General features: G+C 59.3%; 56 protein-coding genes and 2 tRNA genes (1 of these 58 only partly in view). 23 read left to right on the top strand and 35 right to left on the bottom strand.

The window, feature by feature from the left end:
* The first annotated feature begins 31 nt into the window (after positions 1–31).
* The 9 genes from ACZZ0B_RS19960 to recX all read left to right on the top strand — a co-directional run bounded on the left by ACZZ0B_RS19960 (position 32) and on the right by recX (position 6,094).
* Complete coding sequence (locus ACZZ0B_RS19960) at positions 32–928, top strand: gp53-like domain-containing protein (RefSeq protein WP_008077156.1); 897 nt, start codon at positions 32–34, stop codon at positions 926–928.
* Positions 929–1,375, top strand: coding sequence for a tail fiber assembly protein (locus ACZZ0B_RS19955; protein WP_463546068.1), 447 nt, complete (start codon positions 929–931; stop codon positions 1,373–1,375). It begins immediately after the preceding gene.
* Between the two features lie 18 nt (positions 1,376–1,393).
* A complete protein-coding gene (locus tag ACZZ0B_RS19950) occupies positions 1,394–2,554 on the top strand; it encodes a hypothetical protein (protein ID WP_463546067.1) in 1,161 nt (386 codons plus the stop codon).
* Positions 2,554–2,808, top strand: coding sequence for a hypothetical protein (locus ACZZ0B_RS19945; protein ID WP_463546066.1), 255 nt, complete (start codon positions 2,554–2,556; stop codon positions 2,806–2,808). The genes ACZZ0B_RS19950 and ACZZ0B_RS19945 overlap by 1 nt, the downstream gene beginning before the upstream one ends.
* 36 nt (positions 2,809–2,844) lie before the next feature.
* Positions 2,845–3,411, top strand: coding sequence for a glycoside hydrolase family 19 protein (locus ACZZ0B_RS19940; protein WP_463546065.1), 567 nt, complete (start codon positions 2,845–2,847; stop codon positions 3,409–3,411).
* On the top strand, positions 3,390–3,908 hold the full coding sequence (locus tag ACZZ0B_RS19935) for a lysis system i-spanin subunit Rz (protein ID WP_463546064.1): 519 nt from the start codon (positions 3,390–3,392) through the stop codon (positions 3,906–3,908). Before ACZZ0B_RS19940 ends, ACZZ0B_RS19935 begins: the two co-directional genes overlap by 22 nt.
* 67 nt (positions 3,909–3,975) lie before the next feature.
* Positions 3,976–4,476, top strand: coding sequence for a CinA family protein (locus ACZZ0B_RS19930; RefSeq protein WP_440093549.1), 501 nt, complete (start codon positions 3,976–3,978; stop codon positions 4,474–4,476).
* Positions 4,477–4,559: 83 nt separating this feature from the next.
* Positions 4,560–5,615 carry a recombinase RecA gene (recA, locus tag ACZZ0B_RS19925; protein ID WP_008077164.1) on the top strand — a complete coding sequence of 352 codons (1,056 nt, stop codon included), beginning with the start codon at positions 4,560–4,562 and terminating at the stop codon, positions 5,613–5,615.
* 8 nt (positions 5,616–5,623) lie between these two features.
* Complete coding sequence (gene recX, locus ACZZ0B_RS19920; protein WP_008077166.1) at positions 5,624–6,094, top strand: recombination regulator RecX; 471 nt, start codon at positions 5,624–5,626, stop codon at positions 6,092–6,094.
* A 55-nt stretch (positions 6,095–6,149) separates the two neighbouring features.
* Here recX and ACZZ0B_RS19915 read toward each other — a convergent pair whose 3' ends face one another.
* The gene (locus ACZZ0B_RS19915; protein ID WP_463546063.1) at positions 6,150–7,268 is read right to left on the bottom strand and encodes an LOG family protein; all 1,119 of its coding nucleotides are present in this window, start codon (positions 7,266–7,268) and stop codon (positions 6,150–6,152) included.
* Positions 7,269–7,618: 350 nt separating this feature from the next.
* On the opposite strand from ACZZ0B_RS19915, the gene ACZZ0B_RS19910 reads away from it, so the two are divergent.
* Positions 7,619–7,813: a hypothetical protein gene (locus tag ACZZ0B_RS19910; RefSeq protein ID WP_008077170.1), complete on the top strand. Its 195-nt coding sequence runs from the start codon at positions 7,619–7,621 to the stop codon at positions 7,811–7,813.
* On the opposite strand, the gene ACZZ0B_RS19905 is transcribed toward ACZZ0B_RS19910, so the two are convergent.
* On the bottom strand, positions 7,814–8,239 hold the full coding sequence (locus ACZZ0B_RS19905) for a PA3611 family quorum-sensing-regulated virulence factor (RefSeq protein WP_008077172.1): 426 nt from the start codon (positions 8,237–8,239) through the stop codon (positions 7,814–7,816).
* A gap of 186 nt (positions 8,240–8,425) precedes the next feature.
* On the opposite strand from ACZZ0B_RS19905, the gene ACZZ0B_RS19900 reads away from it, so the two are divergent.
* Entirely contained in the window at positions 8,426–9,175 is a 750-nt protein-coding gene (locus ACZZ0B_RS19900; protein WP_463546062.1) for a tRNA-uridine aminocarboxypropyltransferase, read from the top strand.
* A gap of 72 nt (positions 9,176–9,247) precedes the next feature.
* Here the strand turns inward: ACZZ0B_RS19900 and ACZZ0B_RS19895 are convergent, their stop codons facing one another.
* Complete coding sequence (locus ACZZ0B_RS19895; RefSeq protein WP_157173056.1) at positions 9,248–9,406, bottom strand: hypothetical protein; 159 nt, start codon at positions 9,404–9,406, stop codon at positions 9,248–9,250.
* Here ACZZ0B_RS19895 and erdR point away from each other — a divergent pair.
* Positions 9,399–10,049 (top strand): response regulator transcription factor ErdR, encoded by a 651-nt coding sequence (erdR, locus tag ACZZ0B_RS19890; protein ID WP_008077176.1) that lies wholly within the window; start codon positions 9,399–9,401, stop codon positions 10,047–10,049. The two genes, ACZZ0B_RS19895 and erdR, sit on opposite strands and share 8 nt — an antisense overlap.
* Before the next feature lie 74 nt (positions 10,050–10,123).
* Positions 10,124–10,486 carry a diacylglycerol kinase gene (locus ACZZ0B_RS19885; RefSeq protein WP_008077178.1) on the top strand — a complete coding sequence of 121 codons (363 nt, stop codon included), beginning with the start codon at positions 10,124–10,126 and terminating at the stop codon, positions 10,484–10,486.
* Here ACZZ0B_RS19885 and ACZZ0B_RS19880 read toward each other — a convergent pair.
* Entirely contained in the window at positions 10,483–11,409 is a 927-nt protein-coding gene (locus ACZZ0B_RS19880; RefSeq protein ID WP_008077179.1) for a LysR family transcriptional regulator, read from the bottom strand. The genes ACZZ0B_RS19885 and ACZZ0B_RS19880 overlap by 4 nt on opposite strands.
* A gap of 133 nt (positions 11,410–11,542) precedes the next feature.
* Here ACZZ0B_RS19880 and fpr point away from each other — a divergent pair, with 133 nt between their 5' ends.
* Positions 11,543–12,322 carry a ferredoxin-NADP reductase gene (gene fpr / locus ACZZ0B_RS19875; RefSeq protein ID WP_007908723.1) on the top strand — a complete coding sequence of 260 codons (780 nt, stop codon included), beginning with the start codon at positions 11,543–11,545 and terminating at the stop codon, positions 12,320–12,322.
* A gap of 183 nt (positions 12,323–12,505) precedes the next feature.
* Here fpr and tsaA read toward each other — a convergent pair whose 3' ends face one another.
* The 6 genes from tsaA to rimO all read right to left on the bottom strand — a co-directional run bounded on the left by tsaA (position 12,506) and on the right by rimO (position 17,756).
* The gene (tsaA, locus tag ACZZ0B_RS19870; RefSeq protein WP_440093561.1) at positions 12,506–13,204 is read right to left on the bottom strand and encodes a tRNA (N6-threonylcarbamoyladenosine(37)-N6)-methyltransferase TrmO; all 699 of its coding nucleotides are present in this window, start codon (positions 13,202–13,204) and stop codon (positions 12,506–12,508) included.
* Positions 13,205–13,387: 183 nt separating this feature from the next.
* On the bottom strand, positions 13,388–14,158 hold the full coding sequence (locus ACZZ0B_RS19865; protein ID WP_463546061.1) for an SDR family oxidoreductase: 771 nt from the start codon (positions 14,156–14,158) through the stop codon (positions 13,388–13,390).
* A gap of 128 nt (positions 14,159–14,286) precedes the next feature.
* Complete coding sequence (locus ACZZ0B_RS19860; RefSeq protein ID WP_008085752.1) at positions 14,287–14,757, bottom strand: YehS family protein; 471 nt, start codon at positions 14,755–14,757, stop codon at positions 14,287–14,289.
* Positions 14,758–14,829: 72 nt separating this feature from the next.
* Positions 14,830–15,540, bottom strand: coding sequence for an rRNA pseudouridine synthase (locus ACZZ0B_RS19855; protein ID WP_212545310.1), 711 nt, complete (start codon positions 15,538–15,540; stop codon positions 14,830–14,832).
* Between the two features lie 189 nt (positions 15,541–15,729).
* Complete coding sequence (locus ACZZ0B_RS19850; protein WP_463546060.1) at positions 15,730–16,209, bottom strand: GNAT family N-acetyltransferase; 480 nt, start codon at positions 16,207–16,209, stop codon at positions 15,730–15,732.
* A gap of 209 nt (positions 16,210–16,418) precedes the next feature.
* A complete protein-coding gene (gene rimO / locus ACZZ0B_RS19845; RefSeq protein WP_008088939.1) occupies positions 16,419–17,756 on the bottom strand; it encodes a 30S ribosomal protein S12 methylthiotransferase RimO in 1,338 nt (445 codons plus the stop codon).
* Between the two features lie 350 nt (positions 17,757–18,106).
* On the opposite strand from rimO, the gene ACZZ0B_RS19840 reads away from it, so the two are divergent.
* Positions 18,107–19,948 (top strand): potassium transporter Kup, encoded by a 1,842-nt coding sequence (locus ACZZ0B_RS19840; protein WP_463546950.1) that lies wholly within the window; start codon positions 18,107–18,109, stop codon positions 19,946–19,948.
* A gap of 161 nt (positions 19,949–20,109) precedes the next feature.
* Here ACZZ0B_RS19840 and ACZZ0B_RS19835 read toward each other — a convergent pair whose 3' ends face one another.
* On the bottom strand, positions 20,110–20,436 hold the full coding sequence (locus ACZZ0B_RS19835) for a DUF3077 domain-containing protein (RefSeq protein ID WP_463546059.1): 327 nt from the start codon (positions 20,434–20,436) through the stop codon (positions 20,110–20,112).
* A 640-nt stretch (positions 20,437–21,076) separates the two neighbouring features.
* Between ACZZ0B_RS19835 and ACZZ0B_RS19830 the strand changes: the two genes are divergently transcribed.
* Together ACZZ0B_RS19830 and ACZZ0B_RS19825 are read left to right on the top strand one after the other, a co-directional pair.
* Positions 21,077–21,844 carry a MarR family transcriptional regulator gene (locus ACZZ0B_RS19830; protein ID WP_463546058.1) on the top strand — a complete coding sequence of 256 codons (768 nt, stop codon included), beginning with the start codon at positions 21,077–21,079 and terminating at the stop codon, positions 21,842–21,844.
* A gap of 1 nt (position 21,845) precedes the next feature.
* A complete protein-coding gene (locus ACZZ0B_RS19825) occupies positions 21,846–22,544 on the top strand; it encodes a hypothetical protein (RefSeq protein WP_463546057.1) in 699 nt (232 codons plus the stop codon).
* 878 nt (positions 22,545–23,422) lie between these two features.
* On the opposite strand, the gene ACZZ0B_RS19820 is transcribed toward ACZZ0B_RS19825, so the two are convergent.
* From ACZZ0B_RS19820 to ACZZ0B_RS19805, 4 genes are all read right to left on the bottom strand, one after another.
* Positions 23,423–24,718, bottom strand: coding sequence for a virulence factor family protein (locus ACZZ0B_RS19820; protein WP_440093568.1), 1,296 nt, complete (start codon positions 24,716–24,718; stop codon positions 23,423–23,425).
* On the bottom strand, positions 24,718–27,357 hold the full coding sequence (gene mprF / locus ACZZ0B_RS19815) for a bifunctional lysylphosphatidylglycerol flippase/synthetase MprF (RefSeq protein ID WP_064120803.1): 2,640 nt from the start codon (positions 27,355–27,357) through the stop codon (positions 24,718–24,720). The genes ACZZ0B_RS19820 and mprF overlap by 1 nt, the downstream gene beginning before the upstream one ends.
* A 279-nt stretch (positions 27,358–27,636) precedes the next feature.
* A tRNA-Met gene (locus tag ACZZ0B_RS19810) sits at positions 27,637–27,713 on the bottom strand.
* A 222-nt stretch (positions 27,714–27,935) separates the two neighbouring features.
* Positions 27,936–28,012, bottom strand: a tRNA-Met gene (locus ACZZ0B_RS19805).
* A 280-nt stretch (positions 28,013–28,292) separates the two neighbouring features.
* Here ACZZ0B_RS19805 and dinB point away from each other — a divergent pair.
* A complete protein-coding gene (dinB, locus tag ACZZ0B_RS19800) occupies positions 28,293–29,354 on the top strand; it encodes a DNA polymerase IV (RefSeq protein ID WP_008083880.1) in 1,062 nt (353 codons plus the stop codon).
* A 127-nt stretch (positions 29,355–29,481) separates the two neighbouring features.
* Here the strand turns inward: dinB and ACZZ0B_RS19795 are convergent, their stop codons facing one another.
* From ACZZ0B_RS19795 to ACZZ0B_RS19780, 4 genes are all read right to left on the bottom strand, one after another.
* Positions 29,482–30,435 (bottom strand): hypothetical protein, encoded by a 954-nt coding sequence (locus ACZZ0B_RS19795; RefSeq protein ID WP_440093570.1) that lies wholly within the window; start codon positions 30,433–30,435, stop codon positions 29,482–29,484.
* A gap of 17 nt (positions 30,436–30,452) precedes the next feature.
* Positions 30,453–32,168 carry a proline--tRNA ligase gene (locus ACZZ0B_RS19790; RefSeq protein ID WP_463546056.1) on the bottom strand — a complete coding sequence of 572 codons (1,716 nt, stop codon included), beginning with the start codon at positions 32,166–32,168 and terminating at the stop codon, positions 30,453–30,455.
* 129 nt (positions 32,169–32,297) lie between these two features.
* Positions 32,298–33,857 (bottom strand): AmpG family muropeptide MFS transporter, encoded by a 1,560-nt coding sequence (locus ACZZ0B_RS19785; protein WP_440093573.1) that lies wholly within the window; start codon positions 33,855–33,857, stop codon positions 32,298–32,300.
* Between the two features lie 43 nt (positions 33,858–33,900).
* Positions 33,901–34,254, bottom strand: coding sequence for an MGMT family protein (locus ACZZ0B_RS19780; RefSeq protein ID WP_008083886.1), 354 nt, complete (start codon positions 34,252–34,254; stop codon positions 33,901–33,903).
* A 165-nt stretch (positions 34,255–34,419) separates the two neighbouring features.
* Here ACZZ0B_RS19780 and ACZZ0B_RS19775 point away from each other — a divergent pair, with 165 nt between their 5' ends.
* Entirely contained in the window at positions 34,420–35,427 is a 1,008-nt protein-coding gene (locus tag ACZZ0B_RS19775) for a DUF481 domain-containing protein (protein ID WP_463546055.1), read from the top strand.
* Between the two features lie 153 nt (positions 35,428–35,580).
* Here the strand turns inward: ACZZ0B_RS19775 and ACZZ0B_RS19770 are convergent, their stop codons facing one another.
* Entirely contained in the window at positions 35,581–35,790 is a 210-nt protein-coding gene (locus ACZZ0B_RS19770) for a cold-shock protein (protein ID WP_002554837.1), read from the bottom strand.
* 354 nt (positions 35,791–36,144) lie between these two features.
* Between ACZZ0B_RS19770 and dcd the strand changes: the two genes are divergently transcribed.
* Positions 36,145–36,711: a dCTP deaminase gene (dcd, locus tag ACZZ0B_RS19765; RefSeq protein ID WP_008083888.1), complete on the top strand. Its 567-nt coding sequence runs from the start codon at positions 36,145–36,147 to the stop codon at positions 36,709–36,711.
* A gap of 108 nt (positions 36,712–36,819) precedes the next feature.
* Positions 36,820–37,029 carry a hypothetical protein gene (locus ACZZ0B_RS19760; protein WP_008083889.1) on the top strand — a complete coding sequence of 70 codons (210 nt, stop codon included), beginning with the start codon at positions 36,820–36,822 and terminating at the stop codon, positions 37,027–37,029.
* A 106-nt stretch (positions 37,030–37,135) separates the two neighbouring features.
* On the opposite strand, the gene pdeM is transcribed toward ACZZ0B_RS19760, so the two are convergent.
* The 11 genes from pdeM to ACZZ0B_RS19705 all read right to left on the bottom strand — a co-directional run bounded on the left by pdeM (position 37,136) and on the right by ACZZ0B_RS19705 (position 51,287).
* On the bottom strand, positions 37,136–37,789 hold the full coding sequence (pdeM, locus tag ACZZ0B_RS19755; RefSeq protein ID WP_463546054.1) for a ligase-associated DNA damage response endonuclease PdeM: 654 nt from the start codon (positions 37,787–37,789) through the stop codon (positions 37,136–37,138).
* Entirely contained in the window at positions 37,786–40,275 is a 2,490-nt protein-coding gene (locus ACZZ0B_RS19750; protein WP_463546053.1) for a ligase-associated DNA damage response DEXH box helicase, read from the bottom strand. Before ACZZ0B_RS19750 ends, pdeM begins: the two co-directional genes overlap by 4 nt.
* Before the next feature lie 171 nt (positions 40,276–40,446).
* On the bottom strand, positions 40,447–41,211 hold the full coding sequence (locus ACZZ0B_RS19745; protein WP_463546052.1) for an ABC transporter ATP-binding protein: 765 nt from the start codon (positions 41,209–41,211) through the stop codon (positions 40,447–40,449).
* 13 nt (positions 41,212–41,224) lie between these two features.
* Entirely contained in the window at positions 41,225–42,343 is a 1,119-nt protein-coding gene (locus tag ACZZ0B_RS19740; RefSeq protein ID WP_463546051.1) for a succinylglutamate desuccinylase/aspartoacylase family protein, read from the bottom strand.
* 27 nt (positions 42,344–42,370) lie between these two features.
* Entirely contained in the window at positions 42,371–43,081 is a 711-nt protein-coding gene (locus ACZZ0B_RS19735) for an ABC transporter permease (RefSeq protein WP_008083897.1), read from the bottom strand.
* Complete coding sequence (locus ACZZ0B_RS19730) at positions 43,078–43,806, bottom strand: ABC transporter permease (protein ID WP_008083898.1); 729 nt, start codon at positions 43,804–43,806, stop codon at positions 43,078–43,080. The genes ACZZ0B_RS19735 and ACZZ0B_RS19730 overlap by 4 nt, the downstream gene beginning before the upstream one ends.
* Positions 43,807–43,862: 56 nt before the next feature.
* Positions 43,863–44,645 (bottom strand): transporter substrate-binding domain-containing protein, encoded by a 783-nt coding sequence (locus ACZZ0B_RS19725; RefSeq protein WP_463546050.1) that lies wholly within the window; start codon positions 44,643–44,645, stop codon positions 43,863–43,865.
* A 365-nt stretch (positions 44,646–45,010) separates the two neighbouring features.
* The gene (locus ACZZ0B_RS19720; RefSeq protein WP_463546049.1) at positions 45,011–46,699 is read right to left on the bottom strand and encodes an ATP-dependent DNA ligase; all 1,689 of its coding nucleotides are present in this window, start codon (positions 46,697–46,699) and stop codon (positions 45,011–45,013) included.
* Entirely contained in the window at positions 46,696–47,730 is a 1,035-nt protein-coding gene (locus ACZZ0B_RS19715) for a ligase-associated DNA damage response exonuclease (protein ID WP_008083904.1), read from the bottom strand. The genes ACZZ0B_RS19720 and ACZZ0B_RS19715 overlap by 4 nt, the downstream gene beginning before the upstream one ends.
* Before the next feature lie 163 nt (positions 47,731–47,893).
* Positions 47,894–50,344 (bottom strand): penicillin acylase family protein, encoded by a 2,451-nt coding sequence (locus ACZZ0B_RS19710; RefSeq protein WP_463546048.1) that lies wholly within the window; start codon positions 50,342–50,344, stop codon positions 47,894–47,896.
* A gap of 298 nt (positions 50,345–50,642) precedes the next feature.
* A complete protein-coding gene (locus tag ACZZ0B_RS19705) occupies positions 50,643–51,287 on the bottom strand; it encodes a glutathione binding-like protein (RefSeq protein WP_463546047.1) in 645 nt (214 codons plus the stop codon).
* Between the two features lie 147 nt (positions 51,288–51,434).
* On the opposite strand from ACZZ0B_RS19705, the gene ACZZ0B_RS19700 reads away from it, so the two are divergent.
* Positions 51,435–51,992 carry a cysteine hydrolase family protein gene (locus ACZZ0B_RS19700; protein ID WP_463546046.1) on the top strand — a complete coding sequence of 186 codons (558 nt, stop codon included), beginning with the start codon at positions 51,435–51,437 and terminating at the stop codon, positions 51,990–51,992.
* 148 nt (positions 51,993–52,140) lie between these two features.
* On the opposite strand, the gene ACZZ0B_RS19695 is transcribed toward ACZZ0B_RS19700, so the two are convergent.
* The 4 genes from ACZZ0B_RS19695 to ACZZ0B_RS19680 all read right to left on the bottom strand — a co-directional run bounded on the left by ACZZ0B_RS19695 (position 52,141) and on the right by ACZZ0B_RS19680 (position 53,932).
* A complete protein-coding gene (locus tag ACZZ0B_RS19695; protein ID WP_008083915.1) occupies positions 52,141–52,350 on the bottom strand; it encodes an SEC-C metal-binding domain-containing protein in 210 nt (69 codons plus the stop codon).
* A complete protein-coding gene (locus ACZZ0B_RS19690) occupies positions 52,347–52,841 on the bottom strand; it encodes an LEA/WHy family protein (RefSeq protein ID WP_440093590.1) in 495 nt (164 codons plus the stop codon). The genes ACZZ0B_RS19695 and ACZZ0B_RS19690 overlap by 4 nt, the downstream gene beginning before the upstream one ends.
* Positions 52,842–52,953: 112 nt before the next feature.
* Complete coding sequence (locus ACZZ0B_RS19685) at positions 52,954–53,430, bottom strand: YchJ family protein (RefSeq protein WP_045123197.1); 477 nt, start codon at positions 53,428–53,430, stop codon at positions 52,954–52,956.
* Between the two features lie 4 nt (positions 53,431–53,434).
* A complete protein-coding gene (locus tag ACZZ0B_RS19680) occupies positions 53,435–53,932 on the bottom strand; it encodes a DUF6231 family protein (RefSeq protein WP_440093591.1) in 498 nt (165 codons plus the stop codon).
* A 199-nt stretch (positions 53,933–54,131) separates the two neighbouring features.
* Between ACZZ0B_RS19680 and ACZZ0B_RS19675 the strand changes: the two genes are divergently transcribed.
* A protein-coding gene (locus ACZZ0B_RS19675) for a PA1041 family peptidoglycan-binding anchor lipoprotein (protein ID WP_008083923.1) crosses the window boundary here: on the top strand, positions 54,132–54,379 show its 5' portion. The gene runs 448 nt beyond the window's last position; only the first 248 of its 696 coding nucleotides appear in the window; the start codon lies at positions 54,132–54,134; its stop codon lies off the right edge, out of view.

Genomic DNA, 54,379 nt, shown 5'->3' with positions numbered 1-54,379 from the left:
TTTCAGGCATTTTCAGACAAGGAGTTGAATCATGGATTATCCAAAGAGTGTTCCTAGCGCCGGATTGGTAGATGGCAAGTTTGTCGATGAAGATTTACTGACGGGCAAGCCGGGCTCGTTGATTCCGGCCAGTTGGGGTAATGGTGTTACGCAGGAGTTGTTGACGGTCATCCAGAGCGCGGGGCTGACACCGTCGGAGGCCGCCAATAATCAACTGCTCAGTGCGCTGCGTAGCAACAATCTGTTCGTCACGGCACCGCAGTTCAATCAAGGCAAAGCGGTCGCCACCACCGAGTTCGTCGCCCGCGCGGGCCTGCAGTTTTCCGGGTTCGTGTCCTACCCTGCGAGCACTGTCCTGACCGTGGCCAACGTGGGCGGGGTGGCGAGTTTCGCCAGCGCAACGCCGATCACCGCAACGTTGCCTTCCATCAATGGCATCGCCCATGCCAGCACGCTACACGTGATCAATGCGGGCAACGGTGTTCTGACCATCAACCCTGCCGCTAACGAACAAATTGAAACCTGCAACGGTACGTTCGGGGCACTGAAGCTCGGGCTCGGCGACTCCGCATGCCTGATCAAACTGGCGAGCCAATGGCGGCTATACGCAGGGTCGATCAGCGATCGTTATGCAACGGCGCATTCGGGTGTCTATGGCAACGTCGGCTATCAACGGTTTGCCAGCGGCAACATTGAGCAATGGGGCGTGGGCACAACGGATGCGAAGGGCGAAGTCGACGTGATTTTTCCAATCTCCTTTCCGACAGCCTTTTCTTCGCTGGTGGCTACTCATGCTGGCGGTGACGGCGCAATGGTCATCCTGATTGCGGGTTCTGGAAAGCAACAAGGCTGCAAGCTCAAGGTTCGTGATTTCGGCGGCAGCATTGCTGCGGGTTGGGGCATCAATTATTTCGCAAAGGGCTATTGAATGAATCCGTTCAACGTTTTGTTCAGCGCCAGCACCCGGGGCGTTTATGTAGCGGGTATCAACTCCACTGACATTCCCGATGACGTCATCGAGATTCCTCAGACTTACTGGATCTCGCTGCTGCAGCAATTGGCCGTTACGGCAAAGGTGATCGGCGTGCGTGCGGATAACGGCTATCCGATTCTGGTCGATCCTGCGCCTCCTTCGGCCGATGAAGCAGCCGACGCCGAGCGCCGTTGGCGCACCGCGCAACTGGCCGCCACCGACGGATTGGTCGCGCGCGATCGCGATGAACTGGAAGACGGCGGCGGCACGACGCTGACCACCGAGCAATATGCCCAATTGCAGACGTATCGCCGCCAATTGCGCGACTGGCCGCAGGGTTCTCTTTTTCCGTTCAGCGAGCATCGGCCACTGGCGCCGAACTGGTTGGCGGCTGCGCTGTGAATCTTTTGAGAGATTGAAATGGATTATCCAAAAAGCGTTCCCGGCATAGGGCTGGTGAATGGAAAGTTCGTCAATGAAGACGTCATTGCGGGATTGCCCGGGTCGTTGATTCCGGCGACCTGGGGCAATAGCGTTACCGATGAGTTGTTGAATGTCGTCAAGTCGGCCGGCCTTGAACCGAACGAAGCCGACGCGAACCAGTTGTTGCAAGCGCTGAAAAAACTCAGCCAGGCCGGTGAAGACAAACATGCCGCCGACATCGGCGCGGCCAATCTCTACATGGCCAATTATGTGCCTGCCGTCACCGCATTGAAGGACGGCTTGGCGCTGCGTTTTACCGCCGGCAATGCCAATACCGGGGCGAGTACGTTTGCACCGAACGGGTTGATGCCCAAGCCGCTCGTCAGTCTTGCAGCAAGTACATTGCGCCCTGCCGAGATTGTCGGCGGTAGCGTGTGTTCGGTGGTGTACAGCGCGGCTCTGGACAGTTGGGTATTGGTGTATGCGAGTGGTGGCAATGCTGCCAGTGGTCGGCTATTGGGTGTCAGGACGTTTACCGCGTCCGGCAACTATGTACCGGCAGTGGGAATGAAGAACGTATTGGTCACCGTCGTCGGCGGAGGTGGTGGCAGCTCGGGAATCGGTGCGACGAATTCTTCTCAGGTTTCCCTCGCAGGAGGTGGTGCCTCCGGTAGCTACGCACAAGCCTGGTTATCATCTGGCGCGATCGGGCTGAGCCAAATCGTCACAGTTGGGGCGGGGGGCGCTGCGGGCGTTGTCGGCACTGGCGGCGGAAGTGGCGGAACAAGTTCGCTGGGTTCATTGGTTTCGGCCACTGGCGGTGGCGGTTCTCCCTGGAGTACTCCACTCACGCTTCCTGGGTTCGGCTTGTATGTGGGTGGTTTTCCCAGCCAAATCTCAATGGGCGGCAATATTGTCAATTCGGCAGGAGCAGCCGGCAGTCCAGGGATGTGCCTTACCGGATCAACCCTTGCCGGGCACGGCGCAAACTCACCTCTTGGCAGTGGTGGGTATGCGAGCAGCGTCGCATTGAGTGTGGCCGCCCCTGGTTCCGGTTATGGCTCAGGCGCGGGCGGGATTGCTAACGCAACCAATCAGCCAGGCAGGCCCGGCGCTTCAGGAGCGCCGGGCGCTGTAATCATCTACGAGTACGCCTGATGAAAACCTACGCACGCATCGCCAACAACACCGTGGTCGAGCTGTTCTCCACCGACGGCAACATGGCCAAGATGTTTCACCCGGATCTGCTGTGGGTCGATATCACTGAAGTCACCCCGGCACCGCAAATCGACTGGAACGCCAACTTCGGCAACCTCGGTTGGGTGTTCGCAGCACCCGAAGAACCCGCGCCGGACAGCCCCCTGAAAACTCTGGCAAAAAAGTGGCTGACAGGCATTGGCCGTCAATCGTGATTCAATCGACGGACTATCCAGGGAGGATCATGCATTATGCAAATAACTGAAAACAACCTTATCGACATCATGCCCAGCGCCCGCTCCCAAGCGGGCGTTTTTGTTTCTGCGCTCAACAGTGCCATGGCTCGCCGCCATATCGACTCGCCAAAACGCATCGCTGCGTTCCTTGCGCAAGTCGGCCATGAGTCGGGGCAATTGCGCTATGTGCGGGAGTTGGGCAACAACCAATACCTGAGCAAGTACGACACCGGCACCTTGGCCTTGCGTTTGGGCAATACGCCAGAGGCTGATGGCGACGGGCAAAAATACCGTGGGCGTGGGCTGATTCAGATCACCGGCCGTTCGAATTATCGGCAGTGCAGTCTTGGGCTGTTCGGCGATGAGCGTCTGCTGTCGTTGCCTGAACTGCTCGAGCAACCACAATGGGCAGCCGAATCGGCAGCATGGTTCTGGGAACAGAACGGCCTCAACGAGCTGGCCGACCGCGATCAGTTCAACACCATCACGCGGCGTATAAACGGCGGGTTGAACGGCTTGCAGGATCGTCTGGAGATCTGGGCGCGGGCGAGGGCGGTGCTATGCCTTTCTCCGGGCGCGTGATCGGCCTTCTTTTGCTGGCGGCGGGCGCTTTTGCGGCGGCCTGGCAGTTGCAGGACTGGCGCTACGGCCGGCAACTGGCCGAGCAGGCCCGGTTAAACGCGGAGGTGCTGAACCAACAGAATCTGGCTGCCGCTTCGGCCCAACAGGCCGAGCAGGATAAACGTCTGGCGCTGGAGCAACGGCTCTCGGCCAGTGAACAAAGCCACTACCGAGCGCTGAGCGATGCCCAACGTGATCAAGATCGCTTGCGCGATCGTCTTGCTACTGCTGATGTGCGCCTGTCGGTCCTTCTCGACGCCGGCGACGTTGCCCAAGGCTGCAACGTGCCCGCCTCCGCCGGCACCGGCGGCGTGGATCATGCAACCGTACGCGCCCGACTTGACCCGGCGCATGCTCAACGAATTATCGCCATCACCGACAGCGGCGACCGCGGACTGATTGCCTTGCAGGCGTGTCAGGCTTATGTCAGAGCGTTGGCGCCCGAACATTTTGAATGAGTCTGTGTATTGAAAGCGCAACCGGCTCGTGTACGGTGGAGGCATTCCACACGATCCGGAGAGCGCCGTGAAAGAGATTACCCAACTGGCCGCCGAGCTTGGCCGACGTCTGCAAGTGCTCAATGCCCACGTGACCACCGCCGAGTCTTGTACCGGTGGTGGCATCGCAGAAGCGATCACGCGGATCCCCGGTAGTTCGGCGTGGTTTGAGGCCGGTTATGTGACGTACTCCAACCGGCAGAAAACCCTGCAACTGAATGTGCCGACCGAGTTGTTTGAAACGGTGGGCGCGGTCAGTGCCGAAGTGGTCGAGGCCATGGTGCGTGGCGCTCAAGACAAAAGCCTGGCGCGATTTGCCGTCGCGGTCAGCGGCGTGGCCGGACCGGACGGTGGTTCACCGAGCAAACCGGTGGGCACGGTGTGGCTGGCCTGGGGCGTTGGCGAGGCGGTTACCACTGAGGTTCAGCACTTCCCGGGTAACCGCGATGAAGTCCGCCGACAAACGGTGAAGGCCGCGCTAGAGGGGCTCCTGCGACTAGCGGCACGAGAAATCGAAAATCAGGGGTAGGCGATCCGCGAACGCTGTGGAATAATACTGGCTACTTATACAGGTGTTGGCCGTCAGGCCTTATTGATTACGTGAGGACTTTAATGGACGACAACAAGAAGAAAGCCTTGGCTGCGGCCCTGGGTCAGATCGAACGTCAATTCGGCAAGGGTGCCGTGATGCGTATGGGCGATCAGGACCGTCAGGCGATCCCGGCTATCTCCACTGGCTCTCTGGGTCTGGACATCGCGCTCGGCATTGGCGGCCTGCCAAAAGGCCGTATCGTTGAAATCTACGGTCCTGAATCTTCCGGTAAAACCACACTGACCTTGTCCGTGATCGCCCAGGCTCAGAAAGCCGGCGCGACCTGCGCATTCGTCGACGCCGAACACGCCCTCGACCCTGAGTACGCCGGCAAGCTGGGCGTCAATGTCGACGACCTGCTGGTGTCCCAGCCGGACACCGGTGAGCAAGCGCTGGAAATCACCGACATGCTGGTGCGCTCCAACGCCGTTGACGTGATCATCGTCGACTCCGTGGCTGCACTGGTACCGAAGGCTGAAATCGAAGGCGAAATGGGTGACATGCACGTGGGCCTGCAAGCCCGTCTGATGTCCCAGGCGCTGCGTAAAATCACCGGTAACATCAAGAACGCCAACTGCCTGGTGATCTTCATCAACCAGATCCGCATGAAGATCGGCGTGATGTTCGGCAGCCCGGAAACCACCACCGGTGGTAACGCGCTGAAGTTCTATGCTTCGGTCCGTCTCGACATCCGCCGTACCGGCGCGGTGAAGGAAGGCGACGAAGTGGTCGGCAGCGAAACCCGCGTCAAGGTAGTGAAGAACAAGGTCGCTTCGCCATTCCGTCAGGCCGAGTTCCAGATTCTTTACGGCAAAGGCATCTACCTCAACGGCGAGATGATCGACCTGGGCGTGCTGCACGGTTTCGTTGAAAAATCCGGCGCTTGGTATGCCTACGAAGGCACCAAGATCGGTCAGGGCAAGGCCAACTCGGCCAAGTTCCTGGCGGACAACCCGGAAATCGCCGCGAAGCTCGAGAAACAACTGCGTGACAAGCTGCTGACGCCGACAGTGATCGACTCCAAGGCTTCTGCAGTCAAAGAGACTGAAGACGACCTGGCCGACGCTGACATCTGATTGCAGCGATGACCACCGCCGTACTCGATACCCTCGTCGCGGTGCGACGAACCGCCATGGACCTGCTCGCACGCCGCGAGCACGGTCGAGTCGAGCTGACACGCAAACTGCGTCAGCGCGGCGCCGAGGCGGAGATGATCGAAACAGCCCTCGACCGTTTGACGGAAGAGGGCCTGCTTTCCGAAGCCCGTTACCTTGAAAGCTTTGTTTCCTACCGTGCCCGTTCCGGCTATGGCCCTTTGCGGATTCGCGAGGAACTGAGCCAGCGCGGCTTGCAACGTGCCGATATCGAACTCGCCCTGCGCGAAAGCGGTATCAGTTGGCAGGAGCAACTTCAGGACACATGGCGTCGCAAGTTCTCCGGGCATTTACCGATTGATGCCAAAGAGCGGGCCAAGCAAGGCCGGTTTCTGGCGTATCGAGGGTTCTCGATGGAGATGATCAACCGCTTGTTCAGCGGTCGAGGCATGGACGATTAAAACCGACTCAATAAAAACGGCCCGCTATGAAAATAGCGGGCCGTTTTTTTTGCTTTCAAATTGCCTTTGACGGTTCGCGCGAGCGCTCAACTGTTTGCGGTCTTGAATCGGCCCAGTTTTCCGGCAGGTTGATGTAATCGATCAACTCCCTCAGGCGCCCGTGAGTGCGTGCATTGAAAGCGAAGGCCAGTCGCGCCAGATGACTGAACTGCGCTTCATCGTGTTCCTCGCCGGCGTAGGCGTGTTGATGAAACTGGTCACTCAGGCACAGATCGGCGAATGCTTCCTGCATGTGCGCCAACGCCTGATCGCTGAGGGTGTGATGCATGCGAATCACGAACTGCCGCTTGAGCCAGCGGCTGGAGTGGAAGTTGCTGTAGAACTGGTTGATCTGTTCCACCGCCTCTTCAACGCTGTAGACCAGACGCATCAGCTTCATGTCAGTCGGCAGGATGTAGCGATTGGCCTCCAGTTGGTGGCGAATGAAATCCATCGCGCCTTGCCAGAAGGTACCGCCCGGTGCATCCAGCAGTACCACCGGTACCAGCGGGCTTTTGCCGGTCTGAATCAGCGTGAGTACTTCCAGCGCCTCATCCAGCGTGCCGAAACCGCCCGGGCACAGCACCAGCGCGTCAGCTTCCTTGACGAAGAACAGCTTGCGGGTGAAGAAAAAGTGGAACGGCAGCAGATTGCCAGTGCCGTCGACGGTCGGGTTGGCATGTTGTTCGAAGGGCAGGGTGATGTTGAAGCCGAGGCTGTGATCACGGCCGGCCCCTTCATGGGCGGCGGCCATGATGCCGCCCCCGGCGCCAGTGATGACCATCATGTCCGAACGCGTCAGGGCGGCGCCGAGTTCACGGGCCATGGCATACAGAGGATGTTCGACTGGTGTGCGCGCCGAGCCGAATACGGTGACTTTGCGTCGGCCCTTGAATTGTTCCAGTACCCGAAATGCTTGCTCCAGTTCGCGCAGGGCCTGCAGGGTGATCTTGGCGTTCCAGCGGTTATGGTCTTCCTGAGCCATGCGCAGCACGGTCAGGATCATGTCGCGGTAAATGGGAATGTTCGGGCTGTTGGAGGAAACACGGCTGAGTTGTGCTTCGACCTGGCTAATGAGGTCGGGGCCGCTTTCCTGAAAATGACGGCTCAAGAGGTCATTCGGTTGGTAAGGCATTCAACGTCTCCTTCTGCACAGAGCGGATGGCCCTGACGAGCGGCGTCAGTGCCGCGCTGCAAAAAACACACGATCGGCAGTTCCTTGCCTGCCGTTGAAAAATGATCGGAATACTCTGAATCTAGACCTTGGCGCGCATTTGCGCTGACTTGATCATTGCGCCGTAAAGTTTTGGCTGGCAACCGTTTATTGATTTTCAGCCAGTGTCATCACCGCTCGTCCGAAGGTGCGCCGAGCGGCAATCGCTCTGATTAACTAACTGACAGGCGCCGTACGACAGCTTTGCGTCATCGACCGTACGCAAGGTGCACGCGATTCAAGGATTTGCGGGTGGCAAGGAGGCGGGACACATGGCCAGAGTGATTCTGGAGATCGATACGCAGCTGTATCGGATGTTGAAGGCATCAGCCGAGACCAATCATGTCAGTCTCGAAGAGGAGTGCTGCCGGCGGTTGGCGGGCGGCGAGCGCCGTTCGCACTATTTACAGGCCTTGCTGGCCGAACTGCGCGCCGAGGATGAACAGCGGCGCGCCAATTCGCGATGATTACTTCTTCTTCGCCGGGCCGGCTTTCGGGCAATCCGATTCCTGGTAGCTGGCGGAGCCGATCGCCTTGTTGGTTTTCACTTCGGTGAAGTCGTAACGCATGATCGCGCCCTTGGCCATCAGCTTGCGAAACGACGGGTTGTTGCACACCGAAGCGCCCAACTGGAAATACACGGCTTTGGGGTCAGCGCGCATTTTGTCGGCGTGGCTCTTTTGCACGCTCAGGTGGTTGATCAACTGCGTGCCTTCAACGGTGAAGCCCTGATCAAGAATGTCTTCGCTGATGGCGCGTGGCGTGCCGACGCTGCTCTGGGCGGCGACGTTACGCAGCTCGCGGTTCAGATTCTGCTCACTCAGGGAGGCAGCCTGAGCGGTGAAGGACGACGCCAGCAGAATGGCAGCGGTGGGAACGATAAGGCGCAGCATGAAAATCTCCTGATTCGGTGGCTGGTGGTTCGACCAGCCTCGGGGCTGTGCGTTCAGTGGCGGCGAATTATAGGGGAGCCGGTCGGGAGGGTACAGGCTTGTGCCCGTCGCTCTGGTAAACTGCCGGCTTTTATTGCCCTGCCGAGTGCTGTGCGTGTCGAGTTTTCCTGCCGTAAGGCGTTGCCCGTGACCCATCATGCCCCCAACGCCGTCGCCCGTTTGCGTGATCAACGCGAAGATGAAGGCATCAAGCCGATCCAGGCCCGTGGCTTTCGCTCCGAACGCTGCCGAGACTGCCGGGTCATCATCAGTCATTGCCTGTGTGCCTGGCGGCCCAGTGTCGAAACGCGGTCGGCCGTGTGCCTGATCATGACCGGCAAGGAAGTGTTCAAGCCGAGCAATACCGGTTGGCTGATTGCCGACGTGGTGCGTGATAACCATGCATTCATCTGGTCGCGCACCGAGCCCGATCCGCAGATGCTGGCGCTGCTCAACGACCCGCAATGGCAGCCGTATCTGGTGTTCCCCGGTGAGTACGTCGAGCCGTCGCGTGTGACCAACACCGTCGCTGTCGATAGCAACAAGCGCCCGCTGTTCATTCTGCTGGATGCAACCTGGACCGAAGCGCGGAAGATTTTTCGCAAGAGTCCGTATTTCGATCGCTTGCCGATCTTGAGCCTGTTGCCCGACAAACTCTCGCGCTATCGCTTGCGCCGCTCGACCCGCAGCGAGCATCTGTGCACCGCCGAAGTCGCGGCGCTGTGCCTGGAATTGGCCGGTGACTCGGACGCCGCTTCTGCGCTGGACGCCTATTTCGACGTGTTCAGCCAGCATTACCTCGGCGCCAAGCAGCAATTGGACATGAATGAGTCCACCCCCGCCCATGCCGAGTTGCTGCCCTATATACGAAAGCCGCAGCCAGAGTTGGCGCCATAGTGGCCCATACTGTACGCAGCGGCGGCCGTGCTGCTTGACCACCCCGTCTTCGCTGGGCATGCTTGGCGCCGATTAGGGTGCGGCCAAGGTTTGAAACGCCGTGTTTGCTGTTGATTGGCGTTGAACGTGCCCCTGTGGATATCGCTTGAAAGCGGCATCTTGAGTTGCTTTGGCCAGACCGGAATGCACCGCGTCTGCCATCAAAAACAGGATCATTTGAAAAATGGCCACATACGACATCCTGATTGCCGATGATCACCCTCTGTTTCGTAGCGCCCTGCATCAAGCGGTGACGCTGGGCCTCGGCCCGGATGTACGCTTGGTCGAAGTCGCAAGCATCGCCGAACTGGAAACCCGCCTGACCGAAAAAGCCGACTGGGATCTGGTCCTGCTGGACCTGAACATGCCCGGCGCTTTCGGGTTTTCCGGGTTGGTCATGCTGCGCGGGCAATACCCGCAGATTCCGGTGGTGATGGTTTCGGCGCAGGAAGAAGCGTCGGTAATGGTCAAGTCCCGTGAGTTCGGCGCCAGTGGGTTTATCCCCAAGTCCAGCGACCTCAGCGTGATTCAGGAAGCGGTGCGTAAAGTACTCGATGGCGATGTGTTCTGGCCGCCGCAGGCGTTCGAAGCGGTTGCCGTTTCCGACGAAGCCAAAGCCGCCAGCGACGGGCTCGCCAGCCTGACCCCGCAGCAGTTCCGCGTGCTGACCATGGTCTGCGAAGGCCTGTTGAACAAGCAGATTGCCTACGAGTTGAGTGTGTCGGAAGCGACCATCAAGGCCCACGTCACGGCGATCTTTCGCAAGTTGAATGTGCGAACTCGCACGCAAGCGGCTTTACTGCTGCAACAACTTGAGTCAATTCCGAGCCAATAAAGGCTGGCGTCTTCACGCTTTTTTGACTTTTGTTGAACTAGCTTTCCCACTCCTTTTTGGTTGGTTTCTACTTTATGTCACCTTTCAAGGGCCAGACCGGCCTGAAACGCATCCTCAACGCCTCCGGTTACTCGCTGGACGGTCTGCGCGCCGCCTTCACCGGTGAAGCGGCGTTCCGCCAACTGGTGTTGCTCAACGTGATCCTGATTCCGCTGACGTTCTTCCTCAATGTCAGCCGCGTTGAGCAGGCGCTGTTGATCGCGGTGTGCCTGCTGGCGCTGATCGTCGAGCTGCTGAATTCGGCGGTCGAAGCGGCCATCGACCGGATCTCGCTGGAACTGCACCCACTATCGAAGAACGCCAAGGACATGGGCAGCGCTGCGCAATTCGTCGCGCTGAGCATGATCGGTCTGGTGTGGGCGGTGATTCTGCTTTAAGCGATTGTCGGCAGGACGATCTCGTCGCTGCGCTGCACCCCGGCGGTGAAAGCGCGGCACAGTTCGAGAAACTCGCGCATGGCCGAAGTCTGATACTTTTGCTTGTGCCAGATGAAGTAGAACTGCCGCGCCAGATCCAGATCCGGCGTCTCCACCGGCACCAGACTGCCGCGCCGGAACGCATCGCGCAGTGCCAGTCGCGAGATGCAACCAATCCCCAGCCCCGATTCCACCGCGCGTTTGATCGCTTCGGTGTGTTCCAGCTCCAGACGGATATTCAGCGAGCTGCGATGGTGACGCATGGCCTGATCGAAGGTCAGCCGCGTGCCGGAACCCTGTTCACGCAGAATCCACGCTTCATGGGTCAGCTCTTCCATGGTTGCGCTGCCGCGCTGGGCCAGCGGATGTTGCGGCGCACAGAACACCACCAGCTCATCCTCGACCCAGCTCTGCACTTCGATGTCCGGGTGGCTGCAATCGCCTTCAATTAGACCCAGATCAATTTCGTAGTGGGCAACTTGCTGCACGATATTGGCAGTGTTCTGCACGTGCAGCTTCACCTGACTTTCCGGGTGGCGCTGCATGAAGCTGCCGATCAGCAGGGTCGCCAGGTAATTGCCGATGGTCAGCGTCGCGCCGACCGACAGCGAGCCGAAACCGGATTTGCCGTTGAGCAGGTCTTCGATTTCCTTGGCCTGATCGAGCAGGGCCACCGCTTGTGGCAGCAGCTGTTTGCCGAGGGCGTTGAGGCTCAGCCGTTTGCCGGCACGATCGAACAGCTGGCAGCTGGACTGGCGCTCCAGCTCGGTGATCGAGGTGCTGGCGGCCGACTGCGAGAGGTTGAGCAGACCCGCAGCACGGGATACGCTTTCCTGCTGGGCGACGGCGACGAAGACTTGCAGTTGACGGAGAGTAAATCGCATATCGATATAACCGATAACCCTTATCTTAATAATCCAGTTAACAGATATTGTCGTCGCTATTAGAATGCGATGCAATTGCGCACCGTCGCCTTTAAAAGCCAGCGCAGACCCAATCTCCAGGAGTCAAACGTACATGAGCAACATGAACCACGAGCGTGTCCTCAGTGTTCATCACTGGAACGACACTCTGTTCAGCTTCAAGTGCACCCGCGATCCGGGCCTGCGCTTCGAGAACGGTCAGTTCGTGATGATCGGCCTGCAACAGCCCAACGGCCGCCCGCTTATGCGCGCTTACTCGATCGCCAGCCCGAACTGGGAAGAGCATCTGGAATTCTTCAGCATCAAGGTGCAGGACGGCCCGCTGACCTCGCAGCTGCAACATTTGAAGGAAGGCGACGAGATCATCATCTCGAAGAAGCCTACCGGCACCCTGGTGTTGGATGACCTGAACCCGGGCAAGCACTTGTACCTGCTGAGCACCGGCACCGGTCTGGCGCCGTTCATGAGCGTGATCCAGGACCCGGAAACCTACGAGCGCTTTGAAAAAGTGATCCTGGTTCACGGTGTGCGTTACGTCAACGAAGTCGCTTACCGCGAATTCATCACTGAGCACCTGCCGCAGAACGAGTTCTTCGGCGAAGCCCTGCGTGACAAGCTGATCTACTACCCGACCGTGACCCGCGAGCCTTTCGAGAATCAGGGCCGTCTGACCGACCTGATGCGCAGCGGCAAGCTGTTCAGCGACATCGGCCTGCCACCGATCAACCCGCAGGACGACCGCGCGATGATCTGCGGCAGCCCGAGCATGCTCGACGAGACCAGCGAAGTGCTCGACAGCTTCGGCCTGAAAATCTCGGCGCGGATGCGCGAGCCGGGTGATTACCTGATCGAGCGTGCGTTCGTCGAGAAGTAAGCCCCACTGAAAAAGCCCCCATTGCCTTTGCAGGCAATGGGGGCTTTTTTATGCCCGAAACATTTCCTTCATGCCTGCCACAATCCATGTAGGAGCTGCCGAAGGCTGCGATCTTTTGATCTTGCTTTTAAGATCAAAATCAAAAGATCGCAGCCTTCGGCAGCTCCTACATTGACCGAGGTCTCAGGCGTTGGCGGGGATGACTTCGAGCACGCGGATCTGCTCGGGCGTCGGGTAATGCCAGCGCACATCCAGATCCCAGAATTGCGCGCCATATTCGCGTTCAGGTGCCGGGGTCTGATACGCCGGACGCGGGTCCTGAGCCAAACACTGTTCAATCAAAGCCACCAACGGCTCATCAAGGCGCTGAGCGTGTGTGTGCGCCTGTTTCAGTGCTGAGTCCGTCCACTGCACTTCAATCAGCTGCGGCGCCGCACTGGCGATGCTGTTGGCGGCGTTGGGGATGATGTCGGCGTAAGGTACGTAGGGTTTGATGTCGAGAACCGGCGTGCCGTCGAGCAAGTCGATGCCGGAGATAAACAGCCGATTGGCTTCGACCTTGTCCAGTTTCACCACGGATTGGCCGATGCCGTTCGGGCGGTGCGTCGCACGAGTAGCGAATACGCCCATGGATTTGTTGCCGCCCAGGCGCGGCGGGCGGACTTTCAGGCGTGGTTTTTCTTCGAGCGCCTGATGGAACAGGAACAGCAACCAGACGTGGCTGACCTGTTCCAGACCCTGCACGGCGTCACCCTGATCGAACGGCGCCACCAGTTCCAGCACACCACGGGCGGCAGGGGCCAGTTGTGGCTGGCGGGGGATGGCGAATTTCTCCTTGAAGCAGGAGCGCACGAAGCCGATGGGGGAGACGCTGTAAGTCATGGTTTGCATTCGAAGCGGGGCAGGGTGGGCATGATAACCCGGCAGCCCTCAAGTCTGGTGGTGGCAGGGCTGACGACATCGCTGGCAAGCCAGCTCCCACAAGGTTCTCGGGCGTTCGCATCATTTGTGCACACCACAAAACCTGTGGGAGCTGGCTTGCCAGCGATAGCTTCACCGCCGATGTCAGAGGCTAAACCCACCATCCAGCGGAATGATATTCCCGGTCATATACGCCCCGGCCGTACTTGCCAGGCTGATCGCCAACGCCGCCATCTCCTCTTCACGCCCCCAGCGCTTCATCGGAATCAACGCCGTGTCCTCGGCCAATGCCTGCTGATCATTACCAATATGCTGAGTCATCTTGCTCGGAAACCGCCCCGGCGCGATCACATTGACGTTGATGTGCTGGCTCACCAGTTCACGCGCCAGAATCCGCGACAACTGGTGCAAGGCGGCCTTACTCGGCCCGTAGGCATACGCCTGCTCACCAAACGAAGAAATCCCTGCCACCGAACCGATATTGATAATCCGCGCCGGATTCGCCGCAGAACCACCCTTGCGCAACAAGGGCAGAAACTGCTGGATGCAACTGAACACCGACGTCACGTTGAGCTGCATGACCTTTTCCCAGCCCTTGACCGGATAGCTCTCCAGCGGCGCGCCCCAAGTGGTGCCCGCGTTGTTCACCAGAATATCCAGATGCGTGATCTGCTCGCCCAGGCGCGCGGCCAGTTCCTGCACGCCTTCTTCGCTCGCCAGGTTCGCCGCCACACCGTGACATTTGCCCAAGGCGCTGAGTTCTTCAGCGGTTTGATGGCAGGCCTCGGCATCGCGTGAGCAGACATAGACGCGCGCGCCAGCCTCGACAAAGGCTTTGGCGATCATTTTGCCGATACCACGGGTGCCGCCGGTCACCAGAGCGGTGCGGCCTTGCAGGGAGAAATACGGATGCATGGCGAGTCCTGAAGATTAGGGATCAGTACACCCTAGTCGTCAGCCACGAAAAGCGGAGCCACTATTTTTGCAGGGAATGAACGGTCATGCGTTGCGGTGGCGACCATCGATCACCACCGCAGAGGGGATCAAGCCGGGCGAACGCGCAGGGTCAGACCCTTGAGGAAGTTGCGCAGCAACTGGTCGCCACACGGGCGGTAGTTGGTGTGGCCGACCTTGCGGAACAGTGCGCTGAGCTCAGGCTTGGACACCGGGAACTCGGCAGCCTTGAGGATCGCGTGCATGTCGTCTTCTTTCAGTTCGAAGGCCACGCGCAGCTTTTTCAGAATGATGTTGTTGGTCACCGGCACTTCGATCGGCTGCGGCGGACGGCTTTCGTCTTTGCCACGCTTGAAGATCACCAGGCCGTCGAGGAAGTGTGCGATGACTTCGTCCGGGCAGCGCACGAAACCTTCTTCGTCTTCTTCTTTCTTGTCGAGCCAGGTCAGCACGTCAGCGAGTTCTACGTCCATGCCGCCGAGTTTGATGATTTCGACAACTTTCTTGTCGCTGATGTCGAGCATGTAGCGCACGCTGCGCAATACGTCGTTATGAATCATGTGAGTAATCCTGATAAGCGTTGTGGGCAGCACGCGGGCGCGCTGCCGGAATGTGTGGCGGCAGTGGAAGTCTTAGAACTTCTCTTTGCCGGACAGGTAGCGCCATTGGCCGACCGGGACTTTGCCGATCGAGACGCCGCCGATGCGGATGCGGCGGATGCCGATGACCTTCAGGCCCACCGCTGCGCAGAACTGGGCGATGATCCCCGGCTGCGGATTTTTCATGGCGAAGCGCAGACGGTTTTCGTTCTGCCAGCTGGCCTTGACCGGCGGCAGCTCCTTGCCCTTGTGCGTCAGGCCGTGCTGCAAGCGGTTGAGGCCGTGCGCGACCATGTCCCCTTCGACTTCGACCACGTATTCCTGCTCGATCTTCGCGGCGTCGGCCGTGAGCTTGCGCAGGATTTTCCAGTCCTGCGTGAACACCAGCAGGCCGCTGGCCTTGGCTTGCAGGTCGGCGCTGGCGGTCAGGCGCAGGAAGTGCCCGCGCAACGGGCGTTTGCCATAGCGGTGTTCTTCGCTGAGGGTGTCGATGCTCAGCGATTGCATGGCGCTTTCGACGTCCATGCCGGCCGGCGCGTTGAGCAGGATAGTCACCGGCTCCGGCGCGGTGGCCTGGGCGTCCTTGTCGAGCTCGACCTTCTGGTCGCCGACCTTGAACTGCGGTTCGTCGATGACTTCGCCGTCCACGGTGACCCAGCCGCCCTCGATGAACAGCTCGGCCTCCCGGCGGGAGCAACCGACCAGTTCGATGAGGCGTTTGGAGAGGCGAATCGGGTCAGTCATGACAGGGCCGTAACAAAAAAGGGGTGGGCATTGTACCTGTGTGGCGCCGGTTAAGCCCGGTTCCATTTTCACGGTGTGGCTTTTTGTAGGAGTGAGCCTGCTCGCGATAGCCTTCTGACATTCGACATTGATGTTGGCTGATCTGGCGCTATCGCGAGCAGGCTCACTCCTACATTGGTTTGTGGTGTGTCAGGCGTGGCTTGAGCGTGTTTGGGTTTGGGTTTGGCGCAAGCGCATGTGCAGCAACGGGTACGGCTGGCCCATGCCATCCACTTCAGAGCGGCCGATCACTTCAAACCCCTGCTTGAAGTAAAATCCCAGTGCCTGCGGGTTCTGTTCGTTGACGTCGAGTTCATCGGCATTCAGATGCTGCATCGCGTAATTCAGCAGTTTCTTGCCCAAACCCTGGCCGCGATGATCGGGATCGATGAACAACATTTCAATCTTGCCCGCTGCCACCCCGGCGAACCCGGTGATGCGCTGGTCGGCGTCCTTGGTGCAGATCAACATCACCGCATCGAGATAACGTGTCAGCACCAAATTGCGCAGCAGTTCGATGTAGCTCTCCGGCAGAAAATCATGGGTGGCGCGAACCGAGGCCTCCCAGACCCGGGTCAGTTCCTGATAATCGCTGAGTTTCGGCGTGTGGATGACCGAATGGTGACGCATGCCCGTCTGCCTCTTGTCTGTTTCAGGGGAGTCCGTCCCCCGCTAAACGATAGCCGTAAAAAAGCCCCGCATCGAGCGAGGCTTTTAAATTCAGCGCTATCCCGAATCCCGGTAGGAGCTGACGAGTGAAACGAGGCTGCGATCTGTTGATCTTGTTTTTCAAGATCAACAGATCGCAGCCTTCGGCAGCTCCTACAGGGTATGCGGTGTTAGATCTGTTCGGCCCACAGGTCGTATTCGTCAGCGTCGGTGACTTTGCACCAGACCTTGTCGCCCGGCTTCAGATTGCTGCCGTTATCAATAAACACGTTGCCATCGATTTCCGGGGCATCGAAGAAGCAGCGGCCAACCGCGCCTTGCTCGTCGACTTCGTCCACCAGTACTTCGATTTCACGGCCGATGCGCATTTGCAGGCGGGCCGAGCTGATCGCCTGCTGGTGCGCCATGAAGCGATCCCAACGATCCTGTTTGACCTCGTCCGGAACGATCTCCAGATCCAGATCGTTGGCCGGAGCGCCTTCAACCGGCGAGTACTGGAAGCAGCCAACGCGGTCGAGCTGGGCTTCGGTCAGCCAGTTCAGCAGGTACTGGAAGTCTTCTTCGGTTTCGCCCGGGAAGCCGACGATGAAGGTCGAACGGATGATCAGATCCGGGCAGATTTCGCGCCAGTTCTTGATGCGCGCCAGGGTCTTGTCTTCGAACGCCGGGCGTTTCATCGACTTCAACACTTTCGGGCTGGCGTGCTGGAACGGGATGTCCAGGTACGGCAGGATCTTGCCGGCGGCCATCAGCGGGATCAGCTCGTCAACGTGCGGGTACGGGTAAACGTAGTGCAGACGGACCCAGACGCCGAGGGTGCTCAGCGCTTCGCAGAGCTCGGTCATGCGGGTTTTCACCGGCGCGCCGTTCCAGAAACCGGTGCGGTATTTCACGTCGACGCCGTATGCGCTGGTGTCTTGCGAAATCACCAGCAACTCTTTAACGCCGGATTTGACCAGACGCTGAGCTTCGTCGAGCACGTCGCCCACCGGACGGCTGACCAGTTTGCCGCGCATCGACGGGATGATGCAGAACGAACAGCTGTGGTTGCAGCCTTCGGAAATCTTCAGATAAGCGTAGTGGCGCGGGGTCAGCTTGATGCCTTGCGGCGGCACCAGGTCGATCAGCGGGTTGTGATCTTTACGCGGCGGCACCACTTCGTGCACGGCGTTGACCACTTGCTCGTACTGCTGCGGACCGGTCACGGCCAGCACGCTCGGGTGCACGTTGCGGATGTTGCCTTCTTCCACGCCCATGCAACCGGTGACGATCACCTTGCCGTTTTCCTTGATCGCTTCGCCGATCACTTCCAGCGACTCAGCCTTGGCCGAATCGATGAAACCGCAGGTGTTGACGACTACAACGTCGGCGTCCTGATAGGTGGACACCACGTCATAACCTTCCATGCGCAGCTGGGTCAGGATGCGCTCGGAGTCGACCAGTGCTTTCGGGCAACCCAGAGATACAAAGCCAACCTTTGGATTGGCCGGCGCAGGAGTGGTGGACATGTCTAACCTCGGTATTTTGTGACATCGCTTTCTTGGTGCGAAAGCCGACGGACGGGCGCTTAAGGTGCGCCTCTGATCAAAAAGTGCGCAATTCTAGCGGCGGGCAACGCACTTGACCAGCTTTATGCAGGGAAATACGACGAGTGCTGCGCTATGCTTCGCGCCGTTGAGCTTTACCAATTTTTTACAGTCAACAAATGGTCTGTAACAACAGGTAAAACAGCGCATGCTGCACCACAAAGCATAGTGCTTCATTCAAAGAAGCCGGTTCTGAGAAGTAGGAGTGTTGGATGGGTCAGGCAAGTAGTCATGCGGCAGGCGCCGAGGGTTCGGCCTCCAAGCCGCTGAGCATGCTGGTCGCGGCGGTCGGGGTAGTTTACGGCGACATCGGCACGAGCCCGTTGTACACCCTTAAAGAAGTGTTTTCCGGCGGTTACGGCGTACCGGTCAACCACGACGGCGTGCTGGGCATTCTGTCGTTCATCTTCTGGTCGCTGATCTGGGTCGTGTCGATCAAATACATGATGTTCGTGCTGCGCGCCGACAACCAGGGCGAGGGCGGCATCATGGCGCTCACGGCGCTGGCGCGGCGGGCGGCAGGGCATCGCAAGAAACTGCGCTCGTTGCTGGTGGTGTGCGGACTGATCGGCGCGGCGCTGTTTTACGGCGACAGCATGATCACCCCGGCGATTTCCGTTCTGTCGGCGATTGAAGGTCTGGGGTTGGCGTTTGATGGCATCGACCATTGGGTCGTGCCGCTGTCGCTGGTGGTGCTGGTCGGGTTGTTCCTGATCCAGAGCCATGGCACCGCGCGAATCGGCATCCTGTTCGGGCCGATCATGGTCACCTGGTTCCTCGTCCTCGGCGCCCTCGGCGTGTATGGCATTAGCCACACGCCAGAAGTGTTGCATGCGATGAACCCGCTATGGGCCGTGCGTTTCTTCACTGTGCACCCAGGCATGGGCGTAGCGATCCTTGGTGCTGTGGTGCTGGCGCTGACCGGTGCCGAAGCGCTGTACGCCGACATGGGCCACTTCGGTCGCAAGCCGATTGCCCGTGCCTGGTTCATCCTCGTGTTGCCGGCGCTGGTGCTCAATTACTTCGGTCAGGGCGCCTTGCTGCTCGACAACCCGGAGGCGGCGCGTAACCCGTTCTACCTGCTGGCACCGAGCTGGGCGCTGATTCCATTGGTCGGTCTGTCGACCATGGCCACAGTGATCGCCTCGCAAGCGGTGATTTCCGGCGCGTTCTCCCTGACCCGTCAGGCGATCCAGCTCGGCTACATCCCGCGCATGTACATCCAGCACACCTCCAGCGATGAGCAGGGCCAGATTTATATTGGTGCGGTGAACTGGGCACTGATGGTTGGCGTGGTTCTGCTGGTACTCGGCTTCGAATCCTCCGGCGCCCTGGCCTCGGCCTACGGTGTGGCGGTGACGGGCACCATGCTGATGACCACCATTCTGGTGTCGGCGGTGATGCTGCTGCTGTGGAAGTGGCCACCGATCCTCGCGGTGCCGGTGTTGATCGGCTTTCTGCTGGTGGACGGCCTGTACTTCGCCGCCAACGTGCCGAAGATCGTTCAGGGCGGTGCGTTCCCGGTGATCGCCGGTATCGCCCTGTTCGTGCTGATGACCACTTGGAAGCGCGGCAAGCAACTGCTGGTCGAGCGCCTGGACGAAGGCGCGCTGCCGCTGCCGATCTTCATCAGCAGCATCCGCGTGCAACCGCCGCACCGGGTGCAGGGCACAGCCGTTTTCCTGACAGCGCGCTCCGACGCCGTGCCGCATGCGTTGTTGCATAACTTGCTGCACAACCAGGTACTGCATGAGCAGGTGGTGTTGCTGACGGTGGTCTACGAAGACATCCCGCGCGTACCGCCATCGCGGCGCTTTGAAGTCGAGGCGCACGGAGAAGGCTTCTTCCGGGTGATCCTGCACTTCGGCTTCACCGACGAGCCGGACGTGCCGCAGGCGCTGAAGCTGTGTCATCTGGATGATCTGGACTTCAGCCCGATGCGCACCACGTACTTCCTCAGCCGGGAAACGGTGATTGCCTCGAAACTTGAGGGCATGGCGCGTTGGCGTGAAGCGCTGTTTGCGTTCATGTTGAAGAATGCCAATGGGAACTTGAGGTTCTTCAATCTGCCGCTGAACCGGGTGATTGAGTTGGGGACGCAGGTGGAGATGTAACTTCGCGTTATAGAAAGAGCCCCCGTCAGCCTTGTGGTTGGCGGGGGCTTTTTTGTCGGCGGCAACTTCAGATCAAAAGATCGCAGCCTTCGGCAGCTCCTACAGGTTTCGCATTCCATGTAGGAGCTGCCGAAGGCTGCGATCTTTTGATCTTCAAACCTCTACAAGCTTTCAGGTATCTCTGCTTCAGACTCGGTCTTCGTCCGCGCAGGTCGTGGGATCAGCGCTTGGATCACATCATCAATCAAGGCCTTGCCCATCACCGTCAGGTAATGCGCAGCCCAAGCGTGGCGATCAGTGTCTCTGATGAAGGCAGCGTCCTCGGCGAAGGATTTAGCGAGGGATAGCAGGTCGGAGGATTGGGACAAGGCATCGATGATCGGGATGCCGGAGCGGACGTTGAAGAACGCTTGATCCGAGTTGTGGAGGAAAGGGGTGAATCCGATGGTTGTAAGGTCTGAAGGCGTTGACGGAGTTTCTTTGCTCATTGTTTTGCTCCCTAAAACGAGGAGCTGCCGCATTCGTTACCACACGAATGGGTGGCAGCTGTACGCAGGGTGGTAAACCGGGAGAGCAAAGAAACCGGCAGACCCGAAGGTCTCCCACGTACAGCTGCCATGACAGTGAATTACAGGCGTAAAAGAACGCCTGCTGTCGTGATGGAGGCACTGTTGCACTTTGCCTAACCGGGTTACCACACCCGATCGCTGAATGGGTCAGCGACGTCCGGAGAGTATCCCGTCGAAAAACAGCGCAATAGAGCGGCAAAGCGCCCGAACACGAGTTTCGGAGTTTGCCTACAAGGTCTGTGGGCGTCATCTGATATTGCGAGACTGGAAGTAAACGATACTAAACGTCGCGCACGAACCGACGTGTGCAGAGCATTCAGGTACGTATGACGGCATCAGCGGAACAAGAAGTACAGGATGAACCAGAGGAGCTTCGGATCGAAAAGAAAGCCAGTGAACGATTGCTCATCTTTGATTTGGTCCGCGCAATCAGCCATGACGATATGCGGGCAAGGTATGCAGCGATTAGTGATCGACCCAAGGGCTTGACGACCCGGCCTCGGCAGTGAGACAAGTGTCCACGTTTTATGGAATGTGGACACTTGAGGTTTTGAGCTAAATGAAGAGTCAAGACATTTTACTTTTGTTCAAAATGGCCAGTCTCCACGCTCAGGAAGAGAACCTCTTGGGGGAGATGGAGGCCGAATCGAATTCGGACAGGGGCGAAGAGCTGCTCAGGCCTTATGTCGTCAGCCGAATGACCGCAGGGGAGAGTGTGGGGAAGCCATTGGTCACCTACTCCACTGATGGGGAAGACACAATCTTCCATCGCCGCGAACTCGATTCGCCTTTCGCTGATGGGCCAGACTGGGAGGGATGGGCGGAACCAGCATCTGATCCACCGCTGACAAGTTGGAGCGATCGGTACTCTCTGCGTGCGCTGTCTGCCTCTCTCGGACTGAGCAAAAGCGAAGTCTCAAATGCTCTCGCCCGATGCCGGGAATCCGGATTGCTCATCCATGACTACGACACCGGGCTTGCCAAAGTGCACCGCCGGGAACTGCTGAAAATTACCGAGTACGCGCTGAAGTACTTCTTCCCGGTCAAGCCTGGCGCGATGGTTCGTGGCATACCCACGGGTTTTGCGGCGCCTGCGCTGTCCAAAAGCATCAAGAGTGCGGGTGGTTTGATTCCGGTCTGGCCGGATGCGCAGGGAACCGAGCGAGGTCAAGCGATAGAGCCGCTTTACAAAACAGTGCCGGAAGCGGTGAAAAAAGACCGGATTCTTTACCACTATCTGGCGCTCGCTGATGCAATCCGTCTGGGTGGTCCGCGTGAGTGTGGTGTGGCAATCAGTATTCTGAAGGCAGGGATGGGGCTGAAATAACATGTCGTCAAACGCGGATCACAATTACGAACTCATTGAGTTCGTGGCTGAAGGCTTGGGCGAGGCGTTTCTCGCCGAAGTTGCTTTTGTTGGCGGTTGCACAACCGCCATGCTGGTTACAGATACAGCCGTGCTGGACGACATTCGTTTCACTGATGACGTTGATCTAGTGATCGAGTTGGCCGGTATCAGCGCCTGGAAAAAACTCACCGAACGGCTGGCGGCCAAGGGATTCAAGATCACCGGTGAGGACGAGGTCAATTGTCGTTTTCGCTTCAATGACGTTGTCGTGGATGTCATGCCTTCCGACCCTGCAGTGCTCGGCTATGCCAACCGCTGGTTCGTCGAGGGGCTGGCGAGGGCGGATAAATTCACCCTGCCCAGCGGCACTGCCATCCAGATATTCCAGCCCGCGTATTTTCTAGCGACGAAACTGGAAGCTTTCAGTGGTCGGGGAAATGGTGATCCTTATCACAAGGATGTCGAGGACATGATCATCTTGATCGATGGTCGGCCTGAGCTGTTGGAGGAGGTGGGCCAGGCTGACAAATACCTCAAGGCGTTCATCACAAAGGGAATCCACAAGCTGATGGAGCTCGATGGGGTTGGCTACGTGATCGAAAGTTCAGGCTCGGTGCAGGCGAATCCAGGCAGAGGGCAGATTATTCACCGGCGTATGAAAGCGCTGGCCAACGCATGAGATACCACTCCCGATCAATCACTGGGCAAGCAAGCAGGGCAAATAATGACTATGCCGGAGCGACCTGTGAGGTTGACGGTGGGTTTTTTGTTGTCGCGGATGGCACTTCCAGGCGCGGCAGTGGACAGCTGGCTGAAAGCTTCGTAAGCAGCATGTTAGCGGCTCATTCCACACAGATGGAGCAGGGGGGCTGTCCTACAGAGCCCGGAGGTATTGAGCGTCTATTGGGTTCAATACTGTCGGATTTCCATGCGTCGTTGCCTGCTGATCAGACGGGAGCCATCTGTTACCTGATTGGCTTGGTCGCCCATGGCCGACTCACCGTTGCATATGAAGGTGACTGTTCATGCGGGATTGTGACGCTGGCGGGAGCCATCGAGTGGATTACGCCACCTCACTGCAAGGCCAATTGGCGGCGCGACCGTTCGCACTGTGAGTTGGCGCAAGACCCCGCGCGAAATTCGGTAACACGATGTTTGAAGATCAATCGGGTTCCGAACCCTGATTTTGTTTGTTGTGCACTGGACGCTGTTGAGCGCTTGGTATTCGTCACTGATGGCTTTTGGGCGGACTTGACGCAAGCGCAGCAAAGCAGTTTGTTGGCGGCACCGAATAGCGACTTTAGCGTTGGCGACGATGATGTCACGTGGATAGATGTTCAGCTTGGCCAGCGAGACTGACGATTTACCTGAATACAGCGCCATCCCCTGTAGGAGTGAGCCTGCTCGCGATAGCGGTGTGTCAGTTGGCAAATAGGTGGCTGATACTCCGCTATCGCGAGCAGGCTCACTCCTACAGAAGAATGGGTTAATCGTCCGAGATGTAAAAAGCCCCCGCAACCGTGAAGTTGCGGGGGCTTTTTGTGGACGTGGCTCAGATCACTCTTCAGCGACCTGGCTCGCCGCTTGACGCTTCTCGATCAAGTCCACCAAGCGCTTGGCCAGCGCCGGGTAGTTCTCGTCGAAGTGGTGCCCGCCAGGCAGTTTCACCGCTTCACCGACTGCAGTCTTGTCCGTGCAGCCACTTTCATCGGTTTCTTCTTCACCGTAGATGCACACAACCTTCGCCGCTGGCAGCTTGGCCATTTCCGGGCCGGTGGCGGCTTCTTTGCCGGCGTTACCCAGCCAGCCTTCGACTTCGATTTCGAAGCTGCCGGTGCGGGCGAAGGCGAGCAGGATGATTGCGTCGACGCGTTGTTGCTCGGTGTCCGGCAGGCGGTTGTAGATCGCCGGCAACACATCAGCGCCGAACGAATAACCGGTGAGGATGAAGCGTTTGGTGCCCCATTTCTGCCGGTAGTGCTGCATCAGTTCGGTCAGGTCCAGCGCGCTTTGCTCCGGGCTCTTGTGCTGCCAGTAATAGCGCAGGGTGTCGATGCCGACCACCGGGTAGCCAATCTTGGCCATTTCGCCCGCCACGTCGCGGTCGAGGTCGCGCCAGCCGCCGTCACCGGAGAGGAATAGGGTCACGGTGTCTTTCGCTTGGCCGGCCGGCACTTCAACCACCGGGATCGCCAGGCCGCCATTGGCCTTGTCGCCGCCGACGAGAATCTTGCGCAGTTCGTTGTTCAGCACTTGCGGCAGGTTGATGTCGTAATCGCTGATGCTGGTTTCGGCGTTCGGTTGATCGCGCACGAAACCTGCGCTGGCGTCGTCCGGGTTGTCGTTCCACGCTACCAGCCAGTGGCCGTGGGCAGCGGATTTTGGCAGCAGGTGAGTGCAGCCACCTTTTTCCAGGGCAAGGTCGACGGAGATGGCCTGGGCCTTGTCGTCTTTCTGCTCAGACAACCAGCGCCAGGCCAGTACAGCGCCCGGGCCGATGCCGCTGACCAGCGTGGCCGGGCCGTTCAGTTCACGCAGACCCGATTGCAGGGCGCGGCTTTGCAGCAGGCAGTCCTTGGGCAGAATCACCTGAACGATCTGCGCCGAAGCGCTGCGGCTCAGGGTGGTCAGTTGTTTTTCAGAGAGTTTCTGGTCGTCATTGACAGCGACCAGCACCTGCGCCTTGGGCTTGGTGCCCGGGATAACGCGGGTCATGGCGGCGCCATCGGCCGGGGTCAGTTGTTCGACGGTCGGTTCCGGTGCCGGGCGTTTGAGGTACCAGTAACCGCCGCCGGCAATCACGGCCAGCACGATCAGTGCGGCCAGGATGTACTTCAGGGAGCGTTGAATCATCAGCGTTTCACCAATCCAGTCAAGCCGCCCGCGATCAGGGCAGCAGTGTCGGCCAGCGCCACCAGCGGATCGAGTCCGGCGGGCACGGCCATATAACGGGGTTCCCAGTCAGGCTGGAACTTGTCTTTGAAGCGGCGCAAGCCTTGGAAGTTGTACAGCTGCTCACCACGGCGGAAAACCATCGAGCCCAGACGCTGGGTCAGCGGTGCACCACGCCGGGGTTGCAACCCCGACAACGGCACCATGCCCAGGCTGAAACGCGCGTATCCGTGACTCTTATAGTGTTGAATCAGGCCGACCATCATGAATTCCATGGTCAGCTTGGGGGCGTCCGGGTGCGCGCGCATCAGGTCGAGACTGGCCAGGTCATGGCTGTACGTCTCAAGCAAGTTGGCGAACGCCACCGGGCGGCCTTCGAAGCGAATCACCGCGATGCGGAAATGCTTCAGGTAATCGTCGCTGAAACGGCCGAGGGAGAAGCCTTTCTCACGCACGTTCTTACCGGTCAGCCACGCATCGGAAATCACTTTCAGCTCGTCCATCGGCGCCTGACCGGGCTCGTGGATTTCCAGCGACAAGCCATCGCGGGTGCCACGGTTCCAGGTGTAGCGCAGGTCCTTCATCTCTTTGCCCTTGGCTTCAAGGTCAAAGCGAAGCAGGTCGACCCGGGCTTCTTCGCCGAGTTTGATCGCGGTCAGGCCGATGTCCATGTAGTACGGCAGGTTCTCCGCGCGCACCTGGTAGAACACCGGGCGGGCGTGGTGAATATCGCAGAGGTCGCGGAACTGCCAGATCATCTCGGCACGTTGCTGGCCGGGGCCGATCGGGTCGTACAGCGCCACCAGGCTGCGGCCACGCCGCGCGTACATCAGGAAGGCTTCGTCGTTCTGGTGAAACAGCAACGCTTTGTCACCGGTCAGCGCGAGGCCGCCGTCGGGCTGCGACGAGGCCATCAGGATCTTCGCCGCGCGATCGAGTTCGTCGGGTGTCGGCAGGTGAATGACCGGGCGCGCAGTGCGCAGCAGCCAGGTCAGTGCGATCACCAACAGCAGGACGGCGGCGCCGAGCAGCGAACGCAGGCCGCGCGGCGCGTCAGCATCCAGGGTGAACTGCCACCACAGTTGATGGCTGTACGGCACGTCTTGATAGGCGAATAGCAGCAGCCAGGTCGAAGCGCCGAGTACACAGAGGCTGGCCACCAGATACAGGGGGGAGAAGGGCAGTTCGGTCAGGCGGCTCGGGCGATAGAACGAGCGACGAAACACACCCAGCAGCGCAGCCGTCAGTGTCATCAGCGTCGCTTCTTCCCAGTCGAAACCTTTGAGCAGCGAGAGCAGGGCGCCAACCAGCAACAGAATGGTGGTTAGCATCCACGCGGCCGAGAGGCGACGACGCAGGCCTTGAGCGAGCATCAGGCAGAGCACGCCGATCAGGCTGGCGCCGAAGTGCGAGGCGTCGACCAGGCGATGCGGGATCAGAAAGCCAATGTGTTCCAGACGCGTGTCGATCTCGGGTGTGGCGCCGGAGAACAGCAGCACCACGCCGGACAGGAATACCAGCACCGCCAGAATCGGTGCCGCCAGACCAGACGCTGCACGCATGGTCTGAGTCTGAAACAGGCGCTGACCTTCATTGATCAGCAGGAATACGCAGGCCACCAGCAACGGCAGCACCACATAGATCAGGCGATACAGCAGCAGGGCGGCGGCCAGTGGTGCGGCACCGAGCTTGTCGGCGAAAGCGGCCAGCAGGATCGCTTCGAACACACCCACGCCGCCGGGTACATGGCTGAGCACGCCAGCCGCCAGTGCCAGCAGGTACACCAGCAGGAACGCACCAAACGGCGGCGCTTCCGGCAGCAACAGATAAAGGACAGTGGCGGCAGCCGCAACGTCGAGGGCGGTAATGATCAGTTGCAGGAACGTCAGACGACGCCCCGGCAAGCGCAGGGTGCGGCGGCCAACCCTGACCAGCAGGTTGTCGCGCAACGGTTGTTCCGGCAGGCGTCGACGGTAGATGCCGATAGCCAGCACTGCGCCAAGCAATAGCACGACAGCGGCGACAGTGCCGAGCAGACCTTCGGACAAACCCAGCGCCTGAGAGGCAGCAGGCAGGTCACTCAGCGTCGCCAGCGCTGCCAGTGGCGGCAAGGCGCAGCCCAGCGACAGACTGGCAAACAAGGTCATGTGCGCGACTTCCGAAGCCCCCAGACCCAGCCGTGCATATAAACGGTAGCGCACCGAGCCGCCGGAGAGCAGCGACAAGCCGATGGCATTGCCGATCGCAAACGCGGTGAAACCGCCCAGCGCCAATGTGCGCGGTGGCAAAGTCACACCGGCATAGCGACTGGCCGACCATTCATAGCCCAGCAGGATAATGAAGCCGACCACGGTCGCGCCGAACGCACCGAGCAGGGCGGGTTTCGGCACGTCGAGAATCGAGTCGTGCAGCGCATCGAGATCGAGTTCGGCAAGCAGATGGCGACAGGCAATCAGCGCAATGGCAAACAGCAGCAGTGTGACCGCCAGACCGATCGGTTGACGGTATTTGCTCAACCGATCCAGCAAGCGCAAGCGCTCGGGTTTGATCGGGTGTTCCGCTGTGACGGTGTCTTGTGGATCAGACGAGTTGGCGCGCATCAATCACCTCTTGGATTGTGCGCGACAGGATGGAGGTATCCAGCCAAGTTACCAATCCCTGTAGAAAAAAATAATCACAAAATACTACGCCTCTCACCGCGTATCGGCGAGGGCAGTTCCTGGATTGCAGACGTCTTGCCTGCGACTCAAGCATAGTCGCAAGTCGGCGAGTCTGATGATCCCCAGCGGTTCACTGCACAGTGACAGATCATTGTTGCGAAAGGACTTTTTCAACAGATACAAAAAAGGCCACTCTTTCGAGTAGCCTTTTTTGATGTTTGGTTGCGGGAGCCGGATTTGAACCGACGACCTTCGGGTTATGAGCCCGACGAGCTACCAGACTGCTCCATCCCGCGTCTGTGTGGCGGCATTCTACAGACGAACGACGGGGTGTCAACCGCTAATCCCATAAAGGGTCAAATAAGTGTGCATTCGCGTCAAACGGTCGCAGGTGGCGCGTTAAGTTTCGGAAATGCAAAGAATTCCTGTTTGGCGATCGCATCTCTATAAGAGAAGGAAACCCACAAAACAGACACGCACAAAAAAGGCCACTCTTTCGAGTAGCCTTTTTTGATGTTTGGTTGCGGGAGCCGGATTTGAACCGACGACCTTCGGGTTATGAGCCCGACGAGCTACCAGACTGCTCCATCCCGCGTCTGTGTGTCGGCATTCTACAGAGGAACGCCGGGGTGTCAACCCGCAATCTGGATAAAATCTGTTGAGGTTCAATTGGTTAGCGTTGTTTTTCGGGTGTTTTTCAGGCTGCAGAGCAGGCGGGGCAAGGCTTTCAGCTCTATTGAAGGTCGTTTGTCGATTGAGAAAATAAATTCAAAGCGATTTTCCTACACGTGGAAAAGAACATTCATACCACTGGTGCTATATACAGGTGTCAGTGAGATACTGCCGATCCGGCTCGCCACGTTTCCTTTTCTGACATGACTCAGCGAAAAATCATCCACATCGACTGCGATTGTTTTTACGCCGCCATCGAGATGCGCGATGACCCGCGTCTGGCCGGCAAGCCGTTGGCGGTGGGTGGTTCGGCGGATCGGCGAGGGGTGATCGCCACCTGCAACTATGAAGCGCGGGCATACGGCGTGCGTTCGGCGATGGCGTCGGGGCATGCCCTGAAGCTGTGCCCGGACCTGACCATCGTCAAACCGCGCATGGACGCCTATCGCGAGGCGTCAAAAGAAATCCATACCATCTTCAGCGATTACACCGACCTGATCGAGCCGCTGTCGCTGGATGAAGCCTATCTGGATGTGTCGGACAGCGCGCATTTCGGCGGCAGTGCCACGCGGATTGCCCAAGACATCCGTCGGCGAGTCTCCAATCAATTGCACATCACCGTGTCTGCGGGTGTGGCGCCAAACAAGTTTCTGGCCAAAATCGCTAGCGACTGGAAAAAGCCCAATGGCTTGTTCGTGATTACCCCGGATCAGGTCGAAGACTTTGTCAGCGGCTTGCCGGTGAGCAAGTTGCACGGTGTCGGCAAAGTCACGGCTGACAAACTGGGCAAGCACGGCATCGTCGACTGTTCGCAGCTGCGCGAGTGGGAGAAATTGGCGCTGGTGCGTGAATTCGGCAGCTTCGGTGAGCGCTTGTGGAGTCTGGCGCGTGGGATTGATGATCGCTTGGTGCACAACGACAGTCGGCGTCAGTCGATCAGCGTGGAAAACACCTACGACGTCGATCTGCCGGACTTGCGCAGTTGCCTGGATAAGTTGCCGGAGTTGCTGGAAACCCTGAAAACCCGCATGGCGCGGATCGACAGCAGTTATCGGCCGGGCAAGCCGTTCGTCAAAGTGAAGTTTCATGACTTTACCCAGACGACGCTGGAGCAGGCCGGGGCAGGGCGGGATCTGGGCAGTTATCAGTTGATGCTGACGCAGGCGTTCAATCGTGGCGGGAAACCGGTGCGGTTGTTGGGGGTTGGGGTGCGGCTGGAGGATTTGCGCGGCGGGTTTGAGCAGATGGAGTTGTTTGAACGGTAGATTTGCGGCGTATGGCAGATAGTCATCGCGGGCAAGCCCGCTCCCACAGTGTTCGATGGTGAAACACATATTGTGTGAACACCCATAAACCTTGTGGGAGCGGGCTTGCCCGCGATGCCTTTAGCTTTTAGTTCGGTCCCGGATCCGCAACCAGACGCCCGGCATCCTTGGTCAAAGACTTGAGAAACTCAGCTTGTAACTCAGGATCGTTACGCGTCAGTTCAATCAGGCTTTGTTCCAGTTCGCTGGCTTCTTCTTCCAGACCCAGTTCCGAAAGACGTTTGACCCGGTGTACCCACTGGCTCACTTCGTCGTCTTCCAGGTCGTCATAAATCAGCCCGTGCGCTTCGAGCAACTTGCCACGCAGGTGACTGCTGATCGCCAGGGATGAGTCTGAATGCACGTCATCCTTAGCGTCCTCGACACTGATCTGCAGTTTGCCGACGTAATTGAGGTCATGCTCAGCGAATGGGCTGTCGAGCAGGTTCACACGCAGCACGCCGTTGCGGTCGGTGGTCATGTCGAAGGTCTGTTTGCCAGCCTTGACCTGCACCGGCCGCTCGCTCCACGGCAGGCTCGAATACTCCGTGCGCTTGTCGCGCTGGACTTCATCGATACCTGCAAGGTTTTGCTGCGCACGGCCGTTGGACTGCACGTTCATGAACGGGTTGAGCCCGGCAAAACCGTAACTCAGCCAATCCTTGGTCACGCTGTCCGGCAGGTTGCCGAGTGCAAACACGTTGACCACGTTGGCGCCGACGCCACCGACCACCGCCACCACGCCCAGCGGAATCTCGTAGACCTCGCGCCAAGGCTGGTAAGGCGTGTAGCGATCGTAGCGACGCGTCACTTCGAACTCGGTGACTTCAAAAGTCTTCTGTTCGTTGATCTTCACGCGTCGCTGCGGCAGCTCAAGCTCCTTAGGCTCACCGACATCAATCTGCAGGCTGTGGTCGAGCAATTTACGCTCGACCCGCTCTTCGTGCTCGCTGCGCTGTGACATGTGATTGGCACAGCCGCTGACCAGCAGGGCGCCGCACAGGGCGGTGCCACCGAGGCCTAAGGTGTTTCGCTTGAACATGACGTCTCTATCTGGTTTCAGCGGCGGATACGGGCCTGAAGGAAGGACAGTACGTCGGCGACCGGCAATGCTTGCGCTTCGCCTTCGGTACGACTCTTGTATTCCAGGTTGCCTTCGGCGAGGCCGCGGTCGCTGACCACGATCCGGTGAGGAATGCCGATCAGTTCCATGTCCGCGAACTTGATGCCCGGGCTGGTTTTCTTGTCGCGATCATCCAGCAGCACTTCGAAGCCGGCCGCCGTCAGTTCGGCGTACAGCTTGTCGGTGGCTTCGCGCACCTGCTCGGTTTCATAACGCAGCGGTACCAGCGCGATCTGGAACGGCGCCAGGGTGTCGCTCCAGATGATGCCGTTGGCGTCGTTGTTCTGCTCGATGGCCGCAGCCACCACGCGGGAAACGCCAATGCCGTAGCAACCCATTTCCAGGGTCACTGGCTTGCCGTTCTCGCCCAGCACTTCGCACTTCATCGCCTTGCTGTACTTGTTGCCCAGCTGGAAGATGTGCCCGACTTCGATACCGCGTTTGATTTCCAGCGTGCCTTTGCCGTCCGGGCTTGGGTCGCCGGCGACAACGTTACGCAGGTCAGCCACGGTTGGAACTGGCAGATCGCGCTCCCAGTTCACGCCGAAGTAGTGCTTGTCGTCGATGTTCGCGCCGATGCCGAAGTCGCTCATCAGCTCGACCGAGCGATCGATGATGATTGGCAGCGGCAGGTTCAGCGGGCCGAGCGAACCGGCACCGGCGCCAATGGCGTCACGCAGTTCGGCGTCGGTGGCCATGACCAGCGGGTTGGCAACGCCTGGTTGCTGGGCAGCCTTGATTTCGTTGAGTTCGTGGTCGCCACGAATCACCAGCGCGATCAGCTTGCCTTCTTCTTCGGCGCGCACGATCAGGGTCTTGATGGTCTTTTCAATCGGCAGATTGAATTTTTCCACCAGGGCTGCGATGGTTTTGGTGTCTGGCGTATCGACCAGACGCAGCTCTTCGGTCGCAGCGGCGCGCGAGGTTTCGCGTGGCACTGCTTCAGCTTTTTCGATGTTCGCTGCGTAGTCGGAACCGTTGCTGAAAACAATATCGTCTTCGCCGGACTCGGCCAGCACGTGGAATTCGTGGGAACCAGCGCCACCGATCGAACCGTTGTCGGCTTCAACCGGACGGAATTTCAGGCCCAGACGCGTGAACACGTTGCAGTAGGCTTCATGCATGCGGTCGTAGGTAGCTTGCAGCGAAGCCTGATCCGCGTGGAAGGAGTACGCGTCCTTCATGATGAATTCGCGGCCGCGCATCAAACCGAAGCGTGGACGGATTTCGTCACGGAATTTGGTCTGGATCTGGTACAGGTTGATTGGCAGCTGTTTATAGCTGCTCAACTCGTTGCGCATCAGATCGGTGATCACTTCTTCGTGGGTCGGGCCCGCGCAAAAGTCACGACCGTGGCGGTCTTTGATGCGCAGCAATTCAGGGCCGTATTCTTCCCAGCGCCCCGATTCCTGCCACAGCTCGGCCGGTTGGGTGCTCGGCATCAACACTTCCAGAGAACCGGCAGCGTTCATTTCTTCACGAACGATGGCTTCAACCTTGCGCATCACCCGCAGGCCCATGGGCAGCCAGGTGTACAGGCCGGAGGCGAGCTTGCGGATCATGCCGGCGCGCAGCATCAGCTGATGGCTGATGACGACCGCATCGGAAGGCGTTTCTTTCTGTGTGGCGAGCAAAAATTGACTGGTGCGCATGGTTGGCCGTTGTCGGTTGCTATGACTGGAAATGACGGAGCAGTGTACCGGCGAGTTTTGCTGACGTACAGAAGTGTGGCCGGCGGTGGGGTCCAACGGCGGGATTCCTCCCGCCATTGGCGAAATGTCTTACGACTCTTCCGCGACCGGCGTTGGTACAGGCTCGGGCTTCGGTGTCGGGCCTTCGCGGCGGCTCTCTTGAAACCAGTGCAAGGCGATCAGCACCAGTGTCGGCACGCCCAATAGCGCGGTGATAAGGAAGAAGCTGTGGTAGCCGAATTTCTCGACCAGAACGCCGGAATAGCCGCCCATCAGGCGCGGCAGCAGGAGCATGATCGAGCTGAGCAGGGCGTATTGCGTAGCCGAGAACTTCAGGTTGGTCAGGCTCGACAAATAGGCCACGAACGCCGACGTCGCGAGGCCCGAGCTGAAGTTGTCGAGGGAGATAGTGACCACCAGCATCTGCAGGTCCGGGCCCATGTCGGCGAGCATTACGAACAGCAGGTTGGTGGCTGCCGAAGCGACACCACCGATAAACAGAATCGGCAGAATGCCGAAACGCACGATCAGCAGGCCGCCCATGCCGGCGCCGACGAGGGTCATGATCAGGCCAAAGATCTTGCTGACACTGGCGATCTGATCCTTGGTGAAACCCTGGTCGATGTAGAACACGTTGGCCATGACGCCCATCACCGTGTCCGACATCCGGTACGTGGCGATCAGGCCGAGCAGCAACAGTGCCTGCCAGCGATAACGCAGGATGAAGTCGTTGACGGGAGTCAACACCGGCGCCAGGCCACGGCGGCCCATGGTCGACAGGCACAGGCCAGTCAGCAGCGTATAAAGAATGGCGCGCAGGAAAGCACGGTCTTCCAGCAGCAGATCAAGCGGACTCATATTGCCGAACAACACACCGGCGAAATCAGTGTTGTAGAGTTGCGTGAACATCGCCGGCACGGACACCAGCAGGATGATCAGCACAAACACCGACATCAATTGATGCATGAAGGTGTAGCGCCCGGCCTGCAATTGCGTGCGCAGTGGCACTGGCGGCTCGCGCATGAACAGCGTGGTCAGCAGCGCCGGTATCATCAGTGCGCCGAACAGCGCATAAGTGCCGGCCCAGGCCGAGTGTTTATAGTTGAAGCCCGTGGAGCCAAAGCCTTCAGCGAAGAACAAGGCGCCGGCAGTCGCCAGCAAGGCTGCCACGCGATAGCCCGACATATAACTGGCGGCGAGGGCCGCCTGGCGGTTGTCTTCGGCGATTTCCAGGCGATAGGCATCCACCGCGATGTCTTGAGTGGCGGAGGCGAATGCGACGACAACGGCGATGGCGATCAACCACGACAGGTGTTTCTGTGGGTCACAGAAACCCATGCCGATCAGCCCGAGTATCACCAGCACTTGTGAGAGCACCAGCCACGAGCGGCGACGGCCAAGCTTGCCCAGCAACGGCAGGCGCCATTGGTCGAGCAGGGGTGACCAGACCCATTTGAACGCATAAGCCAGGCCGATCAGGCTGGCATAGCCGATCGTTTCACGGGCTACGCCGGCTTCACGCAGCCAGACAGAGAGCGTTGAAAACACCAGCATGTACGGCAGGCCGGCAGCGAAACCGAGCAACAACAGCACGAGCGTCGAAGGACTGGCATAAGCAGCTAGCGCGGCGCGCCAGGTTTTACGGGGCATGGGCTGAAGTCTGCCTCAAGATTGCGAAAACAAAGCGCGCACTCTAACCGCTGTGCTCTACCGGACGCCAGCCATGGCGCTGAATATCCACACGATTATTCCGGACGGTGATGCCTTCCGTGCGTAATCGCGCCCGTTGTTCATCACCCGACGGGCTGCCCACTGGCAGGCTGATCCGACCGCCGGCGCCCAGTACGCGGTGCCAGGGCAGTTTGGTATCGCCGGGCAACTGACTCAGCGTGCGGCCGACCCAGCGAGCGGCGCGCCCCAATCCGGCGAGTTCGGCCAGCTGACCATAGCTGACGACTTTGCCCTCGGGCACTTGTGCGAGGGTCGAGTAGAGCGCCGTGCGTCGGATTTGCGCATCGTTTTCAACGCTGTCGAGCGGGTCTTTCACGTGCGCGGTTCCTGAGCATGAACAGTTTGATGGCTTTCAGAGTAATCCGTGATCGGGTAGTTGAGAAATGAACTCATCGGAAATAGTCCGGTCAGTCCTTGTCAGGGTCTTATTCCTACGGATAATGCCGACCTTTTTTCGCAAACTTGAGCCTTCGATTCGCTTATGTTGTCCAGATCCCTGCTGTGCCTTGCTGTTTTCAGTGCGTCCACGCCCCTGCTTGCCGACACCGTCTGGTTGAAGAACGGTGACAAGCTGAGCGGCACCATTACTGTGTTCGACGGCGGCAAGCTGTTGATTCAGACCAAATACGCCGGGGCGGTCACGATTGACTGGAAAGAGGTGAAGACGCTCGACAGCGATCAGCACTTGCTGGTCAAGCAGGATGCCTACTCCGGTGAGGTGTCGAAGTCGCTGACAGCGGCGGAAGATGGCAAGGTCACCCTGGCCAATGGTGAGGCGCCGAAGACCGTCGAACTGGCAAGCATTCAGCAGATTCTCAAACCGAAACCGGTGGTCGAGGATCTGGTCTGGAAGGGCAATGTCGATCTGGCGCTGGACTATCAGCGGGCCGAGAAGGACACCGATGATTACGATGTCGGTTTCAAGACCACGGCGCGGCACGGTCGCTGGCGGCATATCGCCGAGGGTGAGTACAACCGCGAAGTGCAGGATGATGTAACGACCACCGACAACTGGCGCGCTGAATATTCCCTGGACCGCTTCCTCACGGATCAATGGTTCTGGCAGGGCCGTCTGAACTACAAGCGTGATCACATCGAAGAACTGGCTCGCCAGCGTGTGGTCGGTACCGGTCCGGGCTACCAATTCTGGGACGATGAGCTGGGCGCGTTCTCTCTGGGCTCTCTGCTTAACCGCACGGATTACGAATATCGCGATGGCAGCAAGGATAACTTCTATTCCGTCGCCATGAAGTGGGACTACAACCGCTACCTGATCGGCAAGAAGGTCGAGTTCTTCACCAATGGTGAAGTCGGCAAGCCGCTTTCGGGCGTGGCTGATTACGCGCTGGATGCCGAGATGGGCTTGCGCTACAAGGTCACGGAGTGGGCTTCGCTCAATCTCAAGGCTGAGCGTGACATCATCAGTGGCACCAATGATGCTGACTTGAGCAAGACCCGCTACACCGCAGGGTTTGGCGTGGCCTGGTAAGGCATAAAGCAAAAGATCGCAGCCTTCGGCAGCTCCTACATTTAACCCAGTAGGAGCTGCCGAAGGCTGCGATCTTTTTTGGCTGCGCAAAACAGACGCCCACAAAAAAGCCCCGCTTTTAAGGGCGGGGCTCTTTTCTAAAGAAGCTACAAGTTAGATAACTTGTACTTCCTCAGCTTGCATGCCTTTCTGACCGCGGGTAGCGATGAAAGAAACCTGTTGGCCTTCTTTCAGGCTTTTGAAGCCGTCGGATTGGATAGCTTTGAAGTGAACGAACAGGTCGTCACCGGATTGTGGGGTGATGAAGCCGAAGCCTTTTTCATCGTTGAACCACTTAACGGTACCGGTTTGGCGATTAGACATGGTGTAACTCCTTGAACAAAGATAACTGCGACTCAGGAAGAACCCTGGCCGAGACTGAGTGCAAAGAGCAGGAAAAATTCTTGTAGATGGTTGGATCGAAATTCAACATATCGTGTAGAGATTCTCAGTGACACAAGCAGCACAGTGGCGCCACCTTAACCCTTTTTCCGGAACGTGCCAATGCTTCTTGCGAAGGTTTCTTCGATTTAGGGATCGGCGGTGTGACGGTTCGTCGCCAGACCGCGTAAATCATGGGGGATCGCCGAGAATTGCAGTGCGCACTTTGAACGAGGCGGCGCGCCCGGTAAGATGCCGGACAGAATTTTTCCACCTCGCTATTCAGGACACCCCGCCATGAGCATCAAATCGGACAAGTGGATTCGCCGCATGGCGCAGGAACAGGGCATGATCGAGCCGTTCGTCGAGCGCCAGGTGCGCGGCAGCGACGACAGCCGGGTGATCTCCTACGGTGTGTCGAGCTACGGCTACGACGTGCGTTGCACCAATCACTTCAAGGTGTTCACCAACATCAACTCGTCGATCGTCGACCCGAAAAACTTCGACCCGGGCAGCTTCGTCGACGTCCACAGTGATGTCTGCATTATTCCGCCGAACTCCTTCGCCCTGGCCAGCACCGTTGAATACTTCCGCATTCCGCGCAACGTATTGACCATCTGCCTGGGTAAAAGCACCTACGCGCGTTGCGGCATCATCGTCAACGTGACCCCGCTTGAGCCTGAGTGGGAAGGTCACGTGACCCTTGAGTTCTCCAACACCACCAATCTGCCGGCAAAAATCTACGCCAACGAAGGCGTGGCGCAGATGCTCTTCCTCGAATCCGATGAAGAATGTGAAGTTTCCTACAAGGATCGCGGCGGCAAGTACCAGGGCCAGCGTGGCGTGACTCTGCCGCGTACCTGATTGGGTCCATCCGGCGGATGTCGGGAATTCTTTGGCGGGCAGACACTCTATGGGGTGTACTGCCCGTTTTTGCTTGAGGCAAAACGGGCCTTCGCCGAGGAGTGCTTTATGAAGATCGATCCGCATATCAGTGCCGAGCTGGCAAGGCTTGAGCCCAATCAGATTGGCGTTTTGGCCTGGTCCTTGTTGGCACAACCAGCCTTGAGCATGGCCGGTGGAATTCCCGGTCAGCCTGACCCCGACACCCCCAACGAACAGCCAACCGAGCCGGGTGAGCCAACCCTGCCGGACGAACCGCCACCGGCCCCGGTCGCTTGATCACCGCGTAGCTTGTACTTTTGTAGGAGCAAAGCTTGATCGCGAAAATGTCCGCTCATCCACCACGGATGAGTCAGATAGATCGCTTCGCGAGCAAGCTTTGCTCCTACAAGGGCCAAATTGCGTCGTCGCCGATGACGAAGATCCTGCAATTGCTGTCTTTTTCTACCGGATAACCGCCGGTAAACGCGCCGAACGCCGGCAGCAGACTGATGCGTTCGCCTAACCTGAAACACGCCAGCCGCAGACTCTGCCGGCCTTTGCCGTGCAGCCGATAGACCGGATGTACGTGGCCGGCCAGTACATGCCGTTCAGCATGCGGATCCGGTTCGTGTTGCAGCGCAAACGGCCCAAGTAGCATCGGCTCGGGCACCACGCGGATTTTCAATGACGCGGGTGGATCGCCAGCGCGCTTGTCATGATTGCCGCGAATCAGTGTCATCGGCAGATCAACGTGGCGTGAGCGCCACTGCGCCAAGGCGCTCATGGTGCCCGAGGCATGCGAACCGGGGCCGTGAAGGAAGTCGCCGAGAAATATCAATTGCCGACAGGGCAGCTTCGCCAACAGTTGATCAATCACCGCGATGTTACTCGCCGTGGTGCCTTGCGGAACAGGTTGGCCGAGGCTGCGATAGGCAGCGGCCTTGCCGAAATGCACATCGGCGATCAGCAGCGCCTGTTGCGCCGGCCAGTACAGGGCTTTTTCCGGCAACAGCCAGAGCTCTTCTCCCGCCAGGCGCACAGGGTAGGGCGCGCTCATCGCAAGCCACCCTGGTCAGCGCTTTTCTCCAGATCACCGACCATGCGCCTGATCCGGTCAGCGAGCTTTTCCGAGCTCATGCTTTCGCGCATACGTTCCACCAATAGCGGAAACCCCAAAGGCGTAGGACGCTTGATCATATGCACGTCCAGTTTCATCGCGTTGATCCGTTCCAATGTCTGTTCCAGGCGACGAATATCCAGTTCCTCACGCAGGACTTCTTCCCCGGCCTGCGCCAGCAACAGGTTATCGGCGTCATATTGTTTGAACACTTCAAAAAACAGTCCGCTGGAAGCCTGCACCTGTCGGGTGCTTTTCGGTGCGCCGGGATAGCCGGCGAACACCAGCCCGGCAATTCGCGCGATTTCGCGAAAGCGTCGCAGGGCCAGTTCGCCGGCGTTCAGGCTGGCCAGAACGTCCACTAATAAATCATCGGCATTGAACAGCTCGGCATTCAAATGCTCGGCCCAGTCGATCGGCGTGGCGCTGAGCAATTCCAGACCGTAATCGTTCACCGCGATGGAAAACGTCACGGGCTGGCGCTGACTGACGCGCCACGCCAACAAGCTCGCCAGCCCCAAATGCACCTGACGCCCGGCAAAGGGATAGAGGAAAAAGTGCCAGCCCTCGCGGGACTTCAGAACCTCGGCCAACAGGTTTTCGGTCGTCGGCAAACCCGACCAGCGCACCTGTGTTTCCAGCAATGGTCGCAAGGCCTGCATTTCCGGGCCAGCAAACTCACCTTGCGCGGCGGCACTGAAACGCCTGACCACGGCTTCGGCCAATTCGTTGGAAAGTGGCATTCGCCCACCATTCCAGCGCGGTACGGCGGCTTTTTTCGCGGTGCTGCGTTTGACGTAAGCTGTCATGTTTTCGACGCGCACCAACTCCAGCAAACGCCCAGCGAATAGAAATCCATCACCAGGTTTGAGCCGGGCAATAAAGCCTTCCTCAACACTGCCCAACTGCTTGCCGCCGCCACCCTTGCTCCAGAATTTCAGGTTGATGCTGGCGTCGCTGACGATGGTGCCGACACTCATGCGGTGGCGCCGTGCCAGGCGCGCATCCGGCACTCGCCAGACGCCGTTTTCGTCCGGTTCGACCCGGCGATAATCCGGATAGGCTGTCAGAGACATCCCGCCATGGCGTACGAAAGCCAGCGCCCAGGCCCAATCCGCAGGCGTCAGGTCGCGATAAGCCCAGGCACTGCGGACTTCTTCGTACAACTCATCAGGCAGAAAACCGCCACCGAGAGCCATGCTGACCAGATGCTGCACCAGCACATCCAGCGGTTTGTGCGGTGACCGGCGCGGTTCGATGCGCCGTTGCTCGACGGCGTCGCGGGCGGCAGCGGCTTCGATCAGTTCAAGACTATGCGTCGGCACCAGCGTCACCCGCGAAGTACGGCCCGGTGCGTGCCCTGAGCGCCCGGCGCGCTGCATCAAGCGTGCGACACCTTTGGCCGAGCCGATTTGCAGCACCCGTTCGACCGGTAGAAAGTCCACACCCAGATCCAGACTTGACGTGCAGACCACGGCTTTCAGAAGACCATCCTTCAAGGCCTTTTCGACCCAGTCGCGGGTGTCACGGGACAGTGAACTGTGATGCAGCGCGATCAGCCCGGCCCAATCTGGCCGGGCCTCCAGCAAGGCCTGATACCAGATTTCCGACTGCGCCCGGGTATTGGTGAACACCAGTGTGCTGGCGCAGGCATCCAGCTCGGCGACCACCTGCGGCAGCATTTTCAGACCGATGTGCCCGGCCCAGGGAAAACGTTCGGTGGACGGTGGGACAAGGGTGTCGACCTGCAAGGCCTTTTCGCTTTGACCCTGCACGCTGATGCCGCCGCCCTGTGGGATCAGCACCTGCTCGGCGTGGGATTGGTTACCGAGGGTTGCAGAAACGCCCCAGACAATCAGATCGGGTTGCCAGTGACGCAGGCGGGCGAGGGCCAATTGCAGTTGCACACCACGTTTGTTGCCGAGCAGTTCGTGCCATTCATCAACGACGATCATGCATAGCGACGAGAGCGCGATTTGCGCGTCGGCGCGGGCCAGCAGCAAAGTCAGGCTTTCCGGCGTAGTGATCAGCGTGGTCGGCAGGCGCCGGCTCTGGCGGGCGCGTTCGCTGCTGCTGGTGTCGCCGGTGCGCAGGCCGATGCTCCACGGAATCTGCAGATCGTCGACCGGCGTTTGCAAGGCCCGCGCGGTGTCGGCGGCGAGGGCGCGCATGGGCGTGATCCACAGCACGGTCAGCGGTTCGGCCGGTGATTTGCGTTTGCGCGAGGTTTCGACAATGGCAGCGGGCTTGGCGAAGCGATTGAGCGCAGCGAACCACACTGCATAGGTTTTACCGGCGCCGGTACTGGCATGCAGCAGACCGGATTCGCCACGTTTGACGGCTGCCCATACCTGTTTCTGAAAGGCGAACGGCTTCCAGTCGCGGGCGCTGAACCAGGTTTTTGCGTGGTCGGTAGATTTCGCCATGCCGGCTGCGCGCGCTCTGGAGGTGTTCTTCCAGTGACCACGCCAGTTAGCGAAAGGTTTAATCAGGATGCCAGTGTAGGAGCTGCCGAAGGCTGCGATCTTTTGATTTTGGTCTTTATAAAACAAGATCAAAAGATCGCAGCCTGCGGCAGCTCCTACATGAGCGAGACGTTACTTCAGGTTACCGCTGAGGAATTGCTTGAGACGCTCGCTTTTCGGGTTACCGAGCACGTCTTCGGGGGCGCCTTCTTCTTCCACCAGGCCTTGGTGCAGGAACAGCACCTGGCTGGAAACCTTGCGGGCGAAGCTCATCTCGTGGGTCACCATGATCATGGTTCGGCCTTCTTCAGCCAGACCTTGAATCACTTTCAACACTTCCCCGACCAACTCCGGATCGAGCGCTGAAGTCGGTTCGTCAAACAGCATGACTTCCGGTTCCATCGCCAACGCCCGCGCAATCGCCACGCGCTGTTGCTGACCGCCCGACAAGAACGCCGGGTACTGATCCGCCACCCGCGCCGGCAAACCGACCTTGTCCAGATAACGCCGGGCGCGGTCGTCGGCTTCCTGTTTGCTGCAACCCAGCACCCGGCGCGGGGCCATGGTGATGTTTTCCAGCACGGTCATGTGGCTCCACAGGTTGAAGTGCTGGAAGACCATCGCCAGGCGTGTGCGCAGGCGTTGCAGTTCATCAGCGTCGGCGACGTGCATGCCGTGGCGGTCGGTGATCATGCGGATCTTCTGGCCATCGAGGCTCATCGCGCCGTCGTTGGGTTGTTCGAGAAAGTTGATGCAGCGCAAAAAGGTGCTTTTGCCCGAGCCGCTGGCGCCGATCAGGCTGATCACGTCGCCGGTTTTGGCCTTGAGCGAAACGCCTTTGAGCACCTGATGATCGCCATAGCTTTTGTGCAGGCCTTCAACGGTCAGTTTGTACATGGGACAGACATCCTCAAGGCGAAAGTAGGTAGCCGCTGCGGTAGGCTTCGGTGCCCGCCACGTGGGCGATGACCATGCCGGCAGTGGCCATGCGGCGCAGCGAGCGGGCGTATAACAGGCCGGCGGCGGTGCAATGAATGGGGGTGATCCGATCGTTGATCGGGTCGATGATTTCAGCAATCTGTTGCCCGGCTTCCAGGTGCTGGCCGGCCACCGCCGTGTACACCAGCAGCCCGCCGACCGGCGTGATCACCGGCTCCACACCCGCCAGTGGCGTGGCGGGATACGGCAGCGGCGGCTGCGGTTTGGTTTCACCAACGATCGCATCGGACTGAATCAAGTAGTCGATCAACGCCTGGCAGTCGCGGCTGGCCAGCGGATGGGTGACGTCACCCTGACCGCGCAACTCGACGGTCACGGAAAAACTGCCCAGCGGAATCTCGAAGTGTTCGCCGAAACGTTCCTTCAGTTGCCACCACAACAGGGTGAAGCACTCGTCGAACGACTGGCCGCCGGAATCGGTGGCCAACAGGCTTGCCTGGGATTCGATGTAGCGCGCCAGCGGTTCGACCTGCGGCCACGCTTCGGGGGTGGTGTAGAGGTGAACCACCGATTCGAAGTCGCAATGCAAGTCGAGCACCATGTCCGCATCGCAAGCCAGCCGTTGCAGGGTCAGGCGCTGCGATTGCAGTTGGGTGCTGGCGGTCTGGCGGGCGAGGGCGTCGCGCAGATGCGTGCGGATCAGTTCGAGGTTGTGCTGCGGATCGTCGTTCAGCTTGCCCTCGATGGCGTTGCCGATTTCCTCGCTGAGGTCGACGAACCAGCGGTTGAAGTTCTGCCCGCTCTCCAGTTCGTAGCGGCCCAGCGGCACGTCCATCAGCACTTGTTCGAGGCCGACCGGGTTGGCCACTGGCACCAGCACGATCTGGCTGCGCAGGCGGCCGGCGGCTTCCAGCTCGGCCAGCCGCTGTTTGAGGTGCCAGGCGACGAGCATGCCCGGCAGTTCGTCGGCATGCAGCGAGGACTGAATGTAAACCTTGCCCTTGGCCTGCTCCGGGCCGAAGTGGAAGCTGTGGATCTGTCGTGCGGTCCCCGGCAGCGGGGCCAGCAAGTCATGGATCAGGTGGCGCATTGGCATCTCTTTTTTCTGGGGCCGGTCCTAGTGAGTCGGGCCGAGGAAGGCCAGCCATCGGCGTTCGGCAAGGCGGAACAGGCCGACCAGCGCAAAGGTAATGGTCAGGTAGATCAGCGCGGCGATACCGAACGACTGAAAGGTCAGAAAGGTCGCCGAGTTGGCGTCCCGCGCGACTTTCAGGATGTCGGGGATGGTCGCGGTGAAAGCCACCGTGGTCGAGTGCAGCATAAGGATCACTTCGTTGCTGTAGTAAGGCAACGAACGGCGTAAGGCCGACGGCATGATCACGTAGGCATACAGCTTCCAGCCTGTCAGACCATAGGCCTTGGCCGCTTCGACTTCGCCGTGGTTCATGCTGCGGATCGCCCCGGCGAAAATCTCCGTGGTGTAAGCGCAAGTGTTGAGGGCGAAGGCGAGGATCGTGCAGTTCATCGCATCGCGAAAGAAGCTGTCGAGCAATGGCTGCGCACGCACGGCGGCGAGGCTGTAGATCCCGGTGTAGCAAATCAGCAACTGGATATACAGCGGCGTGCCGCGGAACAGGTAGGTGTAGAACTGCACCGGCCAGCGAATGTAGAAGTGCGGCGAGACGCGGGCGATCGACAGCGGAATCGACACAAGGAAACCAATAACGATTGAGGCCGTGAGCAGCCACATCGTCATCGCCAGCCCGGTGATGTTCTGGCCGTCGGTATAGAGGAAGGCGCGCCAGTATTCCTGCAGAAGTTCGATCATCGTACGGCCTCCCGGGAACCGGCGGCATAACGGCGTTCGAGCCAGCGCAGGATGAAGTTCGACGCACTGGTGATCAGCAGGTAAATCAACGCGGCAAGGACCAGAAAGTAAAACAGTTGATAGGTGCTTTTACCGGCGTCCTGCGCGGCTTTGACCAGATCGGCGAGGCCGATGATCGACACCAGCGCGGTGGCCTTGAGCATCACCATCCAGTTGTTACCGATACCCGGCAGGGCGAAGCGCATCATTTGCGGGAATACCACGTAGCGAAAGCGCTGGCCGCGTTTGAGGCCATACGCGGTCGCAGCTTCAACCTGGCCGCGTGGCACCGCGAGGATCGCACCGCGGAAGGTTTCGGTGAAATACGCGCCATAAATGAAGCCCAGGGTCAGCACCCCGGCGCTGAACGGGTTGATCTCGATGTATTCCCATTCCATGTAGTCGGTCAGGGACGTCAGCCAGGTTTGCAGGCTGTAGAAAATCAGCAGCATCAGCACCAGATCCGGCACCCCGCGAATCAGCGTGGTGTAGAGCTGGGCGGGCAGGCGCACCAGTTTGATTTTTGACAGTTTGGCACTGGCGCCGAGCAGGCCGAGCAACACGGCCACCAGCAGCGACAACGCCGATAATTTGATGGTCATCCAGGTGCCTTCCAGCAGCAAAGGACCAAAGCCCTTGAGGCTGAAGGCGGAGAGCCCCAGATTTTGCAGGAGGGTTTCGAACATAAATCAGCAACCTGAGCGGATGGAAAAGGCGCCCATCGAAGATGGGCGCCGAGGCATTATTTGCCGCTGTACAGATTCAGATCGCCAAAGTGTTTCTTTTGAATCTCGGCGTATTTGCCGTCATCGTGTAACGCTTTGATACCTTTATCTAAAAGCGCCTTCAGCTCAGTGTTACCTTTCTTAATACCGACAGCGGTTTTGGCTGGCAGCAATTCGTTGTCGACTGGCTTGCTGACGTCATAGTCGGCGCCCTGTGGCGACTTCAGGAAGCCCAGTTCGGCTTGCAGCATGTCCTGGATACCGGCGTCGAGACGGCCGGACGTCAGGTCGGAATACACCTGATCCTGGTTCTGATAGGCCTGGGTTTTCACCCCGGCCTTGTCCAGCACGGCTTTGGCGTAGGCTTCTTGAATGGTGCCTTGCTCGTAGCCAACGGTTTTACCCTTCAGCGACGCAACGTCTGCGGTGATCCCCGAACCTTTTTTCGACACATAAGCGGTCGGGCCGGAGAACAGCTCGCTGGAGAAGTCGATGACTTTCTCGCGGGCCGGGGTCACGGTCATCGACGAGATCACACCGTCGAATTTGTTGGCTTTGAGGCCCGGAATCATGCCGTCGAAGTCACTTTCGACCCACTTGCACTTGACCTTCAGTTCGGCGCAAATCGCGTTGCCCAGGTCGATGTCGAAGCCCACCAGGCTGCCGTCGGCCGCTTTCGACTCAAACGGTGCATACGAAGGGTCAACGCCAAAGCGCAGCTCTTTGTATTCCTTGGCCAGCGCGGAGCCAGCGGCCATGCACAACGTCAGTGCAGAAAGGGTCAGCAATGCTTTTTTCATTATTCAATCCCTAAGAACCAATATGAGCGCTTGTGGCGCAGAATTATTGTTACTGGAACGCGTACGACCTATAGAAAGTAGCAATTTCCGAACCATAGTCCCGAACAAGTGTTTTAAAAGGTTGGGCGGGGAGGGATGAGGGCGATTGAATGCCCGGAAATGGGCACATGAATAACGCTGCACCAACCTGGTTCGATGTCATGGCAACAAACTATTGTGGCGAGGGGATTTATCCCCGTTGGGCTGCGAAGCGGCCCCCAGCAGTTCTACTGGAAGACCGCATACTCAGGTTTTACGACTGCTTCGCAGCCGAACGGGGATAAATCCCCTCGCCACAGGGGTTATTTATCGCCTGAGAAAGAAGGTCAGGCCAGCAGGTCTTGCAGGGTCGCGAGGCTGTCCGCTTCATCGACGGTTTTATCCTGGCGCCAGCGCAACATCCTCGGAAAACGCACGGCAATTCCGCTCTTGTGCCGCCGCGACAGGGCGATGCCTTCAAACCCCAGCTCAAACACCAAACTCGGTTTCACGCTACTCACCGGCCCAAATTTCTCCACCGTGGTCTTGCGCACAATGCTGTCGACCTGACGCATCTCCGCATCCGTCAGTCCGGAATACGCCTTGGCGAACGGCACCAGCGCCCGCTGACTCGACTCTGGCGGCCCGTCCCACACGGCAAAGGTGTAATCGCTGTACAGACTGGCCCGGCGCCCGTGGCCGCGTTGCGCATAAATCAACACCGCATCGACGCTGAACGGATCAACCTTCCACTTCCACCACACGCCCATGTCCTTGGTACGGCCAACGCCGTACAGCGAATCGCGCGCTTTGAGCATCATCCCTTCGACGCCCAAACGCCGGGAGGCCTCGCGCTGGCGGGCAAGGTCGAACCAGTCGTTGCCGGTCAGCACGGGCGAGGGCAGTAACACCGGACTGTTACAGCGCGCGATGACCTCTTCCAATTGTGCTCGGCGTTTGGCCTGTGGCTGATTGCGCCAGTCCTCGCCCTGCCATTCCAGCAAATCGTAGGCGAGCACCACCACCGGCACCTCTTCGAGGATTTTCTTGTCGAGGGTTTTGCGGCCGATGCGCTGTTGCAGCAGGGCGAACGGCTGCACCGCTGGCCGCTCTGTCGATTGCGGATCGAAGGCATCTTCGGTGGTCGGGTGAGTGCTTTTCCACACAACGATTTCGCCGTCGATCACCGTGCCATCCGGCAAGCCGTGCACCAGCACATCCAGCTCGGGAAAACGCTCGGTGACCAGTTCCTCGCCGCGTGACCATACCCACAATTTGCCGTCGCGCTTGACCACTTGCGCGCGGATGCCATCCCATTTCCATTCAATCTGCCAATGACTGGCCGGCCCGATCAGCGCTTCAAACTCTTCAACCGGTTGCGACAACGCGTGGGCGAGGAAAAACGGGTAGGGCTGACCGCCGCGCTGGGCGTGTTCGTCAGCGGATTCAGGGGCGATCAGTTTCAGGTAGCTGGCGGCATTCGGGCGGTTCGACAGATCGGTGTAACCCACCAGCCGTTGTGCCACGCGTTTGCTGTCCAGGCCGGCCATCGACGCCAGCGCGCGGGTGACGAGCAATTTCGACACGCCGACACGAAAGCTGCCGGTGATCAGTTTGATGCACAGCATCAGGCTCGACCGATCCAGTTGTGTCCACAGATCAGGCAACTGGCGCGAGAGGAACTCCGGGGTTTCACCGCGCAATGGCAGCAGTTTGTCTTCAATCCATTCGGCGAGGCCGGCGTCGGAGCTGTGCAGGTTTTCCGGAAGCACCAGCGAAATGGTTTCCGCCAGATCGCCGACTGACTGATAACTCTCTTCGAACAGCCAAGGTTCGAGGCCGGACATGTCCACGGCAATCTCGCGCAGAATGCGCACCGGCACCAATTGCCGAGGCCGTCCACCGGACAAAAAGTACACCGCCCACGCCGCGTCCTGCGGCGCCGCCTGGGCGAAGTAAGCTTGCATCGCTGCCAGTTTGGCGTTGCTTGAAGTGGTGGCGTCGAGCTCGGCGTACAACTCGGCGAAGGCTTTCATGTTGGCGTCTCGGCGACAGTGGGTTCGGCGGCGATGTTGTCTTCCTCGTCATCGCCGTATTCAGTGTTGAAGCCTTGGGCATCGAGGCCTTGCTCGCGCAGATGGCGCACCAGCACGCCGATCGAGCCGTGCGTGACCATCACCCGTTCGGCGCCGGTCTGGTTGATCGCCCATAACAGGCCGGGCCAGTCGGCGTGATCGGAGAGCACGAAACCGCGATCGACGCCGCGCCGCCGGCGGGTGCCGCGCAAGCGCATCCAGCCACTGGCGAAGGCATCGCTGAAGTCGCCAAAGCGGCGCATCCAGCTACTGCCGCCGGCCGAGGGTGGGGCGATGACTAAAGCCTGACGCATGAGCGGATCATTTTTGCTGACGTCACCGGCGTAAATCGTCGGCGGCAGATACACGCCTGCTTCGCGGTACACCCGGTTCAGCGGCTCGACCGCACCATGGCTGAGAATCGGCCCGAGGCTTTCGTCGATGCCGTGGAGAATCCGCTGGGCCTTGCCGAACGAATAGCAGAACAGCACGCTGGCCTTGCCGGCGGCGATGTTGGCTGCCCACCACTGATTGATCTCGGCGAAGATCTGCGCCTGCGGCTGCCAGCGATAGATCGGCAGGCCGAAGGTCGATTCAGTGATGAAGGTGTGGCAGCGCACCGGTTCGAAGGGCGCGCAGGTGCCGTCCGGCTCGACCTTGTAATCACCGGAGGCGACCCAGACTTCACCGCCGTATTCGAGACGCACCTGTGCGGAGCCGAGCACGTGGCCGGCGGGGTGAAAACTCAGGGTGACGCCGTGGTGGGTGAGGCGTTGGCCGTAGGCGAGGGTTTGCAGGTTGATGTCCTGGCCCAGACGCGCGCGCAAAATCCCTTCGCTGGCGCTGCTGGAAAGGTAATGCTGATTGCCCGTGCGGGCATGATCGCCGTGGGCATGGGTGATCACCGAGCGCTCGACGGGGCGCCAGGGGTCGATGTAGAAATCACCCGCAGGGCAATAAAGACCTTCGGGACGCGCGATAACAAGGTCCATGTCGTTACCAGAATGGGGGGCTTGTTAGCTATGAGGCTGGCGCTGGGCTGGAAGTTCTATCGACTTTTTCGCGGGGGTAAAAAGCAAAAGATCGCAGCCTGCGGCAGCTCCTACATTGATCGGTGTAGGAGCTGCCGCAGGCTGCGATCTTTTGATCTTGCCGTTACTTGCCCGGGGTAAGAGTCAAACGAGTTTTGCCATACACCCGGTCAAAGTTCTGCGGCTGCATCGGCAACCCGATGTATTGCCCCTTCAACCATGCATCAATCCCGTTGAGGTAATTCGGGCTGACCGGATTCCCCGATTGCCCTGTACCGTTCTGCCCCATCAGCGGTTCAGCCTGACCGAAGTCGACGATGAAACGCATCGAAGGTGCACGGCTGGTGGTGAAATCCTGGCCCCAGGCGAACGCCGAAGTGTTCAACGTGGTGTGATCGCCACCCGCCGCCAGTGGGCCACGCACGTTCTGGCCATTGCTGTTTTTCCAGGTATAGCTGTGCAATTTGCCCCACTGCCAAGCCTTGTGATCGCCGCCCAGTTGACTGTCGCCCGCGCTGATCGCGGCGGCCATGCTGCGGGCGAGAATCAGCGCTTTGTCTTCTTTCTGCGGCGTGCGAATGTCGTCCCAGAACGGGCTGTCTTCACGCCCGAGCAGGTGATCGGCCTGTGCCGCGTAGGACAAATCACCGTTGGCGATAAACGCTTTCCACGCCGGGCTCGATTCCGGACCCAGTTCGTCGAGGAAGATCTGCTTCATGCTTTCTTGCAGGAACAGCTCATAAATCGCCGCGTCCGCCGAGGTCGGGCTGAGCTTGCCGTCGAACGCCATCAACCGCGTGAAAGCCTCGCGCGCCTTGCTGCGATCCGCTTCCGGCAGGGCATCTATCGCCTGTTTCAGCGGTTGTTTCATGCCCGGTGCCTCGAACACCTTCTTCAGCTTGGCAGCAAACGTAGTGGTCTGGTCGTACTGCATGGCGATCACGCTGCGGCTGTCATGCTTGCCGCTGCCGGCCAGTTCCGCCAGGCGTTCGCCACGCTCCGGTGCGGCCCAGGAATTGGACAGCTGCATGCCGTAACCGTGAGGAATCACGCGCTGGTTGGCGGTGCCGAGCCAGCCTTGCGCCGGGTCCTGATCGTAGGGGTGCAGCATCGGGTCGGCGTAACCGTCCCAGTCGTAGCGACCTTCCCAGCCCGGCGAGGGCAGCAGGCCTTCGCCTTCACGGCGATTGGGGTAGCGGCCGGTGACTTGCCAGCCAATGTTGCTCGCGTCGGCGAACACCAGATTCAGCGCGATGGCGCGGATTTCACGGCTGGCGTCCGATGCACGTTCAACGGTTTGAGCGCGGGTCAGATCAAAAAAAGCGTCCAGCGACTTGTCGTCGGTGAAGCTCGGCGTCTGCAACGCTACGCCGAAACCATTGCCTTGCGCGGCAGCCTGGGCGCTATTGAGCAGCGCACCGTGACGGGTTTCGTACACCGCTTCGCGAACCGGTCGCTGGCCTTTGACGAAGTAGGTTTCGTTGCGCACGCCCAGCGGCTGCCATTTGCCGTTGACCTCATAGGCCAGGCTGCTGCCCTGACGACGGATTTTTTCCAGAAACAGGTCCTGGTTGTCGCCGAGCACGCTGGTCATGCTCCACGCCACTTTGCCGTTGAAACCACCCAGTACCAGCGGCAAACCGGCAACGGTCACACCCGCCGCCTGATATTTCGGTGCGCGGATCTGCACGAAGCTCCACAGCGAAGGCGCAGCCAGCGGCCCGTGGGCATCGCTGGCCAGAATGCTCTTGCCGCTGCGGCTGCGTTGCGGGGCGATCGCCCAGTTGTTCGAAGAGGTCGTGCCCAACAGGTTCAGCGCCGACAGTTGCTGGCTGGCGCTGCTCAGTTCAGTCAGACCGGGGATCTGCCCGTTGAGCTTGAGGCCTTGCAGCTTGTCGGCTTCGGCCAGCGGCAGGTTTTCATCGGGAGCGGACGGCGTCAGCCAGGCGAGTTTGTCGGTGGTGACGGTTTGCGCGAGCACCAGCGCGGAAATTTCTTCCGGCAGGTTGGCCGACTGGCTGAAATTCAGCAGGGCGAAAATCAGCGCCGAGTCTTCGGGTTTCCAGTATTCGGGCTTGTAGCCGCTGGAGGCGAGGTCACCCGGCAGTTTGTCGGCGTAGCGGAACAGGTAGGCATTGACGCCCCGCGCATAGACTTCGAAGAAGCGCTTGAGGCGTGGCGATGAGGCATTATACAGCTCGGCGGCGCTTTTCTTCAGGTTGACCGCGCGCATGTAGCGGTCAGCATCGAGCATCGAGGCGCCAGACATTTCCGCCAGACGGCCCTGAGCCAGCAGGCGCAAGGTAACCATCTGGTTGATGCGATCGCTGGCGTGGACGTAGCCGAGGCTGAACAGCGCGTCGTGGAAGGTATTACTTTCGATCAACGGCATGCCCATGGCATTGCGTCGCACCGACACGTTCTGCGCCAGGCCCTTGAGCGGTTGCACGCCGGAGGTCGGCGGGAGGGTGTCCTGAGCGTTCCAGGTCTGGCAACCGGACAGGCCCAAAACACCGGCCACTGCTGCGGCAACGCCGAACCGGGGAAGAAAATGTGTGAGGGCTGGCGAGGCCATGGCAAAGCTCCTGCGGGGGGTAGCGTCAGTAAAGGCGCTACGTTAGTGAGCAGGAGGATGCCGCGCAAGCGGGGGCGGGGGTTATTTCAGGATTTGTCTGATAAACAGCAACCTGGAAGTCGAGCCCAGTACTTGTGGTGAGGGGATTTATCCCCGACGGGCTGCGAAGCGGCCCTGATCCGGTTAACGCGGTCTGCCAGTTAAACCGCATTTGCAGGTTTTGCGACTGCTAAGCAGCCGGTCGGGGATAAATCCCCTCACCACAGTTTTTACTCAACAGCCTTACAAATCGGTTGGTTCAGGATTTCGGCGGATTGATTTTCTGCACCAGCGCATACGCCTTCACCGTCGCCGGGCGATCCTTGATGTGGTTGAACCAGCGCTGCACATGCGGGAAGTCTTCCAGATTCTGGCTCTGCCATTTGTGCGAGACGATCCACGGGTAAATCGCCATGTCGGCAATGCTGTATTCGCGGCCCGCCACAAATTCGTTATCGGCTAGTTGCTTGTTCAATACGCCGTATAAACGTGCGGTCTCGTCGATGTAGCGCTTGATCGCGTAAGGGATTTTCTCCGGGGCGAACTGGCTGAAGTGATGATTTTGCCCGGCCATCGGCCCCAATCCGCCCATCTGCCAGAACAGCCACTGCAACGCCGTTTGCCGACCGCGCAGATCCTTGGGCAGAAACTTCCCGGTCTTCTCCGCCAGATACAAAAGAATCGCCCCGGATTCGAACAACGACAACGGCTCACCGCCATCGGCCGGTTCATGGTCGACGATGGCCGGGATGCGGTTGTTCGGGGCGATCTTCAGAAAGTGCGGCTGGAACTGCTCATCCTGGCTGATGTTGATCGGGTGCACGTTGTACGGCAGGCCGGCCTCTTCGAGGAACAGCGAGATCTTGTGGCCGTTGGGGGTGGTCCAGTAATACAGGTCGATCATGGAAAGCTCCAAATCAGAAAATGGCTTACGTGCGGACAGCAAACGCCGGCGTCAGGTGATCCCGTGTGCGTTCGATAGCTTGCCTGTTATCAGGAGGTGATGCTGAACTGCGCAGAATTCAATGACCCCGCGTGAGAAAAAATCGCCATGGAGCTTCAGGCCAACGCAGCACTGATCATCATTGACCAGCAAAAAGGCATCCTGCAGCCGCGTCTGGGGCCGCGCAATAATCCTCTGGCTGAGGAACGGATTCTTGATCTGCTGGGGTTTTGGCGGCGTAGCTCAAGGCCGGTGATTCATGTGCAGCACCTGTCGCGCGAGCCGGATTCGGTGTTTTGGCCCGGGCAGGACGGCGTTGAGTTTCAGCAGCGATTTTTGCCGCAGGACGGCGAATGGCTGATTCAGAAACAGGTGCCGGATGCGTTTTGTGTCAGCGGCTTGGAGGTGCAGTTGCGTGAGGCGGAGGTCGGGCAACTGATCATCGTGGGTGTGGCGACCCATAACTCGGTTGAGTCAACGGCGCGCTCGGCGGGTAACCTGGGGTTTGATACGTGGGTGGCGGAGGATGCGTGCTTTACCTTCGACAAGGCCGATTATTTCGGCACGCTGCGCACGGCTGAAGAGGTGCACGCGATGTCGCTGGGGAATTTGCACGGGGAGTATGCGACGGTGGTCAGCTGTGCACAGATTTTGGCGGCTGGCTGAAAACACTTCGTTGAATGTGCCGCCGCTATCGCGAGCAGGCTCACTCCTACAGTGGATTGCATTCCAGCTGAAAGAACGCGGTCAATTGTAGGAGTGAGCCTGCTCGCGATAGCGGTGTGTCAGGCGAAGAAGGTCTTCGCCTTGAGCATCAAGCGCCGTGGCACTTTTTGAATTTCTTGCCGTTGCCGCATGGGCAAGGGTCGTTGCGGCCGACGTCTTTCAGGGCGTTGCGCACCGGTTCCTGGTGAGCGTGGCCGCAGTTCGGGCCGTGGACGTGGCCGTGGTCATGATCGTGATGATGGTCATGATCATGATCGTGGTTGCAGTCAGGGCCATGGACATGAGGTTGCTGGGTCATCGGTGTTGCTCCGGAATAAAATCGGCGGGGATTATCACGCCATTGCGCTCAAGGTGCACGTAGTGAGCGATGAATAAACCGGTTTCCATTTCACCCTGCAAGCGATAGGGAATCTGCTGGGTCGGACTTTTCAGCATTTTCACCACGTCTTTTACCTTCGGCCACAGGTTGGTGCGGATCGGTACTTTGAAATAGGCACTGCGCTTGGGTCCCACCGTGAACCAGTGTTCATGCTCGCCCTCGGCCAGCAGCATGTCGGCCAGATGAATGCGGTATTCGAGGCCGCGCACGGTCAGGTCGCTGTCGTTGGGGTTGTCGATGCGAAAGTGCAGGATGAATTTTTGTTCGAGCAGTTTGGCGCGCACCACTTCGACTTTCACCAGATGCACGGCGGGGTCGACGCTGTCGTCGCTGAACCACGAGGCACAGCCGCCGAGGTTCAGGATCAGCATCAGAATGAAGCATTGGCAGGTGCGCCGACGACCGAGCATGGTTTGACTCCCTTTGGTGCCAGTCTAGACGCTAAAAGATCGCAGCCTTCGGCAGCTCCTACAGAGAAACGCATTCCATGTAGGAGCTGCCGCAGGCTGCGATCTTTTGATCTTAAGCGCCAAAATACCCCGCGCAGCACTTCTTGAACTTCTGCCCACTCGCGCACGGGCAGCTGTCATTGCGCCCCAGCTTCATCTGCACCGTCGGATCGATGAAGTACCAGCGCCCGGTGTTCTGCACAAACGAGGAACGCTCGCGATGGCTGTGTTCGCCCTGACTGTCATGCCAGCGTGCGGTGAAGGTGACAAAGGCGTGTTCCGGCTGGCCGCCGAAGACCTCCGAGTGCTCCACCTCAAGGCCCAGCCAGGTGCTCTGCGCGCTCCAGTTGCTGATCGACTGGCGATCCAGGCCCGCTTGCTGGGCGGGCAGGGTGGTCGCCACCAGATAGTCGATCAGCCCCAGCACATAGGCGCTGTAGCGCGAACGCATCAGGGCCTCGGCGCACGGGGCCGGGAGGCCTGCGTGATAATGGCCGCAGCAGGCCTCCAGCAGATTGCCGCTGCCGCACGGGCAAATGGCTGTACTCATTGCATTACCACCAGTATTTGCCGAAGTTTTCCGGATTGGCCCAGAACCGTGAGTTGAGCCAGTCGGGGACTTGTTTGTATTCAAGCAGATCGTAGGTGAACAGCGTCAACACTTGATCGTCGCGCTGGAAGCGCTCGCTGGCTTGCAGGGCCAGTGAATAAAAGTCGGTTTCCTGCCAGCCACAGGCTGCCAGATCCGCCAGCACGGCGATGCGGCTGGCGTTCAAATTGCGAATCCCGCCCAACAGGTTCAGGCCATCGCGCTTGGGCAGATGTTCCAGGCAATCGACCACCAGCGCCAGGTCGAAACGCTGAGCCGCTACCTCTGCAGGCAACGCACCCGGCGCAGCATGGGCGACGACGGTGTCCGGATGTGCCTCTTTAAAAGCGCTCAACGCTGGAAACTCGCTGGCGCCGATCAACAGCAAGCGTGCCGGGGCATAACGATCCAGTAAAGCAGCCAACGCCTGCTGTGGCGTGCGCGAAGAAATGGCGACGTTCATCGTAGCTCCTCAATCAGATCGCCAAGACTAGCGCGCTCCATCACCGGAGCCTAGCGCCCTGTCTCGCGGGTTTTCGGCAAAAGCGCCAAAGTCCTGTGAACACGGTCGCAAACAGCAGTGGCCTATTGCTGGCGGAGATTAAAACTCCGGTCTTTACTCCCTGAATCGGTTCTAAGCCGATCCCTCAGGAGAAAACTAGATGAGCATAGTTCGGACAGCATTACCCTTGGTTCTGCTAACCAGTGTGTTGACTGGTTGTGCAGGTTTGCAGAAAACCGACTGGCCGACCTGTGCGGCGGTCGGCGGTGTCGTCGGTGCCGGTCTCGGCGCGACGGAAAGCTCGGCGTGGGCGGGTTACGGCGCGCTGATCGTCGGTGGTACTGCGGCAGCCTATTGCTGGGTGCACGGTGATGGCGACGAAGACGGCGATGGTGTGCCGGACAGTCG

The sequence above is a fragment of the Pseudomonas sp. AC247 genome (assembly GCF_979258015.1).
Note: the sequence above shows the minus strand (reverse complement) of the source record. Positions and strands in the feature narration are given on the sequence as shown.

What these genes read in the sequence shown, in the direction of transcription:
- ACZZ0B_RS19855 (WP_212545310.1), bottom strand. Translation starts at nt 15,540, where the DNA reads ATGACTGACCCGATTCGCCTCTCCAAACGCCTCATCGAACTGGTCGGT.
- ACZZ0B_RS19830 (WP_463546058.1), top strand. Translation starts at nt 21,077, where the DNA reads ATGAAGAGTCAAGACATTTTACTTTTGTTCAAAATGGCCAGTCTCCAC.
- ACZZ0B_RS19795 (WP_440093570.1), bottom strand. Translation starts at nt 30,435, where the DNA reads ATGTTCAAGCGAAACACCTTAGGCCTCGGTGGCACCGCCCTGTGCGGC.
- recX (WP_008077166.1), top strand. Translation starts at nt 5,624, where the DNA reads ATGACCACCGCCGTACTCGATACCCTCGTCGCGGTGCGACGAACCGCC.
- ACZZ0B_RS19820 (WP_440093568.1), bottom strand. Translation starts at nt 24,718, where the DNA reads ATGATTCAACGCTCCCTGAAGTACATCCTGGCCGCACTGATCGTGCTG.
- ACZZ0B_RS19960 (WP_008077156.1), top strand. Translation starts at nt 32, where the DNA reads ATGGATTATCCAAAGAGTGTTCCTAGCGCCGGATTGGTAGATGGCAAG.
- dinB (WP_008083880.1), top strand. Translation starts at nt 28,293, where the DNA reads ATGACTCAGCGAAAAATCATCCACATCGACTGCGATTGTTTTTACGCC.
- ACZZ0B_RS19700 (WP_463546046.1), top strand. Translation starts at nt 51,435, where the DNA reads ATGGAGCTTCAGGCCAACGCAGCACTGATCATCATTGACCAGCAAAAA.
- ACZZ0B_RS19760 (WP_008083889.1), top strand. Translation starts at nt 36,820, where the DNA reads ATGAAGATCGATCCGCATATCAGTGCCGAGCTGGCAAGGCTTGAGCCC.
- ACZZ0B_RS19945 (WP_463546066.1), top strand. Translation starts at nt 2,554, where the DNA reads ATGAAAACCTACGCACGCATCGCCAACAACACCGTGGTCGAGCTGTTC.
- ACZZ0B_RS19730 (WP_008083898.1), bottom strand. Translation starts at nt 43,806, where the DNA reads ATGTTCGAAACCCTCCTGCAAAATCTGGGGCTCTCCGCCTTCAGCCTC.
- ACZZ0B_RS19840 (WP_463546950.1), top strand. Translation starts at nt 18,107, where the DNA reads ATGCTGGTCGCGGCGGTCGGGGTAGTTTACGGCGACATCGGCACGAGC.
- ACZZ0B_RS19725 (WP_463546050.1), bottom strand. Translation starts at nt 44,645, where the DNA reads ATGAAAAAAGCATTGCTGACCCTTTCTGCACTGACGTTGTGCATGGCC.
- ACZZ0B_RS19685 (WP_045123197.1), bottom strand. Translation starts at nt 53,430, where the DNA reads ATGAGTACAGCCATTTGCCCGTGCGGCAGCGGCAATCTGCTGGAGGCC.
- ACZZ0B_RS19715 (WP_008083904.1), bottom strand. Translation starts at nt 47,730, where the DNA reads ATGGACCTTGTTATCGCGCGTCCCGAAGGTCTTTATTGCCCTGCGGGT.
- fpr (WP_007908723.1), top strand. Translation starts at nt 11,543, where the DNA reads ATGAGCAACATGAACCACGAGCGTGTCCTCAGTGTTCATCACTGGAAC.
- ACZZ0B_RS19735 (WP_008083897.1), bottom strand. Translation starts at nt 43,081, where the DNA reads ATGATCGAACTTCTGCAGGAATACTGGCGCGCCTTCCTCTATACCGAC.
- ACZZ0B_RS19950 (WP_463546067.1), top strand. Translation starts at nt 1,394, where the DNA reads ATGGATTATCCAAAAAGCGTTCCCGGCATAGGGCTGGTGAATGGAAAG.
- ACZZ0B_RS19825 (WP_463546057.1), top strand. Translation starts at nt 21,846, where the DNA reads ATGTCGTCAAACGCGGATCACAATTACGAACTCATTGAGTTCGTGGCT.
- ACZZ0B_RS19770 (WP_002554837.1), bottom strand. Translation starts at nt 35,790, where the DNA reads ATGTCTAATCGCCAAACCGGTACCGTTAAGTGGTTCAACGATGAAAAA.
- ACZZ0B_RS19905 (WP_008077172.1), bottom strand. Translation starts at nt 8,239, where the DNA reads ATGCTGCGCCTTATCGTTCCCACCGCTGCCATTCTGCTGGCGTCGTCC.
- ACZZ0B_RS19935 (WP_463546064.1), top strand. Translation starts at nt 3,390, where the DNA reads ATGCCTTTCTCCGGGCGCGTGATCGGCCTTCTTTTGCTGGCGGCGGGC.
- ACZZ0B_RS19850 (WP_463546060.1), bottom strand. Translation starts at nt 16,209, where the DNA reads ATGCGTCACCATTCGGTCATCCACACGCCGAAACTCAGCGATTATCAG.
- ACZZ0B_RS19915 (WP_463546063.1), bottom strand. Translation starts at nt 7,268, where the DNA reads ATGCCTTACCAACCGAATGACCTCTTGAGCCGTCATTTTCAGGAAAGC.
- ACZZ0B_RS19860 (WP_008085752.1), bottom strand. Translation starts at nt 14,757, where the DNA reads ATGATTCATAACGACGTATTGCGCAGCGTGCGCTACATGCTCGACATC.
- ACZZ0B_RS19720 (WP_463546049.1), bottom strand. Translation starts at nt 46,699, where the DNA reads ATGAAAGCCTTCGCCGAGTTGTACGCCGAGCTCGACGCCACCACTTCA.
- ACZZ0B_RS19740 (WP_463546051.1), bottom strand. Translation starts at nt 42,343, where the DNA reads ATGCGCCACCTGATCCATGACTTGCTGGCCCCGCTGCCGGGGACCGCA.
- ACZZ0B_RS19785 (WP_440093573.1), bottom strand. Translation starts at nt 33,857, where the DNA reads ATGCCCCGTAAAACCTGGCGCGCCGCGCTAGCTGCTTATGCCAGTCCT.
- dcd (WP_008083888.1), top strand. Translation starts at nt 36,145, where the DNA reads ATGAGCATCAAATCGGACAAGTGGATTCGCCGCATGGCGCAGGAACAG.
- ACZZ0B_RS19695 (WP_008083915.1), bottom strand. Translation starts at nt 52,350, where the DNA reads ATGACCCAGCAACCTCATGTCCATGGCCCTGACTGCAACCACGATCAT.
- tsaA (WP_440093561.1), bottom strand. Translation starts at nt 13,204, where the DNA reads ATGACTTACAGCGTCTCCCCCATCGGCTTCGTGCGCTCCTGCTTCAAG.
- ACZZ0B_RS19710 (WP_463546048.1), bottom strand. Translation starts at nt 50,344, where the DNA reads ATGGCCTCGCCAGCCCTCACACATTTTCTTCCCCGGTTCGGCGTTGCC.
- ACZZ0B_RS19750 (WP_463546053.1), bottom strand. Translation starts at nt 40,275, where the DNA reads ATGGCGAAATCTACCGACCACGCAAAAACCTGGTTCAGCGCCCGCGAC.
- ACZZ0B_RS19880 (WP_008077179.1), bottom strand. Translation starts at nt 11,409, where the DNA reads ATGCGATTTACTCTCCGTCAACTGCAAGTCTTCGTCGCCGTCGCCCAG.
- pdeM (WP_463546054.1), bottom strand. Translation starts at nt 37,789, where the DNA reads ATGAGCGCGCCCTACCCTGTGCGCCTGGCGGGAGAAGAGCTCTGGCTG.
- ACZZ0B_RS19885 (WP_008077178.1), top strand. Translation starts at nt 10,124, where the DNA reads ATGTCACCTTTCAAGGGCCAGACCGGCCTGAAACGCATCCTCAACGCC.
- mprF (WP_064120803.1), bottom strand. Translation starts at nt 27,357, where the DNA reads ATGCGCGCCAACTCGTCTGATCCACAAGACACCGTCACAGCGGAACAC.
- ACZZ0B_RS19955 (WP_463546068.1), top strand. Translation starts at nt 929, where the DNA reads ATGAATCCGTTCAACGTTTTGTTCAGCGCCAGCACCCGGGGCGTTTAT.
- ACZZ0B_RS19940 (WP_463546065.1), top strand. Translation starts at nt 2,845, where the DNA reads ATGCAAATAACTGAAAACAACCTTATCGACATCATGCCCAGCGCCCGC.
- rimO (WP_008088939.1), bottom strand. Translation starts at nt 17,756, where the DNA reads ATGTCCACCACTCCTGCGCCGGCCAATCCAAAGGTTGGCTTTGTATCT.
- ACZZ0B_RS19705 (WP_463546047.1), bottom strand. Translation starts at nt 51,287, where the DNA reads ATGATCGACCTGTATTACTGGACCACCCCCAACGGCCACAAGATCTCG.
- ACZZ0B_RS19690 (WP_440093590.1), bottom strand. Translation starts at nt 52,841, where the DNA reads ATGCTCGGTCGTCGGCGCACCTGCCAATGCTTCATTCTGATGCTGATC.
- recA (WP_008077164.1), top strand. Translation starts at nt 4,560, where the DNA reads ATGGACGACAACAAGAAGAAAGCCTTGGCTGCGGCCCTGGGTCAGATC.
- erdR (WP_008077176.1), top strand. Translation starts at nt 9,399, where the DNA reads ATGGCCACATACGACATCCTGATTGCCGATGATCACCCTCTGTTTCGT.
- ACZZ0B_RS19790 (WP_463546056.1), bottom strand. Translation starts at nt 32,168, where the DNA reads ATGCGCACCAGTCAATTTTTGCTCGCCACACAGAAAGAAACGCCTTCC.
- ACZZ0B_RS19835 (WP_463546059.1), bottom strand. Translation starts at nt 20,436, where the DNA reads ATGAGCAAAGAAACTCCGTCAACGCCTTCAGACCTTACAACCATCGGA.
- ACZZ0B_RS19865 (WP_463546061.1), bottom strand. Translation starts at nt 14,158, where the DNA reads ATGCATCCGTATTTCTCCCTGCAAGGCCGCACCGCTCTGGTGACCGGC.
- ACZZ0B_RS19910 (WP_008077170.1), top strand. Translation starts at nt 7,619, where the DNA reads ATGGCCAGAGTGATTCTGGAGATCGATACGCAGCTGTATCGGATGTTG.
- ACZZ0B_RS19775 (WP_463546055.1), top strand. Translation starts at nt 34,420, where the DNA reads ATGTTGTCCAGATCCCTGCTGTGCCTTGCTGTTTTCAGTGCGTCCACG.
- ACZZ0B_RS19680 (WP_440093591.1), bottom strand. Translation starts at nt 53,932, where the DNA reads ATGAACGTCGCCATTTCTTCGCGCACGCCACAGCAGGCGTTGGCTGCT.
- ACZZ0B_RS19745 (WP_463546052.1), bottom strand. Translation starts at nt 41,211, where the DNA reads ATGTACAAACTGACCGTTGAAGGCCTGCACAAAAGCTATGGCGATCAT.